The 55,279-nt window shown below is 72.8% G+C and carries 51 protein-coding genes and 1 pseudogene (2 of these 52 only partly in view); 38 read left to right on the top strand and 14 right to left on the bottom strand.

Going from position 1 to position 55,279, the window contains the following annotated elements; translation table 11 throughout:
• From LNW72_RS08330 to LNW72_RS08305, 6 genes are all read left to right on the top strand, one after another.
• Positions 1 to 877 carry the 3' portion of a DUF6421 family protein gene (locus LNW72_RS08330; RefSeq protein ID WP_250974819.1) on the top strand. The gene continues 521 nt to the left of window position 1, outside the view, so 877 of the gene's 1,398 nt are visible here — the last part of the coding sequence; its start codon lies beyond the left edge, outside the window; its stop codon occupies positions 875 to 877.
• A 23-nt stretch (positions 878 to 900) separates the two neighbouring features.
• Positions 901 to 1,662: an SDR family NAD(P)-dependent oxidoreductase gene (locus tag LNW72_RS08325; RefSeq protein WP_250980058.1), complete on the top strand. Its 762-nt coding sequence runs from the start codon at positions 901 to 903 to the stop codon at positions 1,660 to 1,662.
• Positions 1,641 to 2,735, top strand: coding sequence for a low specificity L-threonine aldolase (locus tag LNW72_RS08320; RefSeq protein WP_250974818.1), 1,095 nt, complete (start codon positions 1,641 to 1,643; stop codon positions 2,733 to 2,735). Before LNW72_RS08325 ends, LNW72_RS08320 begins: the two co-directional genes overlap by 22 nt.
• A gap of 151 nt (positions 2,736 to 2,886) precedes the next feature.
• On the top strand, positions 2,887 to 3,282 hold the full coding sequence (locus LNW72_RS08315) for an STAS domain-containing protein (protein WP_250974817.1): 396 nt from the start codon (positions 2,887 to 2,889) through the stop codon (positions 3,280 to 3,282).
• A 233-nt stretch (positions 3,283 to 3,515) separates the two neighbouring features.
• Positions 3,516 to 4,115 (top strand): transglutaminase family protein, encoded by a 600-nt coding sequence (locus tag LNW72_RS08310; RefSeq protein ID WP_250974816.1) that lies wholly within the window; start codon positions 3,516 to 3,518, stop codon positions 4,113 to 4,115.
• A 32-nt stretch (positions 4,116 to 4,147) separates the two neighbouring features.
• Complete coding sequence (locus LNW72_RS08305; RefSeq protein WP_250974815.1) at positions 4,148 to 4,861, top strand: phenylalanine--tRNA ligase beta subunit-related protein; 714 nt, start codon at positions 4,148 to 4,150, stop codon at positions 4,859 to 4,861.
• A 28-nt stretch (positions 4,862 to 4,889) separates the two neighbouring features.
• Here the strand turns inward: LNW72_RS08305 and LNW72_RS08300 are convergent, their stop codons facing one another.
• Both LNW72_RS08300 and LNW72_RS08295 read right to left on the bottom strand, forming a co-directional pair.
• Entirely contained in the window at positions 4,890 to 5,645 is a 756-nt protein-coding gene (locus LNW72_RS08300; RefSeq protein ID WP_250974814.1) for a lysophospholipid acyltransferase family protein, read from the bottom strand.
• 141 nt (positions 5,646 to 5,786) lie between these two features.
• On the bottom strand, positions 5,787 to 6,230 hold the full coding sequence (locus LNW72_RS08295; RefSeq protein ID WP_250974813.1) for a DUF4395 domain-containing protein: 444 nt from the start codon (positions 6,228 to 6,230) through the stop codon (positions 5,787 to 5,789).
• Between the two features lie 88 nt (positions 6,231 to 6,318).
• Between LNW72_RS08295 and LNW72_RS08290 the strand changes: the two genes are divergently transcribed.
• From LNW72_RS08290 to LNW72_RS08270, 5 genes are all read left to right on the top strand, one after another.
• A complete protein-coding gene (locus LNW72_RS08290) occupies positions 6,319 to 6,732 on the top strand; it encodes a thioredoxin family protein (protein WP_138353871.1) in 414 nt (137 codons plus the stop codon).
• Between the two features lie 252 nt (positions 6,733 to 6,984).
• Entirely contained in the window at positions 6,985 to 7,503 is a 519-nt protein-coding gene (locus LNW72_RS08285) for a flavin reductase family protein (protein ID WP_250974812.1), read from the top strand.
• A gap of 186 nt (positions 7,504 to 7,689) precedes the next feature.
• Positions 7,690 to 8,475 carry an electron transfer flavoprotein subunit beta/FixA family protein gene (locus tag LNW72_RS08280; protein ID WP_250974811.1) on the top strand — a complete coding sequence of 262 codons (786 nt, stop codon included), beginning with the start codon at positions 7,690 to 7,692 and terminating at the stop codon, positions 8,473 to 8,475.
• A gap of 81 nt (positions 8,476 to 8,556) precedes the next feature.
• Entirely contained in the window at positions 8,557 to 9,519 is a 963-nt protein-coding gene (locus LNW72_RS08275) for an electron transfer flavoprotein subunit alpha/FixB family protein (RefSeq protein ID WP_250974810.1), read from the top strand.
• Positions 9,520 to 9,716: 197 nt separating this feature from the next.
• Positions 9,717 to 10,985 (top strand): aldolase/citrate lyase family protein, encoded by a 1,269-nt coding sequence (locus tag LNW72_RS08270; RefSeq protein ID WP_250974809.1) that lies wholly within the window; start codon positions 9,717 to 9,719, stop codon positions 10,983 to 10,985.
• Positions 10,986 to 11,058: 73 nt separating this feature from the next.
• On the opposite strand, the gene LNW72_RS08265 is transcribed toward LNW72_RS08270, so the two are convergent.
• The gene (locus LNW72_RS08265; RefSeq protein ID WP_250980057.1) at positions 11,059 to 12,045 is read right to left on the bottom strand and encodes a LacI family DNA-binding transcriptional regulator; all 987 of its coding nucleotides are present in this window, start codon (positions 12,043 to 12,045) and stop codon (positions 11,059 to 11,061) included.
• 151 nt (positions 12,046 to 12,196) lie between these two features.
• Between LNW72_RS08265 and LNW72_RS08260 the strand changes: the two genes are divergently transcribed.
• Both LNW72_RS08260 and LNW72_RS08255 read left to right on the top strand, forming a co-directional pair.
• Positions 12,197 to 13,180, top strand: a complete 984-nt coding sequence (locus tag LNW72_RS08260; protein ID WP_250974808.1) for an ROK family protein — start codon at positions 12,197 to 12,199, stop codon at positions 13,178 to 13,180.
• A gap of 113 nt (positions 13,181 to 13,293) precedes the next feature.
• Positions 13,294 to 13,563 (top strand): annotated as a pseudogene (locus LNW72_RS08255) (ABC transporter permease subunit); the annotation flags it as partial.
• A gap of 31 nt (positions 13,564 to 13,594) precedes the next feature.
• Here LNW72_RS08255 and LNW72_RS08250 read toward each other — a convergent pair.
• Complete coding sequence (locus LNW72_RS08250) at positions 13,595 to 14,047, bottom strand: DUF6069 family protein (protein ID WP_250974807.1); 453 nt, start codon at positions 14,045 to 14,047, stop codon at positions 13,595 to 13,597.
• A gap of 304 nt (positions 14,048 to 14,351) precedes the next feature.
• Between LNW72_RS08250 and LNW72_RS08245 the strand changes: the two genes are divergently transcribed.
• Positions 14,352 to 15,446 (top strand): NUDIX hydrolase, encoded by a 1,095-nt coding sequence (locus LNW72_RS08245; RefSeq protein ID WP_250974806.1) that lies wholly within the window; start codon positions 14,352 to 14,354, stop codon positions 15,444 to 15,446.
• 69 nt (positions 15,447 to 15,515) lie between these two features.
• On the opposite strand, the gene LNW72_RS08240 is transcribed toward LNW72_RS08245, so the two are convergent.
• Positions 15,516 to 16,877, bottom strand: coding sequence for a dipeptidase (locus LNW72_RS08240; protein ID WP_250974805.1), 1,362 nt, complete (start codon positions 16,875 to 16,877; stop codon positions 15,516 to 15,518).
• 149 nt (positions 16,878 to 17,026) lie between these two features.
• On the opposite strand from LNW72_RS08240, the gene LNW72_RS08235 reads away from it, so the two are divergent.
• Together LNW72_RS08235 and LNW72_RS08230 are read left to right on the top strand one after the other, a co-directional pair.
• Positions 17,027 to 18,256 carry a geranylgeranyl reductase family protein gene (locus tag LNW72_RS08235; RefSeq protein ID WP_250974804.1) on the top strand — a complete coding sequence of 410 codons (1,230 nt, stop codon included), beginning with the start codon at positions 17,027 to 17,029 and terminating at the stop codon, positions 18,254 to 18,256.
• A gap of 58 nt (positions 18,257 to 18,314) precedes the next feature.
• Complete coding sequence (locus LNW72_RS08230; protein WP_250974803.1) at positions 18,315 to 18,971, top strand: DUF4230 domain-containing protein; 657 nt, start codon at positions 18,315 to 18,317, stop codon at positions 18,969 to 18,971.
• 69 nt (positions 18,972 to 19,040) lie between these two features.
• On the opposite strand, the gene LNW72_RS08225 is transcribed toward LNW72_RS08230, so the two are convergent.
• A complete protein-coding gene (locus LNW72_RS08225) occupies positions 19,041 to 19,496 on the bottom strand; it encodes a nitroreductase family deazaflavin-dependent oxidoreductase (protein ID WP_250974802.1) in 456 nt (151 codons plus the stop codon).
• A 130-nt stretch (positions 19,497 to 19,626) separates the two neighbouring features.
• On the opposite strand from LNW72_RS08225, the gene LNW72_RS08220 reads away from it, so the two are divergent.
• From LNW72_RS08220 to LNW72_RS08210, 3 genes are read left to right on the top strand one after another with little or no spacing between them, the layout of a single operon-like run.
• Positions 19,627 to 20,346 carry a TetR/AcrR family transcriptional regulator gene (locus LNW72_RS08220; RefSeq protein ID WP_250974801.1) on the top strand — a complete coding sequence of 240 codons (720 nt, stop codon included), beginning with the start codon at positions 19,627 to 19,629 and terminating at the stop codon, positions 20,344 to 20,346.
• 58 nt (positions 20,347 to 20,404) lie between these two features.
• Positions 20,405 to 21,625, top strand: a complete 1,221-nt coding sequence (locus LNW72_RS08215; protein ID WP_250974800.1) for a sensor histidine kinase — start codon at positions 20,405 to 20,407, stop codon at positions 21,623 to 21,625.
• Positions 21,622 to 22,287, top strand: a complete 666-nt coding sequence (locus LNW72_RS08210; RefSeq protein ID WP_250974799.1) for a response regulator transcription factor — start codon at positions 21,622 to 21,624, stop codon at positions 22,285 to 22,287. The genes LNW72_RS08215 and LNW72_RS08210 overlap by 4 nt, the downstream gene beginning before the upstream one ends.
• A 43-nt stretch (positions 22,288 to 22,330) precedes the next feature.
• Here the strand turns inward: LNW72_RS08210 and LNW72_RS08205 are convergent, their stop codons facing one another.
• Both LNW72_RS08205 and LNW72_RS08200 read right to left on the bottom strand, forming a co-directional pair.
• Complete coding sequence (locus LNW72_RS08205; RefSeq protein ID WP_250974798.1) at positions 22,331 to 22,609, bottom strand: DUF6332 family protein; 279 nt, start codon at positions 22,607 to 22,609, stop codon at positions 22,331 to 22,333.
• 147 nt (positions 22,610 to 22,756) lie between these two features.
• Positions 22,757 to 24,310, bottom strand: coding sequence for an MFS transporter (locus LNW72_RS08200; protein ID WP_250974797.1), 1,554 nt, complete (start codon positions 24,308 to 24,310; stop codon positions 22,757 to 22,759).
• Between the two features lie 86 nt (positions 24,311 to 24,396).
• On the opposite strand from LNW72_RS08200, the gene LNW72_RS08195 reads away from it, so the two are divergent.
• Both LNW72_RS08195 and LNW72_RS08190 read left to right on the top strand, forming a co-directional pair.
• Positions 24,397 to 24,792: a MarR family transcriptional regulator gene (locus tag LNW72_RS08195; protein WP_250974796.1), complete on the top strand. Its 396-nt coding sequence runs from the start codon at positions 24,397 to 24,399 to the stop codon at positions 24,790 to 24,792.
• Between the two features lie 82 nt (positions 24,793 to 24,874).
• Positions 24,875 to 26,245 carry a deoxyribodipyrimidine photo-lyase gene (locus LNW72_RS08190; RefSeq protein ID WP_250974795.1) on the top strand — a complete coding sequence of 457 codons (1,371 nt, stop codon included), beginning with the start codon at positions 24,875 to 24,877 and terminating at the stop codon, positions 26,243 to 26,245.
• 27 nt (positions 26,246 to 26,272) lie between these two features.
• On the opposite strand, the gene LNW72_RS08185 is transcribed toward LNW72_RS08190, so the two are convergent.
• Both LNW72_RS08185 and LNW72_RS08180 read right to left on the bottom strand, forming a co-directional pair.
• On the bottom strand, positions 26,273 to 27,016 hold the full coding sequence (locus LNW72_RS08185; RefSeq protein ID WP_250974794.1) for a maleylpyruvate isomerase family mycothiol-dependent enzyme: 744 nt from the start codon (positions 27,014 to 27,016) through the stop codon (positions 26,273 to 26,275).
• Between the two features lie 142 nt (positions 27,017 to 27,158).
• Positions 27,159 to 28,412 (bottom strand): MFS transporter, encoded by a 1,254-nt coding sequence (locus LNW72_RS08180; RefSeq protein WP_374117175.1) that lies wholly within the window; start codon positions 28,410 to 28,412, stop codon positions 27,159 to 27,161.
• A 17-nt stretch (positions 28,413 to 28,429) separates the two neighbouring features.
• On the opposite strand from LNW72_RS08180, the gene LNW72_RS08175 reads away from it, so the two are divergent.
• Positions 28,430 to 29,653, top strand: coding sequence for an ROK family protein (locus LNW72_RS08175; protein WP_250974792.1), 1,224 nt, complete (start codon positions 28,430 to 28,432; stop codon positions 29,651 to 29,653).
• A gap of 414 nt (positions 29,654 to 30,067) precedes the next feature.
• Positions 30,068 to 31,705: a DUF2142 domain-containing protein gene (locus tag LNW72_RS08170; protein WP_250974791.1), complete on the top strand. Its 1,638-nt coding sequence runs from the start codon at positions 30,068 to 30,070 to the stop codon at positions 31,703 to 31,705.
• Between the two features lie 52 nt (positions 31,706 to 31,757).
• Here the strand turns inward: LNW72_RS08170 and LNW72_RS08165 are convergent, their stop codons facing one another.
• Positions 31,758 to 32,657, bottom strand: a complete 900-nt coding sequence (locus LNW72_RS08165; protein WP_250974790.1) for a DUF2797 domain-containing protein — start codon at positions 32,655 to 32,657, stop codon at positions 31,758 to 31,760.
• 59 nt (positions 32,658 to 32,716) lie between these two features.
• Between LNW72_RS08165 and LNW72_RS08160 the strand changes: the two genes are divergently transcribed.
• From LNW72_RS08160 to LNW72_RS08145, 4 genes are all read left to right on the top strand, one after another.
• Positions 32,717 to 33,097, top strand: a complete 381-nt coding sequence (locus tag LNW72_RS08160) for a PPOX class F420-dependent oxidoreductase (protein WP_250974789.1) — start codon at positions 32,717 to 32,719, stop codon at positions 33,095 to 33,097.
• A gap of 152 nt (positions 33,098 to 33,249) precedes the next feature.
• Positions 33,250 to 33,582: an SHOCT domain-containing protein gene (locus LNW72_RS08155; protein WP_250974788.1), complete on the top strand. Its 333-nt coding sequence runs from the start codon at positions 33,250 to 33,252 to the stop codon at positions 33,580 to 33,582.
• Positions 33,579 to 34,361, top strand: coding sequence for an ABC transporter ATP-binding protein (locus LNW72_RS08150; RefSeq protein ID WP_250974787.1), 783 nt, complete (start codon positions 33,579 to 33,581; stop codon positions 34,359 to 34,361). Before LNW72_RS08155 ends, LNW72_RS08150 begins: the two co-directional genes overlap by 4 nt.
• Positions 34,358 to 36,922 carry an ABC transporter permease gene (locus LNW72_RS08145; RefSeq protein ID WP_250974786.1) on the top strand — a complete coding sequence of 855 codons (2,565 nt, stop codon included), beginning with the start codon at positions 34,358 to 34,360 and terminating at the stop codon, positions 36,920 to 36,922. The genes LNW72_RS08150 and LNW72_RS08145 overlap by 4 nt, the downstream gene beginning before the upstream one ends.
• Positions 36,923 to 37,069: 147 nt before the next feature.
• Here the strand turns inward: LNW72_RS08145 and LNW72_RS08140 are convergent, their stop codons facing one another.
• Positions 37,070 to 37,525, bottom strand: a complete 456-nt coding sequence (locus LNW72_RS08140; protein ID WP_203673227.1) for an ATP-binding protein — start codon at positions 37,523 to 37,525, stop codon at positions 37,070 to 37,072.
• 410 nt (positions 37,526 to 37,935) lie between these two features.
• Between LNW72_RS08140 and LNW72_RS08135 the strand changes: the two genes are divergently transcribed.
• Positions 37,936 to 39,069, top strand: coding sequence for a PLP-dependent cysteine synthase family protein (locus LNW72_RS08135; RefSeq protein ID WP_308401908.1), 1,134 nt, complete (start codon positions 37,936 to 37,938; stop codon positions 39,067 to 39,069).
• A 51-nt stretch (positions 39,070 to 39,120) separates the two neighbouring features.
• Here LNW72_RS08135 and LNW72_RS08130 read toward each other — a convergent pair whose 3' ends face one another.
• On the bottom strand, positions 39,121 to 40,458 hold the full coding sequence (locus LNW72_RS08130) for a PLP-dependent aminotransferase family protein (protein ID WP_250980055.1): 1,338 nt from the start codon (positions 40,456 to 40,458) through the stop codon (positions 39,121 to 39,123).
• Positions 40,459 to 40,626: 168 nt separating this feature from the next.
• Here LNW72_RS08130 and LNW72_RS08125 point away from each other — a divergent pair, with 168 nt between their 5' ends.
• The 4 genes from LNW72_RS08125 (at position 40,627) to LNW72_RS08110 (ending at position 44,479) form a co-directional block, all read left to right on the top strand.
• On the top strand, positions 40,627 to 41,439 hold the full coding sequence (locus LNW72_RS08125; RefSeq protein WP_250974785.1) for an alpha/beta fold hydrolase: 813 nt from the start codon (positions 40,627 to 40,629) through the stop codon (positions 41,437 to 41,439).
• 52 nt (positions 41,440 to 41,491) lie between these two features.
• Positions 41,492 to 42,250: a molybdopterin-dependent oxidoreductase gene (locus LNW72_RS08120; RefSeq protein WP_250974784.1), complete on the top strand. Its 759-nt coding sequence runs from the start codon at positions 41,492 to 41,494 to the stop codon at positions 42,248 to 42,250.
• Entirely contained in the window at positions 42,234 to 42,887 is a 654-nt protein-coding gene (locus LNW72_RS08115) for a cytochrome b/b6 domain-containing protein (RefSeq protein WP_250974783.1), read from the top strand. Before LNW72_RS08120 ends, LNW72_RS08115 begins: the two co-directional genes overlap by 17 nt.
• 161 nt (positions 42,888 to 43,048) lie before the next feature.
• Positions 43,049 to 44,479, top strand: a complete 1,431-nt coding sequence (locus LNW72_RS08110; RefSeq protein WP_250974782.1) for a hypothetical protein — start codon at positions 43,049 to 43,051, stop codon at positions 44,477 to 44,479.
• Between the two features lie 10 nt (positions 44,480 to 44,489).
• On the opposite strand, the gene LNW72_RS08105 is transcribed toward LNW72_RS08110, so the two are convergent.
• Complete coding sequence (locus LNW72_RS08105; protein ID WP_250974781.1) at positions 44,490 to 45,542, bottom strand: LacI family DNA-binding transcriptional regulator; 1,053 nt, start codon at positions 45,540 to 45,542, stop codon at positions 44,490 to 44,492.
• Positions 45,543 to 45,764: 222 nt separating this feature from the next.
• On the opposite strand from LNW72_RS08105, the gene LNW72_RS08100 reads away from it, so the two are divergent.
• The 6 genes in view from LNW72_RS08100 to LNW72_RS08075 are tightly spaced (at most 42 nt apart) and all read left to right on the top strand, a layout consistent with a single transcriptional unit that may run on beyond the window.
• On the top strand, positions 45,765 to 47,105 hold the full coding sequence (locus LNW72_RS08100; RefSeq protein ID WP_250974780.1) for a sugar ABC transporter substrate-binding protein: 1,341 nt from the start codon (positions 45,765 to 45,767) through the stop codon (positions 47,103 to 47,105).
• Between the two features lie 15 nt (positions 47,106 to 47,120).
• Complete coding sequence (locus LNW72_RS08095) at positions 47,121 to 47,996, top strand: carbohydrate ABC transporter permease (RefSeq protein ID WP_250974779.1); 876 nt, start codon at positions 47,121 to 47,123, stop codon at positions 47,994 to 47,996.
• A gap of 1 nt (position 47,997) precedes the next feature.
• Entirely contained in the window at positions 47,998 to 48,831 is an 834-nt protein-coding gene (locus LNW72_RS08090; RefSeq protein ID WP_250974778.1) for a carbohydrate ABC transporter permease, read from the top strand.
• 42 nt (positions 48,832 to 48,873) lie between these two features.
• Positions 48,874 to 50,127, top strand: a complete 1,254-nt coding sequence (locus tag LNW72_RS08085; protein ID WP_250974777.1) for a glycosyl hydrolase — start codon at positions 48,874 to 48,876, stop codon at positions 50,125 to 50,127.
• 11 nt (positions 50,128 to 50,138) lie between these two features.
• Positions 50,139 to 52,280, top strand: coding sequence for an endo-beta-N-acetylglucosaminidase (locus LNW72_RS08080; protein WP_374117174.1), 2,142 nt, complete (start codon positions 50,139 to 50,141; stop codon positions 52,278 to 52,280).
• Between the two features lie 15 nt (positions 52,281 to 52,295).
• On the top strand, positions 52,296 to 55,279 hold the 5' portion of the coding sequence (locus LNW72_RS08075; RefSeq protein WP_250974776.1) for a glycoside hydrolase family 38 C-terminal domain-containing protein. Its footprint extends 94 nt past the window's final position; 2,984 of the gene's 3,078 nt are visible here — the first part of the coding sequence; it begins with the start codon at positions 52,296 to 52,298; the stop codon falls past the right edge of the window.

Raw genomic sequence — 55,279 nt, 5'->3', positions numbered from 1 at the left:
CACGCCCGGTTACGACACCAACTCCGCGGTGCTCTTCCCGGAGACCGTGGCCGTCCGCCAGGCGCCCGAGCGCTGGACCTGGGGCGGCATCTTCTGCGACCGCGAGGCCGCCCGCTTCCGGGCCGTGACCGCCGCCGCCGTGGACACCCTCGGCCTGGAACTGCCCGGTGAGGCCGTCCGGCTCATCGAGGACCAGGAGCTCTCCCAGCAGACGTTCGTGCTGTGGGACATGATCCACGACCGCACCCACAGCCACGGCGACCTGCCGTTCGACCCCTTCATGATCAAGCAGCGGGCACCGTTCTGGATGTACGGCCTCGAAGAGCTGCGCTGTGACCTCACGACCTTCAAGGAGGCCGTGAAGCTGCAGGCCGAGGGCCACCCGATGGGCCTGGGCGTGCAGTACGCGATCCTCTTCGACCGCCTCTTCCGCTTCCCGGTCACCGGCGAGCGGGTCCGCAACTACGACGGCCTGGGCGGCCAGCTGCTCTTCTCCTACCTGCACAAGCACGACGCCGTACGCTGGACGGACAACACCCTGCACATCGACTGGGAGCTGGCTCCCCAGGTCACCAACCAGCTCTGCGCCGACATCGAGAAGCTGTACCGCGACGGCATCGACCGCCCCAAGCTCGTGCACTGGTTCGCCGCGTACGACCTGGTCGCGACGTACCTCTCGCCCCACCCCGGATCGGTGTGGGCCAAGGGCCCGGACGCCCTCGACCTCTCGCTGCCGCCGCGCAAGCTCGTGGACGAGGTGCTCGTCGACGAGTTCCCGCTGAGCATGTTCTATGAGGCACTCGCGAAGAAGCTGCGCGATGTGATCGCCTCGACCAAGGGGATCACCGCGAGCGGCGTCGTACGGACGGCGGCGTGAGCGACGCGGCCGAGGAGGCGAAGATGACGAACGGGACCGAAAGCCAGGGACCGCTCCAGGGAGCGGTCATCGCGGTGGCGGGGGCCGGCGGACCGGCCGGCCGAGCGATGCTCCAGCGGCTCGCCAGGGCGGGCGCTCATGTCGTCGCCGCCGACGCGAATCCCGAACGGCTCGCGCAAGCCGTCGACCAGGCCCGTTTCGACGCCGGCGGTGCGGACATCACCGGCGAGATCGTGGACCTGCTCGACCCCGACGCGACCCGTGAGTGGGCCGAGCGGATCGAGAAGGACCACGGTCCGGTCGACGGTCTGGTCCATCTGGTCGGCGGCTGGCGCGGCTCCGCGTCGTTCACCGAGACCGACCTCTCCGACTGGGACTTCCTGCACAAGCTGCTGATCCGCACCGTCCAGCACACCTCGCTGGCGTTCCACGACCCGCTGCTGCGCAGCACGCGGGGCCGCTATGTGCTGATCAGCGCCGCCGGTGCCAGCAGCCCGACGGCCGGCAACGCCGCCTACGCGGCGTCGAAGGCCGCCGCCGAGGCCTGGACCCTCGCCATGGGGGACTCGTTCCGCAAGCTGGCGGGCACCGACCCGCTCACCGCGGCGGCCAGCGTCGTCGTCATCAAGGCGCTGGTGCACGATGAGATGCGGGCGCAGCGCCCGAACGCCAAATTCGCCGGCTTCACCGATGTGACGGACCTCGCCGAGGCCGTCACGGACATCTGGAACCGGCCCGCCGAGGAAGTGAACGGAACCCGACTGTGGCTGACGCCCCAACCGTGAGCGAGCAGCTCGCCACCGACGCCGTCCGGCGCCACGACCCCGAGGTCCGCGGCTTCGCCAGCGACAACTACGCCGGCGTGCACCCCGAGGTGCTCACCGCCCTGGCCCTCGCCAACGGCGGCCACCAGGTCGCCTACGGCGAGGACGACTACACCGCCCATCTGCAGGACATCTTCCGCGGCCACTTCGGCCCGCGCGCGGAGGTCTTCCCGGTATTCAACGGCACCGGCGCCAACGTCACGGCGCTGCAGTCCGTCACCGAGCGCTGGGGCGCGGTCATCTGCGCGGAGTCCGCGCACATCAACGTGGACGAGTGCGGCGCTCCGGAGCGGGTCGGCGGCCTCAAGCTGCTGACCGTCCCGACGCCGGACGGCAAGCTCACCCCCGAGCTGATCGACCTCCAGGCGTTCGGCTTCGAGGACGAGCACCGGGCGCAGCCGCAGGTCGTCTCGATCACCCAGACCACCGAACTGGGCACCTGCTACACCCCCGACGAGATCCGGGCGATCTGCGACCACGCCCACCAGCACGGCATGGCCGTCCACCTGGACGGGGCGCGGATCTCCAACGCCGCCGCCACCCTCGGTGTGCCGCTCGCGGCGTTCACCACCGACGCCGGGGTCGACATCCTCTCCTTCGGCGGTACCAAGAACGGCCTGCTGATGGGGGAGTGCATCGTCGTGCTCACCCCCGAGCGGGTGCGCGCCATGAAGCATCTGCGCAAGCTGTCGATGCAGCTCGCCTCCAAGATGCGCTTCGTGTCGGTGCAGTTCGAGGCGCTGCTCGCCGGTGACCTCTGGCTGCGCGGCGCGCGGCACGCCAACGCGATGGCGCAGCGGCTGGAAGCGGCCGTCCGGGGGGTCGACGGTGTGACGATCGTCCGCCCGGTGCAGTCCAACGCCGTCTTCGCGCTCCTGCCGCGCGAGGTCAGCGAGAGGCTGCAGAAGCGCTACCGCTTCTATTTCTGGAACGAGAACACCGGTGAGGTCCGCTGGATGTGCTCCTTCGACACCACGGAGGACGACGTCGACTCGTTCGCGGCGGCCATCGCCGCGGAGCTGGCCGGACACTAGACCGGCCACCGCAGTCCCACGGCCCGGCCACGGCCCGGAACAAGCCAACTTCCGCTGCTGTCCCAACCGTTGACTTCATCGCCGACCGGCGGGTATGACACGTACACATGCGCATCGGCGCACGCCCATCACCAGGAGTGGGGGGCCTGCCATGTACGACGATCAGCCCGCCTTCGGCGCCAGTCGGCGATCGGTGGCCGGGACCACCGTGGTCGAGCTGTGGGGTGAACTGGACGTCCTCGCCGCGGCGGGGCTGTCCCCTTTCCTCGACGCCCTCGCCCGGGTGGCCGACTCGGACTTCGTCATCGATCTGCGGCCCGTGACGTTCATCGACTGCAGCGGTCTGTCGCTGCTCTGCCGGTTCCGGATGCGTGCCCTCGAGAACGGGGGCCGCATCCGGATCGTCAGCGCCGATCCGTCCTTCGCGAGGCTGCTCCGGCTCACCCGGCTGGGGCGGGTCTTCGAGATCCATGCCGATCTGGCGTCCGCGCTGGCCCGGCACGCGGACGACGCCGGGCCGGGCGCCACGAACGGCGCGATCGCCTAGGGCCTGTCGTCTGGATCTCCGCGGCGTCGCGGTGTCCAGCACGCACATCTGCCGCGTTGGCGTCGGTCGACGACGCTCCGCGTCGCCTCCTCCGCCTTGCAGCTGCACGCACCGGACACCGCTCCTTCCCCCACGGAGATCCAGACGACAGACCCTAGCCCGCATCCTGAATAAGTATGCGCTGATCCGTATTTCGATTGATCGAGAGTGCGATCCTGCCTAGGGTTCCGGATATGGAACTCCTCCAGGACGTACCCGGTCCTGCGGCCTATCTCGCCGCCGACGACGTCATCGACCATGAGCATCCGCTGGTGCGCGAGACCGCGGAACGGCTGCGCGCCGGTGCCACCGGGCCCGACGACTACGCCCGGGCGGCCTTCGAGTTCGTCCGCGACACCGTTCCGCACTCCGGCGACGCCGGCGACCCCCGGGTGACCTGGCGCGCCTCGGACGTCCTGCGGCTGCGCACCGGCATCTGCCACGCCAAGTCGCACGCCCTCACCGCGCTGCTGCGGGCCGAGGGCATCCCCACCGGGCTCTGCTACCAGCGCCTCACCGACGAAGCCGGTGGCAATCCGCTGGTGCACGCCCTCGTCGCCGTCCTGCTGCCCGGGCGGACGCGCTGGGCGCGGCAGGACCCGCGGGGCAACAAGCCGGGTGTGGACGCGCGGTTCTCGGTGGAGCGGGAGCGGCTCGCCTGGCGGGTCCGTCCCGAGTTCGGCGAGGCCGACTACCCGGTGGTGTACGCCGCGCCGCCGCCCGCCGTGCTGGAATCTCTGCAGCGCGCCACCGACCGGCCGCACCTGTGGCAGCTGCTGCCCACCGCGCTGTGAACGCCGTCCCCGTCAAGGAACCAAGGTCTGCTATGCCCCCGACGAACACCGCTCAGCCCCTGAACATCACCGTGGCCCCCGAGGTGCACGACCTCGTACCCGGCTTCGTCCCGCTCGTCGTCGAGGCCCGCGGCCTCACCAACGGGCCGAGCGACGAGCGGAGCTCCGCGCTGCTCGACGACGCCGTGCGCCGGCTCACCGCACGGCTGGCCGGCCGCGCCCCGCACGAGGACCCGCACCTCGCGGCCTGGCGGGACGCGTACAGCGCCTTCGGCGCCAAGCCGTCCCGCACCCGCAACTCCGCCGAGGCGCTGGCCAGGCGCGCGCTCGCCGACGGCGGGCTGCCGAGGATCAACCTGCTCGTCGACCTCTACAACGCCGTCAGCGTGGCCCATCTGGTGCCGGTCGGCGGCGAGGACACCGACCACATCCTCGGCGGGATGCGGCTGGTGCGGGCCGGCGGCGACGAGAGGTTCGAGACCGCGGCCGGTGGCGAGCCGGTCGTCGAGCACCCCGAGCCCGGCGAGGTCGTCTGGCAGGACGACACCGGGGTCACCTGCCGCCGCTGGAACTGGCGTCAGGGCGTCCGCACCCGGCTGACGGAGGACTCCGTCAACGCCGTCTTCCTGCTCGAACGCCTCGCGCCGATGCCGCTCGACGAGCTGCACACCGCCGCGGGAGAGCTCGCCGAAGGGCTGCGCCTGCTGAGTCCCGCGGCCGAGGTGACGGTCCGCGAGGCGGACTGAACCCGGCCGGGAGCCGCGGCGCGGTGGGTCAGCGCCTGGCCGCCCGCTCGTCGCGGTCCGCACGGTCCAGCTCGGCGGCCTCTTCGGGGGTGGGCGCGGTGCCGCCGAGGTGGCTGGGCAGCCACCACCGGTCGTCGGGGCCGCTCGGCTTGCCCGGGTAGGCGCGCTGCGCGTCCTCCAGCAGCTCCTGGACGCGCATCCGCAGCCGCCGGGTGAGCGCGCCCGGCTTCTCGCCGTCGTTCGCCCGCATCGGCTCGCCGACCCGCATGGTGATGGGGAACCTGTTGCGGCCGAGATGGCGCGGGTGCCCCTTGGTCCACAGCCGCTGGGTGCCCCACAGGGCCATCGGGAGCAGCGGTACGCCGGCTTCCTCGGCGAGCCGCGCCGCGCCGGACTTGAACGACTTCAGGGTGAACGACTGGGAGATGGTGGCCTCGGGGAAGACCCCGATGATCTCGCCGGCCCGCAGTGCGTCCAGCGCGTGCGCGTACGCGTGCATGCCTTCCGAGCGGTCCACCGGAATGTGCTTCATCGCCCGCATCAGCGGACCCGACACCTTGTGCCGGAAGACCGAGTCCTTCGCCATGAAGCGGACCAGCCGCTTGTTCGGCAGCGCCGTCAGACCGGCGAAGACGAAGTCCAGGTAGCCGATGTGGTTGGAGACCAGCAGGGCTCCGCCCTTGCGCGGTACGTTCTCCGTGCCGCCGATGTCGAAGCGCAGCCCCTGCACACGGAACATGGTGCGGGCAACGCCGATGACCGGGGGATAGACGAGTTCAGCCATGTCCGGGTACCTGCTCTCTCCGGGGGCGGCTCTCCCGGCGGAAGTTACGCGCCCGTAGGTTCCGGTCGCTGATGGATCGTGCACCGACAACGTGCCCCGTGTCACCTTGCGTGCCCACGATCCCGCGAGATTCTCGTCACGTCACCTCGTCGCACGCCGGAACAAGAGGTACATCTCGCACCCCAAGCAGTACCCGAAGGCGGCGTTGAGAAACGCCGCGGCCAGCGCGCAGCCGGTCGCCGCCATACCCAGCCACAGCGGTCCCGCGAAATAGCCGGCCAGCCCGATGACCGCGAAGACGAGTCCCACCGCCTGCGCGAAGCGCGGCGGCGCGGGGTCCTCGGTCTCCTGCGTCGGCCCGAGCCGGGGCCGCACGACGGTGGCGAACAGCCAGCCGTAGGGGGATCGCCGCACGCCCGCCACGGCGCCGGTCGCGAAGACCACCGCCTGCACGGCCAGCAGCCAGCCACTCCCGGTGACCAGCACGGCGGCCAGCACGACCGTGGTGAGGACGGCGCCGAAGCGGGGCCCCCGGACATCGAGGCCGGAGGCGGGGGCGGCGTTCGCGGCATTCATCGCGTTCATGGAGCCGATGATCCCGGACCGGGGCGCACCCGGCCGCACGGGAATCATTGCGGTCCCGTGAACGCTGCACCGCTGCGGGAGGAAAAAGATGACGGGATTGGTGGTGTGCCTCGCTGTCCTCGCGGCGGCGAGCGCGTTCGGCCTGGTGCACCAGCGCCGGAACGGGAGGATTCGGGTGCGGACGAAGGACGGCCAGGAGCGGCTGACGGCTGCCGAGATCGGCGGGCCGCTCGGCGCGCGCGCCACGCTGGTGCAGTTCTCCAGCTCCTTCTGCGCCCCCTGCCGGGCCACCCGGCGGACGCTCGACGAGATCGCCACCATGGTCGAAGGGGTGACCCACGTCGAGATCGACGCGGAGGCCCACCTGGAACTCGTCCGCAGGCTGGCGATCCTCAAGACCCCGACCGTCCTCGTGCTGGACGCGAGCGGCGCGGTGGTACGCAGGGCGGCCGGCCAGCCCCGCAAGGTGGATGTGATCGCGGCGCTCGGCGCCGCGGTGTGACGGCCGGCCCGCGGATCGCGCATCCGGGCCGGCGATCCGGGTCGGTGATCTTGTGATGGGGATCCCAAATCCGGGGCCGCTCTTGACGGGGCCCGTCTGCCATCGTCACTCTGACGTTATGTCGCGAGACCCCCTTCTTCACACGCGCGCGGATGTCGATCTCGGTCGCCATTCGAGTGCGCGCTGTCCGAGTTGTTGAGCGCCCCAGACGACCATTCGCCTCCGGCCCGACCGCTCCAGAAGGACAACTCCATGACTGCCCTGACCGACCTCGGCACACATCACGGCACCGCCGCCGGCTTCGACCCGGCCGTCTTCCGCTCGGTGTTCCGCCGCCACGCGGCCGGTGTCGCCGTGATCACCGCGGCAGGCGACCGGCCGGTGGGTTTCACGGCCACCTCGCTCACCTCCGTATCGGCGGAACCCCCGCTGCTCTCGTTCGGCATCAGCACCGGTTCCTCCAGCTGGCCCACGCTGTCCGAGGTCCCGTACCTCGGCGTCCATGTGCTCGGCGACCACCAGGAAGCGGTCGCCGCGACCTTCGCGCGCAGCGGCGCCGACCGGTTCGGCCCGGCCACCGACTGGCGCGAGGGGCCGCACGGCGTGCCGGTGCTCGGTGAGGTCTCCGCCTGGCTGGTCTGCCGTGTGCTGGCCCGCATCCCGGCGGGTGACCACCGGATCGTGGTGGCGCAGGCCGTCGCGGGCGATCCGACGGGCCCCGGCAGCCCGCTGCTCTACCACCAGGGCGGCTTCAACGGGCTGCGCCACTGACCCGTTCCGGGCCGTGGCGTCGGCAACGTCACAGTTCATCACCCTTGCTTACGGGTGAGGAGCTGGGTGTACTGGCGAGTAACCTTCTGTTGGAACGCTGGTGCGTGCCGGTGGGGGGCCGCCCCGCTAAGGCGCCTATGCTGCCTGCAAGGGCAGTTGACGAGACTAAGCAGTAGGAGAGCAGGCGTGAGCTTGAGGATCGTTGTCTGTGTGAAGTACGTGCCCGACGCCACGGGCGACCGTCACTTCGCCGAGGACCTGACCACTGACCGCGACGCTGTTGACGGTCTGCTGTCCGAGCTCGACGAGTACGCGGTCGAGCAGGCGCTGCAGATCGCCGACGCCGCCGACGATGCCGAGATCACGGTACTGACCGTCGGTCCCGAGGACGCCAAGGACGCGCTGCGCAAGGCGCTGTCGATGGGCGCCCACAAGGCCATCCACGTCGAGGACGACGCACTGCACGGCACCGACGTGTTCGGTACCTCGCTGGTGCTCGCCAAGGCCGTGGAGCACGCCGGGTTCGACCTGGTCGTGTGCGGCATGGCCTCCACCGACGGCACCATGGGCGTGCTGCCGGCGATCCTCGCGGAGCGCCTCGGCGTCCCGCAGGTGACCCAGCTGTCCGAGGTGTCCGTCGCCGACGGCAAGGTGACCGGCCGCCGTGACGGCGACGCGGCGAGCGAGCAGCTCGAGGCGTCCCTCCCCGCCCTGATCTCCGTGACCGACCAGTCGGGCGAGGCCCGCTACCCGTCGTTCAAGGGCATCATGGCCGCCAAGAAGAAGCCGGTGGAGTCCCTGGACCTGTCCGACCTGGACATCGACGAGGCCACGGTCGGCCTCGCCGGCTCCTGGTCCACGGTGGACGAGGCCACGCAGCGCCCGGCGCGCACCGCCGGCACGATCGTCAAGGACGAGGGCGAGGGCGGCAAGCAGCTTGCCGCCTTCCTTGCGGAGCAGAAGTTCATCTAGAGCAGCCTCGCGAGGCTGACGTTCATCTGAGCCGCGACCCATCCGCCCCCGCCCCTACAGAATTCGCAGGAGACCGTACCCATGGGTGAAGTCCTCGTCCTCGTCGACCACGTGGACGGTGCCGTCCGCAAGCCGACTCTCGAACTGCTGACCCTGGCCCGCCGGATCGGCGAGCCCGTCGCCGTCTTCCTCGGCGCCGGCGTCGACACCGCCGCCCCCGTGCTCGCCGAGTACGGTGCGGTCAAGGTGCTGGCCGCCGACGCGGCCGAGTTCGCCGACTACCTCGTCGTACCGAAGGTGGACGCGCTGCAGGCCGCCGCCAAGGCCGTGGAGCCGGTGGCCGTCCTGGTGCCGTCCTCCGCGGAGGGCAAGGAGATCGCGGCCCGCCTCGCGCTGCGCCTCGGCTCCGGCATCATCACCGACGCCACCGACGTCGAGCCGGGCGACGGTGGCCCGGTCGCCACGCAGGCGGTGTTCGCCGCGTCGTTCACCACCAAGTCGCGGATCACCACCGGCGTGCCGGTCATCACCGTCAAGCCGAACTCCGCCGCCCCGGAGGCCGCCCCGGCCGCCGGTACGGTCGAGCAGCTCGCCGTCTCCTTCGGCGAGCTGGCCACGGGCACCAAGGTCCTCACGCGCACCCCGCGTGAGTCCACCGGCCGCCCGGAGCTGACCGAGGCCGCGATCGTGGTCTCGGGTGGACGTGGCGTCAACGGCGCCGAGAACTTCCACATCATCGAGGCGCTCGCCGACTCGCTCGGTGCGGCCGTCGGCGCGTCCCGCGCCGCGGTGGACGCCGGCTGGTACCCGCACACCAACCAGGTGGGCCAGACCGGCAAGTCGGTCTCGCCGCAGCTCTACGTCGCCAACGGCATCTCCGGCGCCATCCAGCACCGGGCCGGCATGCAGACCTCGAAGACGATCGTGGCGGTCAACAAGGACGCCGAGGCGCCGATCTTCGACCTGGTCGACTACGGCGTGGTCGGCGACCTGTTCCAGGTCGTCCCGCAGCTGACCGAGGAGATCACCGCCCGTAAGGGCTGATCCCGCGGAACTCCTCCGACGGCCCCCGCACGCCTGGCGCGTGCGGGGGCCGTCGTGCGTTCCGCCCGGTCCGCAGGGCCGGGAAAGAACAGGAAATCGCGTTTTACGCCGACATCGGGCCGGCCCGGGTGTTGACCCGGTCCCGCGGCGCGGATAGCTTCCCTTCAACGGTTTGTTGAAGTTCGGGAGGCTGGCGCATGACGCAGGGTGAGACGGTCGGCACGACGTTGGCGGACGCGGTACGAGAGGGCATTGGTGCCTCGCTCGCCGCGACCGACGCGGAGCTGGCCCGCCGCTACCCCGGGGACCCGGGCACCCGGCAGCCGGTGCACACCGTCTACGTCCCCGCCGACGCCTTCACCGCCGACACCGTCCGCAGCTGGGGCCGGCAGGCGCTGGCCGCGCTCGACGAGCACGCCCCGGACGCGGAGGCCCTCGCGCGGGTGCTGGGCCTGAGCGACGAGCTCGCCGGGCCGGTGCACGACCGGGTGCGCGCCAAGCTGGAGCGCGAGCCCGTCGAGGACCTGCGGATCGACTTCGAGGACGGTTACGGACAGCGCCCGGACGCCGAGGAGGACGCCGCGGCCGTGGCCGCCGCCCGGATCATCTCGGCCGCCGTCGCGGACCGGAGCGCGCCCCCGTACATCGGCATCCGGATGAAGTGCATGGAGGCGGCGGTCCGCGACCGCGGGATCCGCACCCTGGACATCTTTCTCAGCACCCTGATGCGGTCCGGCGGCCTCCCGGACGGACTGGTGCTGACGCTGCCGAAGGTGACGTTCCCGCAGCAGGTCACCGCGATGGTCCGGCTCTGCGAGGAGTTCGAGAAGGCGCACGGCTTGACGCCCGGCCGCATCGGCTTCGAGATCCAGATCGAGACGACCCAGTCGATCCTGGGCCCCGACGGCACCGCCACCGTGCCGCGCCTCATCGACGCCGCCGAGGGCCGCGCCACCGGACTGCACTACGGCACCTTCGACTACAGCGCCTCCTGCGGGGTCAGCGCCGCCTACCAGTCGATGGACCACCCGGTCGCCGACTACGCCAAGGCCGTGATGCAGGTCGCCGCGGCGGGCACCGGCGTCCGGCTCTCCGACGGCTCCACGAACGTGCTGCCGGTCGGCCCGACCGCCCAGGTGCACGACGCCTGGCGGCTGCACCACGGCCTCGTCCGCCGCTCGCTCGCCCGCGCCTACTACCAGGGCTGGGACATGCATCCCGGCCACCTGCCCACCCGCTACGCCGCCGTCTACGCCTTCTACCGCGAGGGCCTCGACACCGCCGCGGCCCGGCTCGCGGCTTACGTGGCCAAGGCCGGCGGCGATGTGATGGACGAGCCCGCCACCGCCAAGGCGCTCAGCGGCTACCTGCTGCGCGGCCTGGACTGCGGCGCCGTCGACCTCGAAGAGGTCACCGCCCGCACAGCGCTCGGCCGCGCGGAACTGGACGCCCTGGCCGGCCGCTGAGCCCCGGGAGGGCCTCCCTCCGACCGTGCCCGGCCGGGCACCACCGTTTCCGGCCGGGCACCGTGGCCGTCGGCTACGGCGCCGGCGGGATCTCGCCCGAGCCGCGCACGATCAGCCGGGTGGGCAGCTCGATCCGGCGCGGCTTGTCCGATCCGCCGTCCAGCCGGCGGAAGAGCAGCTTCGCGGCCGCCCGTCCCAGCCCGACGGCGTCCTGCGCGATCACGGTGACCGCGGGCCGCAGCAGGTCGGCGAGCTCGAAGTCGTCGAACCCCACCAGGGCGACCGGACGCAGCTCGCCGACGAGCACCCGCACCGCGGTGACGGTGACCCGGTTGTTGCCGGCGAACAGCGCCGTGACCGGTTCCGGGCCCGCCAGCATCGCGGTCAGCGCGGCGCGTACCCGCTCGGGCGCGGTGCGGCCCATCGAGATCCACTCCTCGCTCACCGGCAGCCCCGCGGCGGCCATCGCCTCGCGGTAGCCGCGCAGCCGCTCGTTCGCGGTGTGGATCCGGAGCTCGTCGCCGATGAAGCCGATCCTGCGGTGGCCGTGCGCGATCAGATGGGCGACGCCCTCACGGGTGCCGCCCGCGCTGTCGGAGAGGACGACATCGGCGTCGATGCCGCCGGCCGGCCGGTCCACGAAGACGGTCGAGACCCCGGCGTCGATCTCCGGTTCCAGATAGCGGTGGTCGTCGCTGGCGGGCACCACGACCAGCCCGTCCACCCGGCGGGCGCAGAACGCGAGGACCAGTTCCTGCTCGCGTTCGGCGTTCTCCGCGCTGGAACCGGTGAACAGCAGGGTCGAGTGCGCGCGGGCGACCTCTTCGACGGCCCGGCTCAGCGGCGAGTAGAAGGGGTCGGCGAGGTCCTCCAGCACCAGACCTATGCTGGCCGTCCGTCCGGTGCGGAGCAGCCGTGCGCTGTCGTTGCGCCGGAAACCGAGGGCGTCGATCGCCTCCCGGACCCGCTGGATGGTGTCCGGGGTGACCCCCGGTTCCTCGTTGACCACCCGGGAGACCGTCTTGAGCCCGACTCCGGCCCGCGCCGCGACGTCCTTCATGGTGGGGCGGGGGGCATGCCCCGGGGTATGGGTCACTGTCGCGATATTCCTTGCCGCAATGAATGGACAACGTTGTCAGCGAAAGGAAACACTACTCCTAACCCCGCGTCACGTGCGGGTATCCGGCCAATGAGAGGGAGAACGGAACCCGATGCACTCCGACCGCGCCGCAGGCTCGCTGATCGCCGCACTGGACATCGGCGGAACGAAGATCGCCGGCGCTCTGGTCGACGCGAGCGGCCGGCTGCTCGTGCGCGCGCTGCGGCCGACCCCCGCCAAGCAGGACGGGGAGACGGTGATGCGCGCCGTCGGGGAGGTCCTCGGCGAGCTGCGCCTGGACGGCGGATGGCGGCGGGTGGTGGCCGTCGGCATCGGCAGCGCGGGCCCGGTGGACGCCTCGCGGGGCACCGTCAGCCCGGTCAACGTTCCCGGCTGGCGTGACTTCCCGCTGGTGGAGCGGGTGGCGCGGGCGGCCGACGCCCTTCCGGTCGTCCTGACGGGCGACGGCGTCGCGATGACGGCGGCCGAGCACTGGCTGGGCGCCGCCCGCGGGTACGACAACGCGCTCTGCATGGTCGTCTCCACCGGCGTCGGGGGCGGGCTGGTGCTCGGCGGTGCCCTGCTGCCGGGCCCCACGGGGAACGCGGGCCACATCGGCCACATCAGCGTCGACCTCGACGGCGACTCCTGCCCCTGCGGGTCGCGCGGCTGTGTGGAGCGGCTGGCCAGCGGGCCGAACATCGTCCGCCGGGCCCTGGAGAACGGCTGGGTGCCGGCCGGCGGCGCCGAGCCGACGGCCGCCGCCGTGGCGCAGTCCGCGCGGGCCGGCGACCCGGTCGCGCTGGCCTCCTTCGACCGGGCCGCGCAGGCGCTCGCCGCCGGCATCGCCGCCACCGCGACGCTGGTCGAGGTGCGGGTCGTGGTGATCGGCGGCGGGGTCGCCGGCGCCGGGGACGTGCTCTTCGGCCCGCTGCGCGCGCACCTGGCGCGCTACGCGACGCTGTCGTTCGCCGCCGGGATCGAGGTGGTTCCGGCGCTGCTGGGCACCGACGCGGGTCTGGTCGGCGCCGCGGCGGCGGCCGCCCAGGCGCTCGGACTGGCCGAGTTCTCACCGGAGTTCGCCCTCGAAGGCTGACCAGCGCTCCGCTGACCGGCGGTGCGCGGAGTCCGCGACGCGAGGACATGTCGCGCCGGGCTCCGCGCCGCCAGGAGTGACGCAGCGTCATACCGCTGGAAAGGGCGGGTCGGGCCCTCATCGCGGTCCAGGTGGCCTTCCAGACCGGCTTCTGCGTATTCGTTCTCGCCAATTTCCTGCGCACCCCGCCGATGGAGGTCATCGAGGCGGCGATCGTCGACGGCGCGGGCGGGTGGACCCGGTACTGGTGCATCACGCTGCCGCTGTGCCGGCCGGCGGTCGCCGCGCTCGCCACGCTGCAGTTCACCCGGGTGTACAACGACTTCGTGTGGGCGCAGGTCTTCATCTCCTCCGGCGACAAGCTGCCGATCACGGTGATGCTGAGAAGGGATGACGCGGGCAGGGGCCCCGCTGTCAGCGGGTGGTCCGGCGCAGCGCCGGGACGAGGACCGCGGCCACGGCCGCGTGCACCAGGCACAGGGAGACCTTGGTCGCCGTCGTGGCCTCCTCGGCGAAGACCGGCAGCAGCGAGAGCAGCAGCACCGCCGTGGCGAGCGCGGTCCACGCGGTGCGGGCGCGCCGGGTGAAGCGCTCCAGCAGGGCCAGGCCGCCCCAGCCGAGGAGCGCGAACAGCAGGCTGAAGACGGCCACGACCGGCAGGTTGATGACCGTTCTCCCCATGGAGTCGGCGAGCGCGAAGTCCGCCCCCGCGGCGCGGCACACGGCCCAGACCGCGCAGGTGGCGACGACGGCTCCGGCCGCGGCGGCGGCCTGGACGCGCCGCCGCCGGCCCGCTGCGGCGGCGGACAGCTGTCGTGCCGCGGCGGGGCGGTCCACGGACGGGGACGCGGAGTGGGTCGTGGTCATGATGCTGCTCCTGGGGTGAGGAGGGACGGCGTCCGGGCCGGGTGCTCCGGCACCGCGCGCCGGCCGGACCGTGCTTCTACTCATGCGTCGAACGGGGCCGCCCCGGATCGACACGGCGGGAGAACTTCTTCCGGCTCGGCGCGGAGAGGCGCCTCGGAAGGCCGTCGGTAGGCCGGCGGCAGGCCGTCGGTAGGCCGTCGGGACGGCGCCGGCGGGGGCCGGTACGAGCCGATGGCCGGTACTGCGCGTTTGCCGATAGCGATGATCCGGGCAATTCGTAGGGGGCTACGGAGAAGGGGGCACCGTGATCGTCTGGGTGAACGGAGCGGTCGGCGCGGGGAAGACCAGCGCCGCACGCGAACTGCTGGACCTACTGCCGGGCAGCACTCTCTACGATCCGGAGGTCGTCGGTACGGGACTCGGCCAGCTGTTGTCCGAGAAGCGGCTCCAGGAGGTGACCGACCTCCAGGACCTGCAGATCTGGCGGCGGCTGGTGGTCGACACCGCCGCCGCACTGCTCCAGGAGGTCGGGGGAGTGCTCGTCGTCCCGGCGACACTGCTGCGGCAGGAGTACCGGGACGAGCTGTTCGGCGGTCTGGCCTCGCGCGGAATCGTGGTGCGGCATGTGCTGCTCGACCCAGGGGAAACGATCCTGCGGGAGCGTCTCGCCCGTCGGGAGGAGGCGGAGGAGGAGCTGCGGCCGGACCCCGGTGAACGGCTGGAAGGCGGGCCGGCCGGCGGGCTGCCGCTCCCGCCCGGCGCCGGCGCGCCGGGGCGCCGCTGGTCCGGGAACCACCTTCCGGAGTACCTGGACGCACTGTCCTGGCTCAGCACCGACGCGTACGTCATCAGGACGGCGAAGCTGACGCCCCGGCAGACCGCGGAGCGAATAGCCGAGGCGCTGCGCCAGGGCGTGGGGCGCTGCGACATCGTGCAGACCCCGGAACCCACGGCGGAGACCGTCGCCTCCGGGGTGCTGCTCTTCGACGAGCAGGACCGGGTGCTGCTCGTCGATCCGACCTACAAACCGGGCTGGGAGTTCCCGGGCGGAGTCGTCGAGCGGGGCGAGGCACCGGCGCAGGCGGGACTGCGCGAGGTCTCCGAGGAACTGGGCATCGAACTCGCCGTGGTGCCGAGGCTGCTGGTCGTCGACTGGGAGCCGCCGGCGCCACCGGGCTTCGGCGGGATGCGGCTGCTCTTCGACGGCGGCCGCATACCCGCCGCCGACGCCGAGCGGCTGCTGCTCCCCGGGGCCGAACTGCGCGGCTGGCGGTTCGTCACCGAGGACGAGGCCGCCGGGCTGCTGCCGCCGGTACGGCTGGACCGGCTGCACTGGGCGCTGCGGGCCCGCGAGCGCGGCGTCCCGCTGAACCTGGAAGCCGGCCGGCCCGTCGAGTGAGCCGGGTCCGGTGGGGTCCCTCCGCCGGTCACCGCTGGGAGGTGCCCCAGGCGGCGGGACCCCACCGGCTCATACGGACTTGGACGCGGCGTACGTGCCGAGGAACAGCGCTTCGGCCAGCGACAGCCGTTCCAGCTCCTGCGGGGAGACGCTCTCGTTCACCGCGTGGATCTGGGCGTCCGGCTCGCTCAGGCCGATCAGCAGGATCTCCGCCTCGGGGTACAGCGTGGCCAGGGTGTTGCACAGCGGGATCGACCCGCCCTGACCGGCGATCTCCAGCTCCTGGCCGTAGGCGGTGCGCATGGCGTCGGCCATCGCGGTGTACGCCGGGCTGGTGGTGTCGGCGCGGAACGGCTGGCCGCTGCCGCGCTGGGTGACCTCGACCCGGGCACCCCACGGGGCGGCCGCCCGCAGATGCGCGATGAGCGCGTCGGCGGCCTCCTGCGCGTCCATGCCTGGCGGCACCCGGAGGCTGACGACCGCTCCCGCGCTCGCCTGGACGGAGGGGGTCGCGCCCACCACCGGCGGGCAGTCGATGCCCAGCACGGTCACGGACGGCCGGGCCCAGACCCGGTCCGAGACCGTGCCGGTGCCGACGAGGCCGACCCCGTCGAGCACCTTGGCGTCCTTGCGGAAGTCGTCCTCCGGGTACTGCAGTCCTTCCCACCGGCCGTCCGCGGCCAGCCCGTCGACGGTGGTGGCGCCGTTCTCGTCGCGCAGGGTGCCGAGCATGCGGATGAGCGCGGCGAGCGCGTCCGGGGCCGCACCGCCGAACTGGCCCGAGTGCAGATTGCCGCCGAGGGTCTCGACCTTCACCTCGACCATGGCCATGCCGCGCAGCGTCGCGGTGACCGTCGGCAGCCCGACCCGGAAGTTGCCGGTGTCGCCGATCACGATCGCGTCGGCCGTCAGCAGCTCGGGGTGCGCCTCGACATAGCGCTCCAGGCCGCCGGTGCCCTGCTCCTCCGAACCCTCGACGATCACCTTGATGCTCACCGGGGACCCGCCGTGCTCGCGCAGGGCGCGCAGCGCCGTGAGGTGCATCAGGATGCCGCCCTTGCAGTCCGCCGCGCCGCGCCCGTACCAGCGGCCGTCCCGTTCGGTCAGCTCGAACGGCGGGGAGATCCAGGCCGCTTCGTCCAGCGGCGGCTGCACGTCGTAGTGCGCGTACAGCAGCACGGTCGGCGCGCCCTGCGGTCCGGGAAGGAAGCCGTAGACGGACTGGGTGCCGTCCGGGGTGTCCAGCAGTGCCACGTCCTGGAAGCCGTCGGCCCGCAGCGCGTCGGCGACCCAGCCGGCGGCCTTCTCGCAGCCGCTCCTCGGGAACTGGCGTTCGTCGGCGACCGAAGCGAACGACACGAGCTCGGCGAGTTCCGCGCGGGCGCGCGGCATGAGGGAGGCGACGGTTTCGGAGAGCGGGACGGCCTGCATGGGCGCTCCTTGCGGGTGTGATGGTGTGTTCGTGCGCACAAGTGGACGTTGCCGATGGTGCCACAGCGGTCGGAGCCGGGTTCTCGCCATAGGATGCGGCTGAGCAGGGGCGACGAGAGTCGGCGGGTCGAGCGGGAGCGGAATCACACGTGAGCAGCGAGCAAGCGGCGCAGGGCAGCGGTTCGGCGGACGACGGGACGGACGACACGGTCTGGGATGTCGTGGTGGTCGGTGCCGGCCCCGGTGGTGCCTCGGCCGCCCATGCGGCGGCCGCCGCCGGCCGCAGGGTGCTGCTGCTGGAGAGGTCCGAACTCCCGCGCTACAAGACCTGCGGCGGCGGCATCATCGGCCCCTCCCGCGACTCGCTGCCGCCCGGCTTCGAGCTTCCGCTGCGGGACCGCGTGCACGCGGTCACCTTCAGCCTCAACGGCAAGCTGTCCCGCACCAAGCGCTCGCGGCACATGCTGTTCGGCCTGATCAACCGCCCCGAGTTCGACGAGGCCCTGGTCAGGACGGCGCAGGAGGCCGGGGCCGTGCTGCGGACCGGGGTGACCGTCTCCCGCGTGGAGCAGCACGGCCCGGCCGTGCCCGACCGGCGGACGGTCGCCGTCGTGCTCAGCGACGGGGCGACCGTGCTGGCCCGCGCCGTGGTCGGCGCCGACGGCAGCGCCAGCCGGATAGGAGCCCACGTCGGGGTCAAGCTGGACCAGGTCGACCTCGGCCTGGAGGCCGAGATCCCGGTGCCGGCGGCGGTGGCCGAGGACTGGGCCGGCCGGGTGCTCATCGACTGGGGCCCGCTGCCCGGCAGTTACGGCTGGGTGTTCCCCAAGGGCGACTCCCTCACCGTCGGAGTGATCTCCGCGCGCGGCGACGGCAGCGCGACCAAGCGCTATCTCGAGGACTTCATCGCCCGCCTCGGGCTGGCCGGTTTCGAACCGAGCATCTCCTCCGGGCATCTCACCCGCTGCCGCTCCGACGACTCCCCGCTCTCCCGCGGCCGGGTCCTGGTGTGCGGTGACGCGGCGGGGCTGTTGGAGCCGTGGACCCGCGAGGGCATCTCGTTCGCCCTGCGCTCCGGACGGCTGGCGGGGGAGTGGGCGGTCCGGATCTCCGAGGCGCACGACGCGGTCGACGCCCGCCGGCAGGCGCTGAACTACGCCTTCGCCGTGAAGGCCGGGCTCGGTGTGGAGATGGGGGTGGGGCGGCGGATGCTGGCCCTGTTCGAGAAGCGCCCCGGTCTGCTGCACGCCGTTCTCACCACCTTCCCGCCGGCCTGGAACGCCTTCGCGGGGATCACCCGCGGTAAGGGCACCCTCGCGGACCTGGTCCGTAACCATCCGCTCGCCCGCCGCGCGCTGTGGGCGCTGGACCGTTCATAACGGCGGGCCATGGAACGGCACTTGAGGGGAAGGCGACTTCCCAGGAGGTGCCGTCGACATGGTGTTGCGCGACAATGCGGGCCGGATGCCGTGGTGGGCCAGGCTGACCGCCACGGTGGTGGTCCTGGCCGGGCTTTTCTTTCTCTTCGCCAAGGCAGACCTGCTTCCCGGAATCCCCAATCCGTTCGGCGAGAAGACCAAGGACCGCAGCGGTCCCGTGGTCCTGAAGTCGATCCAGGACATGAGCCGCTTCCAGGGCGCGAGCGGGAATTTCCAGGTCGTCGTCGATCTGCAGAAGGACGCGACCTTCCTTCCCGACTCGGTGAAGGGCAAGCGGACGCTGTATGTCGGCGCGGGCAGCGTCGACTCCTATGTGGACCTGGGCAAGGTCGGCAAGGACGCGGTCACCGTCTCCGCCGACCGCACCGCCGCGACCATCCGGCTGCCCCACGCGGAGCTGGAGCGCACCGCCCTCGACCCGAAGAACTCCTATGTGGTCTCCCAGCAGCGGGGCTTCTTCGACCGGCTCGGCGACTTCCTGGGCAACAACCCCGGGAACGAGAAGCAGCTGAACGAACTGGCCGCGCAGAAGATCCAGGACGCGGCCAAGGCGACCGAGCTGGGCAAACGCGCGGAGGCCAACACCCAGTCGATGCTGCAGCGGCTGCTCACCTCGCTCGGGTTCACCACGGTCGAGGTGACCTTCGCCCCGTAGCCACGTACCCCGTAGCCACCTACCCCCGTAGCCACGTACTCCCGCAGGCCGTCCGCCGCCGGGTCGCCGTCAGCCCGAGGTGGTGACCCGGAAGACGGGGTGCTTGTGCGCTATCGCGCGCAGCTCCTCGTCGGTCGAATCGGGTCCGACGCCGCCGAAGAACACCCCGACCTCGGCCTTCCAGCGCTTGAGGTAGGCGCGCAGCAGCACGGGCTTGTCGTCATCGGCGATCTCGGTAGCGGTGAACTCCTCGGTCTTCCGGCCGAGGATCAGCTGCCCGCCGCCGGCGGCCCGCATGTTGTGCGTCCACTGGACGTGGCCGCGCGGAGCCACCAGGTAGCGCTCCTCGCCGACCGTCAGCAGGTTGACGGGGGTGCGCCGCCATTCGCCGCTCTTGCGGCCCTTCACAGCCAGCACCCGCGATCCCCAGATGCTCAGCCCGCGCCGGGTCAGCCACGCGACCAGGGGGTTGAGGACGTTGACGGTGAACCAGCCGGGCTTCTTGACGTGCTCGCGGTCGGCCATGATCGGTGCTCCTGGGGGAAATGGAGAGCGGTGCTCTCGCTTGACTCCAGCCTGGCACCGCCGTCCGGAAAAAACAAGAGCGGTGCTCTCGTTGTTGGCCGATGCTCCGGAAGATGGCAGACTGGACGACATGAGTGTGATCCGCGGAGCCAGGGAACGGGCCCGAATCGAAGTAACCGCCGCCATAAAGGAAGAAGCGAGACGGCAGCTGGCCGCCGAGGGTGCGTCCCGTCTCTCCCTGCGTGCGGTGGCGCGCGAGCTGGGCATGGTCTCCTCGGCCCTCTACCGCTACTTCCCGAGCCGGGACGAGCTGCTCACCGCGCTCATCATCGACGCGTACGACGCCATGGGGGCGGAGGCCGAGGCCGCCCTCGCCCGCACGGCCGGCGACGCCCCGCACGCGCGCTGGGTCGCGGTCTGCCGCTCGGTGCGCGACTGGGCCCTGGTGCGCCCGCACGAGTACGCCCTCATCTACGGCTCGCCGGTGCCCGGCTACATCGCCCCGATGGACACCGTGGGCCCCGCCTCCCGCGTTCCGCTCACGCTGGTCGCCGTAGTGCGGCAGGCACACGCGGCCGGCACCCTGGGCACGCCCCCCGGATCGCCGCTGGCCGCGCCGGTCAGGGCGGACGCCGCCCGGCTGGCGGCGGAGCTGGGCCCCGAGCTCCCCATCCCGGTCGTCGCCGCGCTGGTCAGCAGCTGGGCACAGCTCTTCGGACTGCTGAGCTTCGAGCTCTTCGGCCAGTTCAACCGCGTGCTGGAGGCCCGCGGCGCGTTCTTCGACCAGGCCGTGGGCGCGCTGGCCGGCCAGGTCGGGCTGTCGCCCGCCGGTGTACTCCCGGCGGAGTAGACACGATGACCACCGACAGCGGACGACGGCCACCGGGCCGCCGGTCTAGCGTTGCGGCATGACAGACCAGGAGTCGCCCCGGGCATCCCGGTTCCGTGGCATCGCCACCCGCTACCCCTGGATCTCCTCGATCGCCGTGGCGGTCGCGCAGCTCGTCGGCTCCAACGGAGCGGCGCGGAACCAGACGGGCCGCGTGCACCTGGACGCGCTCGCCTACGTACTGCTGCTGGCAGGACCGGCGCTGCTGCCGCTGCGCCACCGCCAGCCGGTGTTCGTCGCCGCCGGAACCGCCGCCGTCGCCGGCGCGTATCTCGCGCTCGGCTACCCGTACGGGCCGGTCTTCCTCAGCGTGGTCGTGGCCTTCTTCGCCGCCATCGGAGCGGGCCGCCGCCGCGCCGTGCTGATCATCGCCGGTGTGGTCTACGCCGGGGAACTGCTGGTCGGCCAGTGGCTGTACCGCTGGCTGCCGCCGGAGGGCGACGGACCCTCGTCCTGGATGGCCGCGTCCGGCATCGCCGCCTGGCTGCTGGCCGTCCTGGCCGGCGCCGAGCTGTTCCGGTCCCGCCGGGAGCGGATCGCGCGCGAGCGGCGGGAGCGCGAGGAGGCGGAGAACCGGCGCGCCGACGAGGAGCGGCTGCGGATCGCCCGGGAGCTGCACGACGTCCTCGCGCACAGCATCTCGGTGATCAATGTGCAGGCGGGCGTAGCCCTCGCGCTCATGGACGACCACCCCGAGCAGGCCCGTACGGCGCTGACCACCATCAAAGCCGCCAGCAAGGAGGCGCTCGGCGAGGTGCGGCAGGTGCTCAGCACCCTGCGCGCACCGGGTGACGCGCCGCGGTCGCCCGCTCCCGGCCTGGACCGGCTGCCCGAACTCGCAGAACAGGCCGCAGGCGCCGGCCTGAAGGTGGACATCACCACCGCCGGAGCCCGCTTCCCGCTGCCGCCCGGCGCGGACCTCGCCGCCTTCCGCATCATCCAGGAGGCGCTGACCAACATCGTCCGGCACTCCGGCTCCCGCACCGCGCGCGTCCGCCTCGGATACGGGCCGGAGGGCGTCGAACTGAGCGTGGACGACGACGGACCCTCGTCGCAGCGGCCCGAGGGCGACGGGAGCGGTGGCGGCAACGGCCTGCTCGGCATGCGGGAACGGGCCGCGGCGCTGGGCGGCACGGTCGAGACCGGACCGCGCCCCGGCGGCGGCTTCCGCGTGCTGGCGCGGCTGCCGTCCGGTGCGGCCGGTACCGTGGCGGGCGCCACCGAGGAAGAGGGCCGATGATCCGCGTACTGCTTGCCGACGACCAGGTCCTGGTGAGGGCCGGCTTCCGGGCGCTGCTCGACGCCCAGAGCGATATCGAGGTGGTAGGCGAGGCCGACGACGGGGAGGCGGCGCTGCGGCTGGTGCGCGAACTCACCCCGGACGCCGTCCTGATGGACATCCGCATGCCGCGGATGGACGGTCTGGCGGCCACCCGGCACATCACCGAGGATCCGGCGCTGGCCGGCGTCAAGGTGGTCATACTGACCACGTTCGAGCTGGACGAGTACGTCTTCGAGGCGATCCGCGCCGGGGCCTCCGGCTTCCTGGTCAAGGACACCGAGCCGGCGGAACTGCTGCGGGCGGTCCGGGCGGTGGTCGAGGGCGACGCCCTCCTCTCGCCGGGCGTGACCCGCCGGCTGATCGCGGAGTTCGCGGCCCGGTCGAAGGAGCCGACGACCGTCGCGGGCCTGGAACACCTCACCGACCGCGAACGCGAGGTGATGGCGCTGGTGGGCATCGGCCTGTCGAACGAGGAGATCGCCCGCAGACTCGTCGTCAGCCCGCTCACCGCCAAGACCCATGTCAGCCGCGCCATGATCAAGCTCGCTGCCCGCGACCGGGCCCAACTCGTCGTCCTGGCCTATGAGTCCGGGCTGGTACGCCCGGGCTGGCTCGGCTGACCGAAGGGGACCGGCACCCGGCCTGGGTTCGCATCAAGCCGGCTCAGCGGGGTTCTCCGCGGCCCGGTACGTCCCGCGCCGCGCTCGTGCGGTTCTCGTGGCGCTGCAGGACGCCGGCCACCGTGCCGCAGAAGGTCACCACCGCCACGGCGACGGCCGCGGTCACCCAGCTGTGCCGGGCGTCCCCGTGCACCCGCCCGGCGAGCACCGGGCTCACCACCAGGGCGAAGGCGATCGCGGCGAAGACCGTTCCGGCCGCCGCCGCGTACATCATCTCGACGGTGGTCGCGTCCCGTTCGGCCTGTGTACGAGTCCTGCGCATAGGAACACCCTTCCCCTGGGACCGGCGGCACAATCCGTCGGTCCGGCAAACGCTCCCGCGCCCCGGGAGACGTCCGGCCCCGCGCCCTCCCTGGTGGCGCGGGACCGGACGCTGGTCGGATCCCGGGTGGTACGGCGGACCGGTCGGTCAGTCGCGCACCGCCACCGGCTGCGCGTCGGTCTCCGCCGCGAGCACACCGGCGGACGCGACGGACGCGACGGAAGGGTCCGATGCGATGGACGAGGCCGACGGGACGGACGTCGCGACGACGATCTCGTGGGCCGGACGGCGCTTGCGCAGCCCGGTGACGGTGATCAGCAGCCCCGCCACCCCGATGAGGGTGACGACCACGAGCCCCGGCCGGTAGGTGTCCAGGACCGCCTGCGGCGTACTGGGGGACCCGGTGCCGCTCGACGTGACCACCGCGGTCACGATGGCCAGGAAGATCGCCCCGCCCACCTGGAACGAGCTGTTGAGCAGACCGGAGACCATGCCCTGCTCATGGTCGCGGACCCCGTTGGTGGCCTGGATGTTGAGCGACGAGTAGGCCAGGGTGAAGGCGGTGCCGAGCAGCAGCATCGACGGCAGGATGTCGAGGGCGTAGTCCGGTGACAGGTCGACCCGCAGGAAGAGCACATAGCCGAGGACGAGCGAGGCGAAGCCCGCCGTGATCACCCGCGGGGTGCCGAACCGGTCGACCACCGGCCCCATCCGGGGCGAGGCGACGGCGACCAGCGCGCCGGCCGGCAGGAAGGCGAGTGCGGTGTGCAGCGCCGACCAGCCGAGCAGGGACTGCATGTACTGGGTGACGAGGAACTGGAAGCCGATGTACGACCCCATGAAGGTGGCGCCGCCCAGGTTGGCGCGTATCTGGTTGGGGGAGCGCAGGATGCCGAGCCGGATCAGCGGGTGCGCGGAGCGCCGTTCGATCGCGATGAAGCCGGCCAGCAGTACGGCGACGACGGCGAACGACACCAGGGTGCGGGCCGAGCCCCAGCCGGTCTGTCCTGCTTCGACGACGGTGTAGACGAGCAGCAGCATCGCGGCGGTGCCGGTCAGCGCGCCGGGCAGGTCGTAGCCGCGTCCCGCACCGCTCTCGCGGGTGCTCTTGGGGATGAGCTTGAGGCCGATGGCGAGGGCGATCAGGGCGACCGGCGCGGGCAGCAGCATCGTCCAGCGCCAGCCCACCTCGGTGAGCAGCCCGGAGAGCACCAGGCCCATCGAGAAGCCGGTCGCGCCGCAGGAGGCGTAGATGGTGAGCGCCCGGTTGCGGATCGGGCCCTCGGCGAACGAGGTGGTGATGATCGACAGTCCGGCGGGCGCGGTGAACGCGGCGCTCAGACCCTTGATGAACCGGGTGGCGATGAGCAGCTCGCCGGAGTCGACGACGCCGGCCAGCAGCGAGGCGCCGGCGAAGACGCCGAGCGCGATCAGGAAGACCCGGCGGCGTCCGAGCAGGTCGGCGGCGCGGCCGCCGAGCAGCAGCAGGCCGCCGTAGCCGAGGATGTAGCCGCTGACGATCCACTGGAGCGAGGCGGTGGTGAGGTCGAGGTCGTGGGCGATCGAGGGGAGGGCGACGCCCACCATCGATACATCGAGCGCGTCGAGGAACAGCGCCGCGCAGAGCACCAGCAGGGTGCCCCACTGGCGGGCGTTCCAACTCGCTTCGGTAGCGCGGACGGTGGAGGACGGAGAGGTCATGCGGAGCAGACTACATGCGCATGCATCCAATGCAAGTGCATTTAATGCTTGCGCATCTAGCGTCGTTTTTCTGCTACCGTCTAGAGATGACCGGTGAAAAAGGTGAGCGAGCGCTCGTGGAGCAATGGCGGGCGATCCTCGCCGTCCACGCGCGTACGGCGTGCGAACTCGACCGTGAGCTGCATCAGCACGGTCTGGGGGCCAGCGATTTCGAGGTCCTCGACGTACTCGCCGGCGGGGATCCGGCGGACGGCGGCTGCACCTTCCGCGTCCAGGAACTGGCCGACCGGGTCCATCTGAGCCAGAGCGCGCTGTCCCGGCTGGTGGCCCGGCTCGAGAAGGACGGCCTGGTCAACCGCGGGATCTGCGACGAGGACCGGCGCGGCGTACGGGTCGGGATCACCGACCTGGGGCGCACCCGGTACGACGTGGCCCGGCCCGGCCAGCGCGCCGTCCTGGAGCGCATGCTCGGCACCGCGTGACCGTCTCCTTCGAGTAGTGCGTGACCGTGCCCTCCGCGTGTCGCCCGGCCGGAGGCCGCCGGGGTCGGTAGCTGTTGGCGGTATGTCCGTCTCCATCGCGCTGTTCACCAGCGACCTCCGGCTGCACGACAACCCCTCGCTCCGCGGCGCGTTGGGCTCGGCCGCCCAGGTCGTCCCGCTCTTCGTCGTGGACCACGCGATCCGCGACACCGGTTTTCCCACCCCCAACCGCGCCGCTTTCCTGGCCGGCTGCCTCGCCGACCTCGACGCCCGGCTGCGCCGCACCGGGGCCCGGTTGGCCCTGCGCACCGGCGACGTCACCGAACAGGTCCGCGCGGTGGCCGCGGAGGCCGGCGCGGCGCAGGTGCACATCGCGGCCGGCGTCAGCGGCTACGCCCAGCGCCGGGAGGAGCGGCTGCGCCGCGCCCTGGAACTCGACGGCCGCCTCCTGGTGGTGCACGAGGCGGTGGTGACCGCCGTCGCCCCGGGCGCCGTGACGCCGCAGGGCAAGGACCACTACGCCGTCTTCACCCCGTACTTCCGACGCTGGGCGGAGCAGGGCGTCCGCGAACCGCTGCCCGCGCCACGGCGGATTCCCGGCGCGCGGGTCCGGTACGGATCGCTGCCGTCGCCCTCGTCGCTGGCCGGCGGTACACCGTCGCCCACGCTGCCCGAGGGCGGCGAGACGGCGGCCCGCCGGCGGCTCGGCCGCTGGCTGGACGGCCCGCTGGAGGGGTACGCCGACGGGCACGACGACCTGCCGGGCGACCTCACCTCGCGGCTCTCGCCGTATCTGCACTTCGGCTGCCTGTCGGCCGCCGAACTGGTGCACCGGGCGACGGCCCTCGGCGGCGCGGGCGCGGACGCCTTCGTACGGCAGCTGGCCTGGCGGGACTTCCACCACCAGGTGCTGGCCGCCCGCCCCGCCGCCTCACACCGCGACTACCGGACCCGTGGCGACCACTGGCGCGCCGACGCGGACGAGATCGACGCCTGGCGCGCGGGCCGCACCGGCTATCCGATCGTGGACGCCGCGATGCGCCAGCTCCAGCAGGAGGGCTGGATGCACAACCGGGCACGGCTGCTGGCCGCGAGCTTCCTCACCAAGACGCTCTACGCCGACTGGCGGACCGGCGCCCGGCACTTCCAGGAGCTGCTGGTCGACGCGGATGTGGCGAACAACCAGCTCAACTGGCAGTGGGCGGCGGGCACCGGCACCGACACCCGCCCCAACCGCGTGCTGAACCCGCTCACCCAGGCCAAGCGCTTCGACCCGGACGGCAGCTACGTACGCCGCTACGTTCCGGAGCTGGCGGGCATCCCAGGCGGTGCGGTCCACCGGCCCTGGCGGCTGCCCGCGGCCGAACGCGCCGCCCTGGAGTACCCGGAACCGATCGTCGACCTCGACGTCGCCGCCGCCCGCTTCCGCCGGGCCCGGGGTCTCGACGACTGAACCACCGGGCCCGCGCACCGAAGCGCCTCACGTGATGGGGGAGACCCGCCGCCACAGCTCCACCAGTTCCGCGTCCCCGGAAACGTCGAGCCCGTCGTACGGTCCGCGGTTCCACAGCGCGAGGTAGAGGTCGGCGGCGGATCCGCTCACCGTGCAGTCGGCCGCGCCCGGCGCCCCGCGCTCCACCCGCGGGGCCTCCTGGGAGAGCCGGACCAGCCAGTCACCCGTGCCGGCGGGCGCGTCCACCGCCCGGACGCGCAGGGTGCGCGGCGGTTCGCTGCGGACCCGGCTGCGGGGACGGGTGTGGAATCCGGCCAGCAGCTCGTCCACGCCGTCGGCGGCGAAGGCCGTGGTCACGGGGGAAGGGCCGACACCGAGCGCGGCCTCGGCGTCCACCCGGTGGACGGCCGTCTCGTGCGCCTGGCGCCGCGCCCAGAACTCCAGCGGCGAGGGGGCGGTGAAGAAGTGCCAGCACCGCAGATCCGCCGGGGCGGCGGTGAGCGCGGCCACGAGGTCGGCGTGCGCCTCGCGGTACCAGTCGAGCAGCGCGCCGTCGTCCGGCACCTTGCCCTCGATCGGCGCGGGTTCCTCCCGGCCTTCGACGATGAATCCGGTCGCCCAGCGATGGACGATTCCGGTGTGCTGTACGAGGTCGCGCACCTGCCAGTCGGGGCAGGGCGGCACCGGTGCGTCCAGGCCGGCCCGCTCGGCCGCATCGGCGAGCAGCGTTCCGTTCCGGCGCAGGATCTCGATGAACTCAACCGTCTCCATGGCGGGATTGTGGCATCCCGCCACGGCGCGTGGCACGGCCGTACGGCACCGGCCTGGCAGGTCCGGGCGGCACCGCGCCGACCCGCGCCGGAGCCGGAGCGGCCCGGACCGCACGCCCGACACAGGTACCAGCTCCGGGCCGTCAGGGGCTCGTACGGGCGCCCAGGTTCCGTACGGCGTAGGCGATGGCGGACGCGGTCGCGGCCAGCAGCGCCACCGTGGTCAGCGCGGTCGGCAGTCCGAAGGCGTCGGCCAGGAAGCCGATGGAGGGCGGGCCGAGGAGCATCCCGCCGTAGCCGAGGGTGGAGGCCGCCGCGACGCCGCTGGGTCCGGCGAGTTCGCCCGCGCGGGCGATGGCGACCGGGAACAGATTGGCCAGGCCGAGACCGGTCACGGCGAAGCCGGTGAGGGCGAGCCAGACGGACGGGGCGAGCGCGCCGAGCAGCATGCCCGCAGCGGCGGTCAGCCCGCCGAGCACCAGCGCCCGGGTCTGGCCGAGGCGTTCCAGCAGCGCCGTCCCGGACAGCCGCCCGAGCGCCATCGCGCTCGCGACGGCAGCGTAGCCGGCCGCGGCGATGCCCTGGCCGCCGCCGAGGTCCTGCTGGATGTGCAGCGGCCCCCACTCCGCGAGCGCTCCCTCGCCGTAGGCGGTGCACAGCGCGATCAGGCCGAAGACGGCCACCAGCAGGCCGGTCCGCTGCACGGTCGGCGCGGCGCCGGCCGTCCCCTCGGCGGCCGGTCCCGCGGATCCGCCGCGGCCCGGCCGGTCGTCCGCCGGCGGGGTGATCCGCTGCGTCAGGAGCGTCCGGCCGGCGACGGCGGCGACCAGCAGACCGACCGGGGTGAGCAGCAGCAGATGGGTGGTGGGCGACAGATGCGGGGCCAGCAGTCCGCCGAGGGCGGCGCCGAGCAGCCCGCCGAGGCTGTACGCGGCATGGAATCCGGACATCACCGGACGGCGCAGCGCCGCCACCAGGTCGACGGCGGCGCTGTTGATGGCGACGTTCATCCCGCCGTAGGCCGCGCCGAACGCCAGCAGCACCAGGCCGAGGGCGAGCGCCGAATGGGTGAGCGGTGGCAGTGCGATGCTCAGGGACATCAGCACGCCGGTCACGACCGTGATCCGGCGGCTGCCGAAGCGGCGGCAGAGCCCGCCGGTCAGCACCATCGTGGCCACGGCGCCCGCCGAGACACCGAGCAGGGCGAGGCCCAGCTCGCTGGCGGAGGCGCCCACTTGCGCCTTGATGGCCGGAATGCGGACCACCCAGCCCGCGAAGATGAAGCCGTCGAGGGCGAAGAACGTGGTGAGGGCGACGCGCAGCTGGGTGAGAGAGGGGTCGGTCGGGGGGCGGCGGGAGGCCGTAAGGGCCATCCCTATTTTGTTTAGCGTCGGCACAAAGTCAGAATAGGGGGGTGACCCAGATTCGGACAAGGCTCGAGCGGGGCCGGAGCGCACTCGGCCCGGCGCTCGCACTCGTGCACACCGGCCGCGCGCCGACCCGCGCCCTGCTCACCTCGGAACTCGGCGTGACCCGCGCCACGGCGGGCGCGGTCGCCGCGGAACTGGAGGCACTGGGCTTCATCCGGGTGGACACCCGGCCGGGCGGCGCCTCCGGGGCGCAGGGCAGGCCCTCGCACGGACTGGACCTCGACCCCGCGGGACCGGTGGTCCTCGCCGCCCAGGTGCACTCCGACGGCTTCCGCGCGGCGCTGGTCGGGCTCGGCGGGCGGATCGTCGCCACCGCTCCCGGCTGTATGACGGTGCCCGCCGATCCGGCGCACGTCCTGGGCGCCGTCGTCGAAGCCGGCGCGGAGCTGCTGCGGGCCTCCGGGCGTACCTGCCTGGGCGCGGGGCTGGCCGTACCGTCCGCCGTCGCGGAGCCCGAGGGCACCGCCCTGAACCCGCTGCACGTCGCCTGGCCCGCCGGTTCCCCGGTGCGCCAGGTCTTCGCCGAGCAGCTCGCCCGGGCCGGCATCACCGGGCCCGGCGGCGCCCCGCTGGCCTCCTTCCTGGGCAACGACGTCAACGTCGCCGCCCTCGCCGAGCACCGGCACGGCGCCGGGCGCGGGGCCGGCCAGCTGCTGGTCGTCGCCACCGGCCACCGCGGTGTCGGCGGAGCACTCGTGCTCGGCGGGCGGCTGCACACCGGGAGTTCGGGTCTCGCCCTCGAGGTCGGCCATCTGACCGTCAATCCGGCGGGCCGGCCCTGCCACTGCGGCAGCCGCGGCTGCCTCGACGTCGAGGTCGACCCGCTCGCCTTCCTCGAAGCGGCCGGACGCCCGCCGGGACCGGCGGTCTCCCTCCTCGAGCAGGCCCGCGACCTGCTCCGGGACGAGTACGACGACCCCGCCGTCCGCGCCGCCGCGCACACCCTCATCGACCGGCTCGGCCTCGGGCTCGCCGGCCTCGTCAACGTCCTCAACCCCGACCGCATCCTCCTCGGCGGGCTGCACCGCCACCTCCTGGACGCCGACCCGGAGCGGCTGCGCGCGGTCGTCGCCGACCGCAGCCTGTGGGGGCGCAGCGGCAGCGTGCCGCTGCTCGCCTGCGCCCTGGACCACAACAGCCTGGTCGGCGCCGCTGAGCTGGCCTGGCAGCCGGTGCTCGACGACCCCCTGACGGCGCTCGGCGGCTGAGCCACGGCGGACCCTCGAGGCGGGCCCGGCACCGGGCCCGCCGCCGATGAGCGACAACCCGCGAAACGGTGACCCGGCGCTGAACAGTGTGGGGCGGGCGAGGGAATTCCCGACACCGCCCCACCGTCCGGGCGGGCCCCGCGACCGCCTCGCCAGGCCGCTCCGCGGACGCCCGCGGCACCGCACCGACCCGCCGAAATCCCCGTGTGAGCAGGGAGTATCCCCTGCTGCAGGATGCCGTCGAGGAGCGCTTCCTGGGGTCGCGGGGGTGCCGGACGAGCGGAACCCTGCCGTCAGGTCGCGCGTATATGGTGCGCCTCAATCGACGGCGCGGCTGTCAGCGGGGCGCGGTCGTCAGCGGCGCGCCCCGCGCGGTGCCGGCGGTGTCGGCGGCGGAAGAAGTGGAGCCCTACGGTGGCCGGTTGGCTGCGGAAGCGGGTGTCGGCGTGGGCCGCCGCCCGTACGGTCTGGACGCTGGCCTTCGCCACGTTCGTGACGCTCATGACCGCGTGGTCGCTGGCCACACCCATCACCGCGCCTCCGGACGAGGCCGCCCACATGGTCAAGGCCGCCGCCGTCGTACGCGGCGAGTTCGGCGGCGAGCAGCGGGTCATCGAGGCGCACCACGTCGGGGTCGACGTCGAGGTCGGGTTCACGGCGGTGCGCGTGCCCGCCGGATACCGCGACCTGGACGTCACCGACGGCGTCTACCGGTGTTTCCGCAACGACGACAAGCTCTCCGTCGCCTGCCGCGGCACCGTCGCCCCCTCCGGCGACACCGCGACGGTCATCACCAGCGCCGGCACCTACGGCCCCGGCTACTACCTGCTGGTCGGCTGGCCGAGCCTGCTGCTCACCGGCGAGGCGGGCCTGTACGCGATGCGGCTGCTGAGCGCGCTGCTGTGCGCCGCGCTGCTGGCGAGCGCCGTGGTGACGGTCCTGGAGGGCGCGGCCAAGGGGTACAGCGGACGCGTCGCGCTGATCGGCGTGCTGACCGCCGCCACTCCGACGGCCGTCTACCTGGGTGGCGTCGTCAACCCCAACGGACCGGAGGTCACGGCGGCCGTACTGGCCTGGGCCGTGGTCGTCCGGCTGGTGACCGACGAGGACGGCCTGCCGCAGCTGCGCCGACGGATGGTGCGGCTCGGCGCCGCCTGCGTCCTGCTCGCGTCCATGCGGGCGCTGGGCCCGCTGTGGATCGCGCTGGTGCTGGCCGGAGGCCTGATCCTGGCGCGCCCGGGACGGCTGCGGCAGCTGGCGCGGCTGCGCCCGGTGTGGGTGTGCCTGGGGGTGGCGGCCGCCGCGGGGCTGGCCGCCGTCGCCTGGACGATGACGGCCGACACGCTCGCGCTGCCCACCCAGACCCTGGAGCAGTACACACCGCTGACCTCCGCCCTCAAGGCGGTCTTCGACCTGCTCCCGAACTACCTGCACCAAATGGTGGCGATCTTCGGTTCGTTGAACGTCGCGGCTCCCGAACTCACCTACGTGCTGTGGTGGGTGATGGCCGGCTGCCTCGTGATGCTCGCCCTGGCGACGGGACGGGCGCGCGAGATCCTCGTCCTGGCCGCGCTGATGGCGGGCACCGCCTTCGGTCCGCTGGTGTTGATGGCCCCCCAGGCCGCCCACCTGGGACTCATCTGGCAGGGCCGCTATCTGCTGGCCGTCGCCGTGGGGATCCCGGTACTGGCGGCAGTGGTCGCCGGCCGGCGCTGGAGCGACCTCCCCGAACAGCTGCGGACCCGGCTGCCCCTGCTGCTGATCGGCTGCTGGGCACTGGCCCAGGGCGGCGCGTTCGTCTGGGCCGCGCTGCGCTACGCGTTCGGCCGGGCGCACCAGTTCTCCGGCGGCTCCCTGCAGTGGCAGCCGCCCGTCGTGGGCTGGTCCGCCGCGCTCGTCCTGCTGGCACTGTCCGGCTTCCTGCTGGTGCTGCTGGCGATCAGGGCGGGGCGGCCGATGGCCGGGAACCCGGCCGGGACCGCGCTGCGCGCGTCCACCGAGCCGCCGTTGGAGAGCCAGGCCGTCAGGGAGCAGGAGCCCAGCCGCGGCTGACCCGGACGGCCCCGGGATCCGCGAGTTCCGGACGGGAGTTCGGAACGGGAGTTCAGAAGAGCGGCTCCGGAACGTCCTCCGGCCGGGGTACGGGAGCGGTGGGGGCCGTCGAGCGCGGTCCGGGGGCGGGCGTGGTGAGCGGCCAGCCCGAGACGAGACGGGAGTCGAGCAGCAGCCCGCCGTCCGGCGTGTCGAGGTACAGATCGCTCCCGGCCGCCGCCCGCACGGTGCCGGTGACCGACGTCCCCGGCGCCAGCGCGGTGATCCGGGCCGCCGGCCGCGGCGGCTCCGGCCACAGCCCGAACAGCGCCGCATGGTCGACCAGGGCGTACGGCAGCCGGTCCAGGGTGTCCGGCAGTCCGGTCACCGACTCGTACAGGGCGTGGAGTTCGGCGGCCCGTTCGGCGGCGGGCGGCAGCGCCCACCGCGCCGCCCGCTTGGCGCCGGCCGTCACGCGGTCGGGAATGCCCAGTGCGGCGCCGAGCGAGGCCTCCGTACGCCGGGCGGCCATCAGCGGACCGCGTCCGAGGAAGCTGAAACAGACCGCCGCCTGCTCCACCAGCCGGACCGCGCCGCGCTCGGCCGCGGTGATGCCGACCTTGGTCAGACCGGGACCGAACCAGGCCAGGTACACCGAGTACGGCCGGGGGTCGTCGGCCATGGTGTCGGCGGCGACGGACGAGAGCCGGTCCAGCGCCGCGCAGTCGTCGCACAGGTCCCGGCGGGCCGTCGGGCCCAGCTCCGCGGCGCGCGGGCACACGAGGTGCCGGCCGGCCCGCCGTACGCCCGTACAGCGCCGCACCGCGTCCTGGCCCACGGCCAGGGCGAGCGGGCCGCCGACGGGGACCGGGCTGCTCCGCTCGCCGTACCGGGGGTGCGACCACTGCCAGCACGGCTCCCAGGAGCCCGGGCCGCCCTTCCACCGCAGTCCGGTGCATCGCCACGTCTCCATCACTCCGATGGTAGGCGGCGCGTGGTGGTCCCCGTCCTCGCGGAGTACTCTCCGGTCCCATGGTGACCGACGAGCTCGCCCGCAGCCCCTACATCAGCCTGACCACGTACCGCCGCAGCGGCGACGCGGTGTCCACCCCGGTGTGGTCGGTCCGGGACGGCGACGAGCTGCTCGTCTGGACCAAGAACGACACCGGCAAGGTCAAGCGGATCCGCAACAGCGGCCGGGTGACCGTCGCCCCGTGCGACGCCCGGGGCAGGATCGCCGCCGGAGCGCCGACCGCCGAGGGCACCGCGCGGCTGCTGGACGCGGCGCAGCTCGACCGGGTCCGCAAGGCCATGGCGGGCAAGTACGGCCTGCGATTCAGGGTCCTGGACGTGGGCGGCGCGCTGCTCCGGCGCGGCAAGCGACCGCAGGTGGGGATCGCCGTCACCTTCTGACCGGCCGCCGGACGTAGCCGCGGCCGGCGTTCGTACTCCCCACGTGGTACGCGGAGTGCCGCTGGCCGTACGACGACCCGGCGGCCGTTCCGGACCAGGCTCGGTGGTGCCGGGATGCATCGCATCCCACCATCACCGAGGAGACGATTCCGATGAACGTCATGGCATGGAACGACGGCGGGCCCGGCCCCTGGATCCTGTTCTTCCCGCTCGTCTGGGCGCTCGTCGTGGTCGGCATCGTCCTGGTGCTGCGCCGCACCGTGTGGCGCGGCCGGGGCTGCGGCCGCGGCCCGTGGCAGGGGCGGGCCGTGAACGGCGAGCACGCTCCGGTGGCGCTGCTCGGCCGCCGCTACGCCGCGGGCGAGATCGACGAGGACGAGTACCGCAGCCGGCTCGCCGTACTGAACGAGCAGCACGGACCGTACGAACAGCACGGGCCGCGCGGGAAGTCCGACCGGTCCGGCACCGAGGACGGTTCCCGATGACCACCCTCACCCCTGTCGGCACCTCCGCCGCCCGCGTCATGGACGCTTTCAAGGTCTACGGCGCGGGGGACGCCGAGGTCCGGGCGCTGGACGGTGTCACCGTCGGGTTCCCGGCGGCCCGCTTCACCGCGATCATGGGCCCGTCCGGCTCCGGAAAGTCCACCCTGATGCACTGCGCCGCCGGTCTGGACACCCTCAGTTCCGGCTCCGCGTTCATCGGCAGCACGGACCTGGGCACACTCGGGGACCGGGATCTGACGCTGCTCCGCCGCGAGCGGATCGGCTTCGTCTTCCAGTCGTTCAACCTGGTGGGGACGCTGACCGTCGCCGAGAACATCACGCTGCCCCTCGACCTGGCGGGCGCCCGGCCCGACACCGGCTGGGTGGACGCGCTCATCGACGTCGTCGGTCTCGGCGACCGGCTGCTGCACCGCCCGAGCGAGCTGTCCGGCGGCCAGCAGCAGCGGGTGGCGGTGGCCCGCGCGCTGGCCGGCCGCCCGGACGTGGTCTTCGCCGACGAGCCGACCGGCAACCTCGACTCGCGCTCCGGCGCCGAGGTGCTGAACCTGCTGGGGCGCGCGGTCCACGAGATGGGCCGCACCGTCGTCATGGTCACCCACGACCCGGTCGCCGCCGCCCACGCCGACGAGGTCGTGTTCCTCGCCGACGGACGGCTGGTGGACCGGATGACGGACCCCACCGCCGAGAAGGTGCTCGACCGGATGAAGGCCTTCGACGGCCTCACCGGTGCGGGCGCGGACAGGGGGACGGGGTCATGAGCGGCGCCCGCGCCGCACTGCGGATCAGCCGCGCCTCGCTGCGCGCCCACAAGCGGCGCTTCGCCGGCACCTTCCTGGCGGTCTTCCTCGGTGTGTCGTTCCTGACCGGCACGATGGTCATGGGCGACACCCTCAAGGCCAGCTTCGACACCCTGTTCACCGACGCCAACCGGGGTACGGACGCGGTCGTCCGCAGCTCCGACGTCATCACCGTGCCCGGCGGCGGCCAGGGCACCCGCGAGCCCGTCGACACCGCGCTCGTCCAGCGGATCGTGGCGGTGCCGGGAGTGGCCGCGGCCGCCCCGAACATCACGGGCGCCGGCCAGCTCGTCGGCTCCGACGGCAAGGCCGTCGGCGGGAAGGGCCCGCCCACCCTCGCCGGCAACTGGATCGAGGACCCGAAGCTCAACCCGTACACCCTCACCGAGGGCCGGGCCCCGAAGGCGCCCGGCGAGGCCGTGATCAACCGGGGCGCGGCCAAGTCCGGCAAGCTGCGGATCGGTGACACGACGGTGCTGCGCACGCCCGATCCGGTCCGGGTGACGATCGTCGGCGTGGCCGCCTTCGGCGGCGAGGACGGCATGGGGCAGACCACGTTCACCGGCCTCACCCGGGCCGACGCGGAGCGCTACCTGACCCCGAAGCCGGGCCTGGCGTCGACCATCCAGGTGCGCGCGGGGCCGGGCGTCGGCCAGCGGGAGCTCGCCGACCGGCTCGCGCGCGTGCTGCCGGCGAACGTCGAGGCGATCACCGGGCAGCAGGCCACGGACGAGAGCCTCACCATGATCTCCGGCACGTTCCTGAAGATCTTCACCTCGCTGCTGCTGGTCTTCGCGGGCATCGCCCTGCTGGTGGCGACCTTCAGCATCCACAACACCTTCGCGATCGTGGTGGCCCAGCGGACCCGGGAGAACGCCCTGTTGCGGGCGCTGGGCGCGTCCCGCCGCCAAGTACTCGGCTCGACGCTCGTCGAGTCCGCGGTCGTCGCCGTCGTCGCCTCGGTCGCCGGGCTGCTCGGCGGCATCGGCGTCGCGGCCGGACTCCAGGCGCTGTTCCCGGTGGTCGGCTTCCCGTTCCCCGACGGCGGCCTGGTGATCGGCGCGACCGCCCTGGTCCTGCCGTTCCTGGTCGGGCTGGTGGTGTGCACCGGATCGGCGCTGCTGCCCGCCGTACGGGCCGGGCGCACCGCGCCGCTGGCCGCGCTGCGGGAGACCGCCGTGGACACCTCGGGCGCCTCGCGGAAGCGGGCCGTGCTGGGCGCGCTCGCCGCGGTGACGGGCATCGCCCTGACCGTGACCGGCGCGGCGGGTACACCCGACGTCTGGCTCACCGGCGGCGGCTCGGTACTCACCCTGGCCGCGTTCGTGATCCTCGGACCGGTCGCGTCCTCGTACGCGGTACGGCTGCTGGGCGCCCCGCTGGCCCGGCTGCGCGGGGTCACCGGCGGACTGGCCCGGCGCAACGCGCTGCGCAGCCCGAAGCGCACGGCCGCCACCGCGACCGCGCTGATGATCGGGGTGGCGGTCGTCTCCCTGTTCACGGTCTTCGGCGCCTCGCTCAAGGCCACCATGGACCAGACGGTCTCACGGTCGTTCGCGGGTGATGTCGCGATCAGCGCCCCGGTGTTCGGGGCGGGCGGCAGCGGACTCAGCCCGAAGCTGGCCCCCGCCGTCGGCGGGCTGCCGCAGGTGCGGACCGCGGTCGGGCTCGGCCGGGGCGTCGCGAAGGTCGACGGCGGCGGACGCACCCTGACCGTCACGGACCCGGCGGCGCTCGCCACCGTCCTCGACCTCGGCACGGTCGACGGTTCGCTCACCGGCCTCGGTGCCGACGGCATCGCGGTCGCCAGGGACGAGGCGGACCGGCACGGCTGGAGGACCGGCAGCACGGCCTCGCTGGTCTTCACCGACGGGAAGCGGCTGCCGTTCACCGTGGCGGCGGTCTACGAACGGGCGGATCTGGCGGGCGACTACGTCATCACCCGCGAGGCCTGGGCCCCGCACCGGGTGCAGGACTCCGACACCCTCGTCGCGGTCGCCTTCAAGGACGGGGTGTCCACGGGCGACGGCAAGGGAGCGGTCGAGAAGGTGGCGGCGGCGTACGGCAGTCCCACGGTGCAGACCCGCGCCGAGTACGCCAAGTCCTCGGCGTCGGCCATCGACATGATGCTGACGCTGGTCTACGCACTGCTGGCGCTCGCGGTGCTCATCGCGCTGCTGGGCATCGCCAACACCCTCACCCTGGCGGTGCACGAGCGGACCAGGGAACTGGGGCTGCTGCGCGCGGTCGGCCAGACCCGGTCGCAGCTGCGGGCGATGGTGCGCTGGGAGTCGGTGCTGGTCGCCGCGTTCGGCACCGTCGGCGGTCTCGGCCTCGGCGCGTTCCTCGGCTGGGCGCTGGTGAAGGCCACCGACAGCTCGGGGACCAGCGCCTTCGCGGTGCCGCCGGCCCAGCTCACGGTGGTGCTGCTGGTCGGCCTGGTCGCGGGGGTCCTCGCGGGATGGCGTCCGGCCCGCCGGGCGGCGCGGCTGGACGTCCTGCGGGCCATCGCCACGGAATGAGCCGCGAGGGCGTCCGGGGGGAAGGGATCCGACGGGCGGCAGGCCGGCACCGAACGGGCCCGGTCCGGGCATGCTCCCGGACCGGGCACGGCCCCGGCCGCCGCGTCCCGCACGGGGGGACACAGCGGCCGGGGCCGTCGGGGGAGGTCAGGCCGCGGCTGCGACGGCGGGGACCCGCCGGGCTGCCGGGCGCCTGCGCGGCGCCGGTGCCGGAGCCTCGACGTGCAGGCTGAACCAGACCACCTTGCCGCCGTCCGGTACCGGATCGGCTCCCCAACTGTCGCTGAGCGCCGCCACCATGGCGAGCCCGCGGCCGCCGGTGGCGAGCGGCTCGGGGGAGCTGACCTGGGGCAGCTGGGGATCGCTGTCCAGGACGGATACGGTCAGCCGGCCCGAGACGAGGGTCAGTTGGACCGAACAGTGCTTGTCGGACCCGGCGTGCCGGTAGACGTTCGCCAGCAGTTCGGTGATACCCAGCAGGGCGGTGTCGAGCAGCGGGTCGAGATGCCAGTAACGCAGCTGCGCTGCAACGATTCGGCGTATCTGCTGGATGCGGGACGGCAGTGCTTCGAGTTCCAGCGTGCACTGTCGGTCGGCTTGCATGATCACGGCTGCGACTCCCTCCGCGGCGAGGGCCGGCCGCCGTGTGGAAGCCGTGTCCTGAACCGCTCGGAATGAGAACACCTGAGCGAAAATGCGTAGAGTGACTGCTGCAGTACTCCGTGATGTGACTTCAGGGTCACCCCCCGTGGCGGGATCCGCAACCCGCATGGTGCCGCGCGCCTCCCGCAAGGCCCTCCGACCCGTCGTCCGTCGGCCAGAACTCCGGCTCCGACGGCCCGGGCGGAGGTCGGTCCGGTCGCCCGGAGAAAGGCACGACAGGGGGCGTTCGAGCGGGTCCAGCGGCGAAGGACGACCGGTCGCCCGGTGCGCGACAGGGGGCGGATCAGGTCGTTATGATCCGAAATGGCCCGGCGTGCCGCCGGGGACCGGCACGAGCGGAGGCTGGCGCGGTGGGCACGATCGAGCAGACGGACGACAGCGGCTGTACGCGCACGGTGGACGTGGACCGGACGGACCACGGGTACCGGGAGTGGCTCAAGGAGGCGGTCCGCAAGGTCCAGGCGGACTCCAACCGTTCGGCCGACACCCATCTGCTGCGCTTCCCGCTGCCCCTGGAATGGGGCATCGACCTGTATCTGAAGGACGAGTCGACGCATCCGACGGGTTCCCTCAAGCACCGGCTGGCCCGTTCGCTCTTCCTGTACGGGCTGTGCAATGGCTGGATCCGGCCGGGCAAACCGGTGATCGAGGCGTCCAGCGGTTCGACGGCGGTCTCCGAGGCGTACTTCGCGAGGCTCATCGGGGTCCCGTTCATCGCGGTGATCCCGCGCACGACGAGTCAGGAGAAGCAGCGGCTGATCGAATTCCACGGCGGGCAGTGCCACTTGGTGGACGATCCGCACACCGTGTACGCCGTGTCCGCCCGGCTCGCCGCCGACTCGGGCGGCCACTACATGGACCAGTTCACCTACGCCGAGCGGGCCACCGACTGGCGCGGCAACAACAACATCGCCGAGTCGGTGTTCGAGCAGCTGAAGCTGGAGCGGTATCCCGAGCCGGCCTGGATCGTCGCCACCGCGGGGACCGGCGGCACCTCCGCCACCATCGCCCGCTACGTCCACTACACCCAGCGCGACACCCGGATCTGTGTCCCCGACCCGGAGAACTCCTGCTTCTTCGACGGCTGGGTCACCGGCGACCAGGGCGTGACCAGCGACGCCTCCTCCCGTATCGAGGGCATCGGACGGCCGCGCATGGAGCCGAGCTTCGTGCCGGGCGCCATCGACCGGATGATGAAGGTGCCGGACGCGGCGTCGGTCGCGGCGGTGCGGGCGCTGGACGGCGCGATCGGCCGCAAGGCCGGCGGCTCGACGGGGACCGGACTGTGGAGCGCCTTCAAGATCATCGCGGAGATGGTCGCGGCCGGGGAGACCGGCAGCGTCGTCACCCTGATCTGCGACCCCGGCGACCGCTACCTCGACAAGTACTACTCCGACGCCTGGGTCGCCGAGCAGCACCTGGACATCGCCCCGTACACGTCCGCCATCGAGCACTTCCTCGCCACCGGCGCCTGGCCGAGCTGAGCCCCCGGCCCTCCGGACGGTCCCTCCCGGCGATCCCTCCGAGCGGGCGGGTCAGCCGACCATCGCGTCGTCCGGGGAGCCGGCGGCGATCGCCGCGAGAGTGCCGAGCGCCGTGCAGAGCGTGCCGGGCGGCGGCGAGGCGAGCGCGACCCGGACCGCGTTCGGCGCGCTGTGCGGACCCACGGCGAACGCCGCGGCGGGGGTGACCGCGATACCGCGCCGGGCCGCCGCGGCCACGAACGTCTCGGCGCGCCAGGGCTCGGGCAGGTCCCACCAGACGAAGTAGCAGGACGGTGCGGTGCGTACCGCGAAGCCCGCGAGCCGCCGGCCCGCGATCTCCTGGCGCAGCGTCACGTCCTCGCGTTTGGCGCGCCCGACGGACGACACCGTGCCGTCCGTCATCCAGCCGGTCGCCGCGTCGAGCGCGAAGCCGGCCGAGGTCCAGGCGCCGGCGCGCAGCGCGGTCGCGATCCGGTCGGTGAGGTGCGGGGGTGTCATGGCGAAACCGACGGTGAGGCCCGGTGCGAGCCGTTTGGACAGGCTGTCGACGACCACGGTGTGCTCCGGGGCCCAGGCGGCCAGCGGGGGCGGGCCGTCGGACAGGAAGGCCCAGATGGTGTCCTCCACCGCGTGCACGCCGGTGCGCCGCAGCACGTCGGCGAGTTCGGCGCGGCGGCGCTCCGGCATCGTCGTCGCCAGCGGATTGTGCAGCGTCGGCTGGAGGTAGACGGCGGCCAGCGGGGCGCTGCGATGGGCGGCCAGCAGGGCGTCGGGCAGCAGTCCTTCCTCGTCCTGGGCGAGCGGGACGAGGGTGACGCCGAGCCGGGCGGCGATGGCCTTCACCACCGGATAGGTGAACGCTTCCACTCCGAGCCGGCCGCCGGTGGGCACCAGCGCGGAGACGGCGGCGGCGATGGCCTGCCGGCCGTTGCCGGCGAAGAGCACCCGCGCCGGATCCGGTGCCCAGCCGGCCCCGGTGAGCAGCGCGGCGGCCGCCGCGCGCGCCGGGGGAGTGCCGGCCGGGCCCACCGGCCGCAGGGCGTCCGCCAGGACGTCGGTCCGCAGCAGCCGGCCGAGCCCCTCGCCCAGCAGGGCGGTCTGCCCCGCCACCACCGGGTAGTTCAGCTCCAGGTCGACCGGCGCGGCGGCCGGCTCGGCCAGCGCGGGCCCCGGCGTCCGGGGGGCGGCCCGGACGAACGTGCCGCGCCCGACCTCGCCGACCACCAGACCGCGCCGGGCCAGTTCGCGGTAGACCCGGTTCGCCGTCGAGTTCGCGATGCCGTGCCGGCGGGCGAACGCGCGCTGCGTGGCGAGCCGGTCGCCCGGCCGCAGCCGGCCCGCACCGATGTCCGCCGCGACCGCGTCGGCGACCGCCCGGTAGTCCTCCATCACGTGCTCCGTCCCGTCCTCATATTGCACCGAGAACAAGATAAACATTGCACTCTCCCCTTGGCCAGTCCTAGCATCGGGCGGGGGACCGGCCAGTGAGACGGTACGGGCACCGGACGCGACGGACGACGCGGCCGGACGACGGAGAAAGCACAGGTGGGCAGCGCGATGACGGCGGCAACGGCACAGGTCGGCGGCATCACCGTCGGATACGAGGACGCGGGTTCGGGCGACCCGCTGGTCCTGGTCCACGGCCATCCCTTCGACCGCTCGATGTGGGCGCCCCAGGTCGGTGCATTCGCCGCCGGGGGCCGCCGGGTCATCGCCCCCGACCTGCGCGGCTACGGCGCCACCACCGTCGTCCCCGGCACGACCCCGCTGGAGACCTTCGCCCGCGACATCGCGGCCCTGCTCGACCACCTCGGCCTGGACCGGGTCGTCATCGGCGGTCTGTCGATGGGCGGCCAGATCGTCATGGAATTCTGCCGGCTCTTCCCCGACCGGGTCCGCGGCCTGCTGCTCGCCGACACCTTCCCGGCGGCCGAGACCGAGGACGGCAAGCGGGTACGGCGTGCCATGGCGGAACGGCTGGTGCGCGAGGGGCTGAAGGGGTACACCGACGAGGTGCTGTCGAAGATGGTCGCGCCCTACAACATCGAGGCGCTGCCCGCCGTCGCCGACCAGGTGCGCGGCATGATGTACGGCGCTCCGCCCGAGGGGGCGGCTGCGGCCCTGCGGGGGCGCGCCGAACGACCCGACTACGGGGACCTGCTGGGCAGGATCACCGTGCCCGCCCTGATCGTGGTCGGCCGGGACGACGAGTACACCCCGGTCGCCGACGCGGAGGCCATGCACCGGCGGATCGCCGGATCCGAGCTGGTGATCATCGAAGGCGCCGCCCATCTGCCGAATCTCGAACGCCCGGACGAATTCAACGCGGCGTTGGGCCGTTTCCTGGCCCGAGTTATGACGAAAGCCTGACGTCGGGGCGCCGCCCCTGGCCAGCGGCCCTCCCACGTGCTCGAATCGACCTATGGAAGAACCCCGCGTGGACGACGCCCCCGACGACCCGGGGGACGAGAACGAACGGCGCGGTGCGCCGGTCGGGCGGCGCGTCGTGCTGGGAATGCTGGGGCTGGGCGCCGCGGGGGTCGCGCTGGGCAGCCATGTGCAGGACCGTCTCGACGCGGTGCTCGCCGAGGTGAGCGCCAAGGACCCCACCGGGGTGACGGGACTGCTGCCCGGCGGCGGGGGATTCCGCTACTACTCGGTCACCTCGTCGGTGCCCAAGCGCAACGCCGAGAACTACCGGCTCACCGTCGGCGGGCTCGTCGACCGCCCCATGACCTACCGGCTCGCCGACCTGCAGGCCATGCCGCAGCAGCGGCTGGTGCACGACGTGCAGTGCGTGACCGGCTGGCGGGTGCCGAAGACCGCCTTCTCCGGTGTGCGGCTCTCCGCGCTGCTGGCCGCCTCTGGGGTGCGGCCGGAGGCGACCGCCATCCGGTTCGACTGCTTCGACGGCGCCTACACCGAGAGCCTCACGCTGCAGCAGGCCCGCCGCGGCGACGTCATGGTGGCGCTGACGATGCAGGACAAGCCGGTCACCCACGCCCACGGCGGCCCGGTCCGGCTCTACGCGGCGCCCATGTACTTCTACAAGTCCGCGAAATGGCTCTCGGGGATCACCCTCACCAAGAGCGTCGAACCCGGTTACTGGGAGAAGCTCGGCTACGACGTCGACGCCTGGGTCGGAAAGTCGAACGGACGGTCCGATGACCCCACTTCCTGACGGCCTGACCGCCCCGACCGCGCCGCGGCAGCCGGCACGGCGGCTGCGCCGCTTCAGCCGCGCCGAACGCTGGGTGCACCGCGGCACCGCCTGGCTGATGGGCATCTGCGTCTTCACCGCAGCCTGCCTCTATCTGCCCCCGCTCTCCGAACTCGTCGGCAGACGGCGGCTGGTGGTGACCGTGCACGAGTGGTCCGGGCTGCTGCTCCCGGCGCCGCTGCTCGCGGGGATCTTCTTCCGCGCGCTGCGGGCCGATCTGAGCCGGCTCAACCGCTTCGGCCGGCACGACTGGCACTGGCTGCGCACCGTACTGCGCAAGCGCAGCAAGGACGGAGTGCCCGCGGGCAAGTTCAACGCGGGCCAGAAGCTCTACTCGGCCTTCATCGCGGGCGCGGTGCTGGTGATGATCGGCACCGGGCTGCTGATGTGGTTCACCCACCTCGCCCCGGTGCTCTGGCGGACCGGCGCCACCTTCGTCCACGACTGGCTGGCCCTGCTGCTCGCCGCCGGCATCACCGGACACGTCTGGATGGCCAGCAAGGATCCCGAGGCGCGGCTCGGCATGCGGACCGGGAGTGTGGCCTCCTGGTGGGCGCGGCGCGAACACTCGCTGTGGAAGCCGGACGACAAGGACTGACGGGACCGACCGGGCTGAAGGGGCGGACGGGGCGGACGGCCGGGCTTGCCGCCGACCGCCCGCGCGGAGGGGCGCCCTCCGTTCCCATCTGTTACGGGCCGGTCACCTGGAGTCCGCCGGTGGGACACCCTCCTTTCCGGGTGCGCGCCTAGCGTCGCGATATGACGACCTCTCAGGCGCCGCCGGTCCAGCGGGTGTCCGCGACCGAGGCGCCGCGGGCCGCGCCGGCCGGCGGACCGGCCGCGCCGCCCACCCTGCCGCCGCGCGCCCGGCGCTCCCCGGCGCGGCGTCCGCGGCTGCCGCTCACCGGTCCCGTACGGCTCGTCGTGTCGGCCGTGATCGCCGTGGCCGCGCTCACCGCGCTCTGCGCGGCCGCCGTACTCGGCGCGGCCGACGTCCGGGGCGACGCCTCCGACCTGCGCACGGCCGTCACCCAGCGGGCGGCCGTCGCCGCCGAACTGCGGTTCGCGCTCGCCGACCTCGACGCCCAGCGGGCCAACTCCCTGGTGCCGGGCCACTCGGCGCTCCAGCCGGACGTGGAGGTCGGCAACCGGCTGCTCGCACTGATCACCGCGCAACAGCGCCGCACCGAGGTCAGCGGACTGCTGCGACAACTCGGCGCCGACCCCGCCCAGGGCGACCGGGTCCGCTCCCTGCTCGACGCGCTCGGCCGCTACGACGACGCCAGCGCCCGCTCGTCCTACGTGGACGAGACCCAGCCCGACCGCCCGGCGGGAACGCCGCCGCACGCCGCCGTCGCCCTGTCCTCCGAGGCCGCGGACGTGCTGCGCAACGAGCTGCTGCCGGTCGCGGCGGAGCTGTCGGAGACCTACGCCCAGCAGGCCGCGCACCTGGAGTCGGAGACGCGGGACAGCGCGAACTGGTCGGCGGGGCTCGTCGGGGTGCTCGGTGTCCTCACCCTCGGCTTCCTCCTGTGGTGGCAGCGGGACCTCGCCCGCCGCTACCGGCGGGTCCTCAACCCGGCACTGGTCGCCGCCACGGTCGCCGCGCTGGTCGTCACCCTGGCCGGCGCGCTCTCCTTCACCTCGGCGGCGTCCGAGGTCGGCGCCGCGGGCCGGGAGGGACTGCGACCCTGGTCCCGGCTGGCCGAGGCCCGCGCGGTGGCCGCCGACGCCGCCGCCACCCAGAGCCGCTGGCTGGTCCACGACACCGACTCCGCCGGCTACCAGCGCGAGCGGTTCGACACGCTCACCCGCCGGCTCGACGTTCTCCTCGCGCCCGAGTCGTACGCCACGACCGCGGAGCGCCCCGCCTACCAGGACGTCCTCACCCGCTACGGCCACTTCCGCGCCGACGACCGGAAGCTGCGCGACCTGCGCGCCGCGGGACGGCTCGACGAGGCGGTCACCGTGCTCACCGAAGTCGGCCGCGGCCAGGTCGCCTTCGACTTCTGGGACTTCGCCACCGCGCTGGACGCGCTCGCGGACCAGCAGCGGTCCGACTTCGACCTGCACGCCGGCCGCGCCCGCTCGGCCCTCGCCGGCTGGCCGGCGGTCCCCGCGGGCGCGCTGGCCGCGGCGGCGGTCCTGGTCCTGCTGGGCGTCCGCCCCCGGCTCGCCGAGTACCGCTGACCAAGGGAAGTCAGCTACCGGGCGGCGCCGTGCTCGCGCGGGCCATGAGGCGCGGCAGGTCGTCCTGGACCTCGCGGGCGGGGTTCCCGTCGAGGAGGCTGAGCAACTGCTCGGCGGCATGGCGGCCGAAGCTGCTGGTGTCGCGGACGAGCGCGGTCAGTGCGGGGTGCGCGCTGCGGCAGAGCACGGAGTCGTCCCAGGCCACGAGGGACAGATCGCCGGGGACCGCGAGGCCGAGCTCGTTGGCGACGGCGAGACCGGCCATGGCCAGGACGTCGTTGTCGTAGACGATCGCGGTCGGCGGCCGGGGCCGGGCGAGGGCCCGGCGGGTGGCTTCGGCGCCCTCGGTGTCCGAGTAGTCGGTGCTGATGGAGTGGACGTCGGGCAGCCCGCGGCGGGTGGCCTCGGCGCGCAGCGACCGGACCCGGCGCTGGGTGTGCGCGAGGTGCGGCAGGCCGGCGATGTGCAGGATCCTGCGGTGCCCCAGCCCGTACAGATGGTCGACGATCGAGGCCATGGCGCCCGCGTCGTCCGCCCACACGGTGGAGATGCCGGAGTGCGCGGGGGTGCCCGGGGCGAGCGCGCCGATCACGACGGCGGGCAGGCCGAGTTCGTCGAGCAGCGCCGGCCGGGGGTCGTCGAGCCGGGGGTCGACGACGAGCAGCCCGTCGACCCGGCGTTCGGCCCACCAGCGGCGGTAGATCGCGCACTCCTCGCCGAGATCCTCGACGACCTGGAAGAGCAGCCCGAGGTGACGCCGCGCCAGCACTTCCTGGATGCCCGAGACGAGTTGCAGGAAGAACGACTCGACGCCGAGCGTATGCGCCGGCCTGGCCAGCACCAGGCCGACGGTGGCGGCGCCCTCGCCGGACAGCGCGCGGGCGGCGGTGCTGGGGCGCCAGCCCAGCTGTTCCGCGACCCGGCGGACCCGGTCGCGGGTGGCGGGGGAGACGCCGGGCCGGTCGTTGAGCGCGAAGGACACGGCGCTCTCCGAGACACCCGCGCGCTGCGCGATGTCCTTCATCGTCGGTCGGCGGGCCGGAGTGCGGCGCACGGGATCCATGGCTGGATTATGTCCTACTCCCGGGGCCGGAGAGCGACCGGGTACTAATGCGCTTGAGCTGACATGTACTAAAGCGCATTAGTTTTGCGGATAGAACTGCTCCCACCTGCACATATGTGGGATGGCGTGAATTCATCTCCGGTTAACCATTGACGTTGCTCACGACGCGGGTGCAGCCTTACGTCGCCCCCCTCCTGGCCCGAGCGAAGGAGCTTGTCAGCCATGTCCGTATCCAGTGGAAGAACCCGTGGAGAGCGCGGCCCCCGCCGCGGCGCCACCCGTAGAACAGCCGTTGTCGTCGTCCCCCTGCTGCTGTCCGCGCTGACGCTGACCGCCTGCGGCTCCGGCGGCGACGACACCGGCAGCAGTGCCGACGGCAAGATCGAGGGCGACATCAGCTTCCAGACCTGGAACCTGCGGGCGAACTACAAGGACTACTTCGAGGGCCTGGCCAAGGACTTCGAGAAGCAGAACCCCGGCGTCCAGGTGAAGTGGCTCGACCAGCCCGCCGAGAACTACGCGGACAAGCTCAGCGCGGACGCGGCCGGCGGCACCCTTCCCGACGTCGTCAACGTCTCGCCCGACCTGTCGTACCCGCTGGCCAAAGCCGGCGTGATCATGAGCCTGGACAAGGAGCCCGCCGCCGCCAAGTTCAAGGGCGACTACACGCCCGAGGCGTGGAAGGGCAATGAACTGCCGGGCCTGGAGGGCTCGTACGCCTTCCCCTGGTACCTCAACACCGGCCCGCTCTTCTACAACAAGACGCTGTTCCAGCAGGCCGGCCTCGACCCGGCCAAGCCGCCGAAGACCTACGACGAGCTCTTCGCGGACGCCAACACCATCGCGGTGAAGTCCGGCGGGAAGACCGCCACCCTCGCGGGCACCCCGTCCATCGAGGACTTCGGCCGCTACGGCGTCCCGCTGATGAACGCCGACGCGACCAAGTTCACGTACAACGACGCCAAGGGCGCCGAGCTGCTCACCAAGTACCTGGAGCTGTTCAAGAACGGCGGCCTGGACTCCCAGGCGCTGACCAGCGGCCCCGACGCCGTCGGCCAGAAGTTCCTGCAGCAGAAGGTCGCGATGAACCCGGGCAGCGCGCACGACCTGGGCACCTTCAAGCAGAACGCGCCCGACCTGTACAAGAACCTCGGCATCACCGACGCGCCCAACAACACCGGGCACCCCAACATGTACGTGATGGGCATGGCGGTGAACAGCAAGAGCAAGCACAAGGCCGCGGCCATCGCCTTCGCGCACTTCATCACCGACAAGCAGAACCAGGAGTCGTTCGCGCACAAGGTCGCGATCTTCCCGAGCACCGCCGGCTCGCTGGACCAGCCGTACTGGACCCAGGACGACGGCACGGACGAGGGCCGGGTCCGGGTGGCCTCCGCGCGGCTGCTCAAGGGCGCGGTGAACTACACGCCGGTCGTGATGACCGACGAGATGAAGACCATCCTCAAGAACGAGGTGGCGAAGGCGCTGCAGGGCAAGAAGTCGCCGCAGCAGGCTCTGGACGACGCGGTCAGCCAGAGCGACAAGCTGCTCAAGCAGAGCTGAGCGGGCGGACCCGATATGAGTGCACGGACCCACCGGGCCGCCAGCCCCTGGCTGTTCCTGCTGCCCGGCCTGGTGATCATCGCCGCGTTCAGCCTCTACCCGTTCATCAGCACCGTCGGCACGGCCTTCACCGACGCCCGCACCCTGACCCCCGGCCACTGGGTGGGGCTGCGGAACTTCCAGGACATGCTGGACGACGAGCAGTTCTGGACCGGGCTGCGCAACAGCACGCTGTATGTGCTGCTCGTGGTGCCGTGCACCGTGCTGCTGCCGCTCCTGCTGGCCCTGCTCGTCCAGAAGCAGGTCCCCGGCATCGCGTTCTTCCGCTCCTCCTTCTACACCCCGGTCGTCGCGTCGGTCGTCGTGGTCGCGCTCATCTGGGTGTGGATGCTGGACGACCGCGGGCTGGTCAACGGGATCCTCGGGTACTTCGGGACCGGCCCGGTGGAGTTCCTCAGCAACCAGTGGCTGCTGCTGTTCAGCGCGATGGCGCTGACGGTGTGGAAAGGCCTCGGCTACTACATGATCATTTACTTGGCGGCGCTGGCCAACGTACCGAAGGAACTGCACGAGGCGGCCGCCGTGGACGGTGCCGGAGCGTTCCGCCGCTTCGTCAGCATCACCGTCCCGGCGGTGCGTTCCACCATGGTGCTGGTCGGCGCGCTGTCGTCGGTGGCGGCCTTCAAGGTCTTCACCGAGGTCTATCTGATGGCCGGCCCCACCGGCGGGCCGGCCGGCGAGGACACCACCATCGTCATGCTCGTCCAGCGCGTCGGCACCGGACTGTCCGGGCGCACCGGCTACGCCTCCGCGCTCTCCGTGGTGATCTTCGCGGTCACCCTGGTCCTGATGCTGCTGGTGCTGCGCGCCGACCGCAAGGACGGTGAGTGACATGGGCGGCCGTATGCCCCGCTGGCAACTCGTGCTCCGCTACGTCCTGCTGCTCGCCGTCCTGGTCGTCACCATCGGCCCGTTCCTGTGGCAGCTGAGCACCTCGCTCAAGGGCCCGACCGAGGACATGTACAGCTACCCGCCGAAGCTGCTCCCCGAGCATCCGACGCTGGACAACTACTCCGGCGTCGCGGACATCATCCCCGTCTGGGAGTACGCCCTGAACTCGCTCAAGGTCGCGGCGGCCAGCGTCGTCACCAACTGCGTGGGCTCCGCCCTGGCCGGCTACGCGCTCGCCCGGCTGCGCTTCCGCGGCCGCAAGCTCGCGACCACCGCCTTCGTCATGGCACTGCTGGTGCCGTTCGAGTCCATCTTCATCGCGCAGTTCACCACCATGCGCGATCTGCAGCTGAACAACACCCTCATCGCCGTCGTGCTGCCCGGCTGCATCGGCGCGATGAACGTGCTGCTGATGCGGAACGCGTTCAGCCACCTCCCGTACGAGATTGAGGAGGCCGCCGTCATCGACGGCGCCAACGTCTGGCAGCGCTTCGTACGGATCGCGCTGCCCTCGGTCAAGGGCACGCTGGCGGTCGTGGCGATCTTCTCGTTCATGGGCGCCTGGGACGACTTCCTCTGGCCGCTCATCGTGCTGTCCGACCCGGACAAGTACACGCTGACCGTCGGGCTGAACTTCCTGCACGGCACGTTCGCCAACAACCCCAGGCTCGTCGCGGCCGGGACCATCATCGCTGTAGCCCCGCTCATCGTCATGTTCGCCTGCCTGCAGCGGTACTTCTTCCGCGGCGTGGGCGAAGGCGCCGTCAAGGGCTGAGCCTCCGCTCCCCTTCTCCCCGCACTGAGGACACCGCACCGGATGAACGCAATGCGCTTCGGCGTCAACTACACGCCCACGCACGGCTGGTTCCACCACTGGCTCGACTTCGACCTCGACGAAGTCCGCGCCGACCTGGACTCCATCGCCGCTCTCGGCCTCGACCACATCCGGGTCTTCCCGCTCTGGCCGGTCTTCCAGCCGAACCGCACCCTGATCAGGCCGCGCGCCGTCGAGCAGCTCGTCCAGCTGGTGGACGCGGCGGCCGAGCGCGGACTCGACACCGCGGTGGACGGGCTGCAGGGTCATCTGTCCAGCTTCGACTTCATCCCCTCCTGGACCACCACCTGGCACCGCCGCAACCTTTTCACCGACCCCGACGTCATCGACGGCGAGGCCGACTACCTGCGCACCCTCGCGGCGGCGCTCGCCGGCCGGCCCGGCTTCCTGGGCATGACCATCGGCAACGAGATCAACCAGTTCTCCTCAGGACCGCACCCCGACCCCGACCGGATCACCCCCGCCCAGGCCGAGTCCTGGCTGCGGCGGGTGCTGGCCGCGTGCGAGGAGGGCGCGCCCGGCAAGTTCCATCTGCACGCGTCCTACGACGCGTCCTGGTACCAGGACGACCACCCCTTCACCCCCGGCCACTCCGCACTGCTGGGCGCGGCGACCGCCGTCCACTCCTGGGTGTTCAACGGCACCGCGCAGCGGCACGGCCGTACCGGCACCGCCACCGAGCAGCACGCCGCCTATCTGATCGAGCTGTCGAAGGCCTGGGCCACCGACCCGCACCGGCCGGTGTGGCTCCAGGAGGTGGGCGCGCCCGCCCCGCACATCCCGGCCGGGCACGCCGCCGAGTTCACCGAGGCCACCATCGCCGCGGCGCTGGACTGCCCGGACGTGTGGGGCATCACCTGGTGGTGCTCCCACGACGTGGACCGCGCGCTGGCGGACTTCCCCGAGCTGGAGTACAGCCTGGGGCTGCTCACCACCGACCGTACGGTCAAGCCGGCGGGCGCGGCCGTCGCCCGCGCCGTCGAACAGTGGCGCGGGCGCGAGCACCGCCCGGCGCCGCGCACCACCGCGCTGGTGGTGGACGCGGGCGACCGGGTGAGCGCGCCCGCCCGTTCCGTGTGCGCACCCGGCGGGGCCTTCTTCGAGGCGTGGATGCGACTGGCCGCCACCGGTGCCCGGCCCACCGCCGTACTCGCCGAACTCGCGGACGACGCCGGTCATCTGGCGGCCCGCGGCATCACCGAGGTCCTCACCGTCGATCAGGTCGACCACCCCTAGGGAGCGCACCGATGACCGAGCACCGCAGCTCTGCCGACCCCGCCACCGCCCTCCCTGCCGCGGACCGGCCCCGGCCCTCCCGCCGCCGGGTCCTGATCGCCGGAGCCGGCACCGCGGGCCTCCTCCTGGCTCCCGGCCTGCCGGCCGCGGCCGCGGCGGCCGGACCCGCCCGGGACCTGCAGCCCCACGCCTCGTACTGGTTTCCCGACAGCCTCCCCGCCGGGACACCCGGCGACGGAATCCAATGGCGCAGCCTCAAGGCGTGGACACCGGAGACCGACCCGGACCTGGCGTTCAACGCCGCGAGCGTCCCGCTCGCGGCGCGCTTCGCACCCCCGCCCGCCAACACCACGGCGCGCGCCGGCCAGGCGCGGATCTCCGGCCTGGCCGCGTTCGACCACACCGCGGGCAACCCCTCCCAGGGCTCCGCCACCGCCGACTACTACGCGCTGACGCACTGGGCGTACCTGGACGAGCTGGTGTTCTGGGGCGGCTCCTCCGGCGAGGGCCTGATCCTCGCCCCCAACGCGCCCGTGGTGGACGCCGCGCACCGCAACGGGGTGCCGGTGCTGGGCACCGTCTTCCTGCCACCGGTCGCCTACGGCGGCGATCTGCGGTGGACCCGCGACCTCGTGCAGCGCGGCGCCGACGGGCGGTTCCCGATCGCCGACCAGCTGATCCGGGTCGCGCGGGTGTACGGGTTCGACGGCTGGTTCCTCAACGCCGAGACCGGCGGCGGGGACGCGGCCCTCGCCACCGGCATGCGGGACTTCGTCCAGTACCTGCGCGCCCACGGCCGCGGCCTGCGGGTCACCTGGTACGACGCGATGACCGACACCGGAGCCGTCGACTGGCAGAACGAACTCAACCCGCGCAACCAGGAGTTCTTCACCGCCGCCGACACCCTGTTCGTCAACTTCGACTGGAGCAGGTCCGGCCTCGCCGCCTCCGGCACCCTCGCCGGGGAACTGGACCGCAGCCGCTACGCGGTGTGGGCCGGCATCGATGTCGAGTCCCGCGGCTGGGACACCCCGGTCGACTGGGACGCGATCGTCCCCGCCGACGCGCGGCATGTCACCTCGTACGGCTTCTACCGCCCCGAGTGGACCTGGACGAGCCTGCCGGCCGACCGGCGCGCGCCCGGCGACTTCCACGCCCGCGACGACCGGTTCTGGACCGGCCCCTCGCTGGATCCCTCGGCGCCGCACGGCGGCACGGGAGGCTGGCGGGCGCCCGCCGCATCCGTCGCCGATCGTTCCACGCTCACCGCGCTGCCGTTCGCGACCACCTTCAACACGGGGCACGGCCTGCGCTGGTACGAGCACGGCACACCGTCCTCCGACACCGCCTGGAACCACCTCGGCCTGCAGGACCGGCTGCCCGGCCGCCGCTGGGTGGTGCACGGCGCCGGCACCCGGCCGGGCGTGTCGTTCGACTTCGCCGACGCCTGGCGCGGCGGCAGCAGCCTGCTGGTGGACGGAGTGCTCGACGACCCGGCGACGCTGGAGCTGTACGCCGCCCGACTGCCGCTGACCGGCGGCGCCGTGGTGGAACTGACCCACCGCACCGACCCGGGCTCCGGCCCGGTCCGGGTCGACGTGGCCGTCGCCCTCGACGGTCCCGGCACGCCCGGCACGCCCGGCACGCCCGGCACGCCCGGCACGCCGCCGCGCTTCCGGTACGTCCCCGCCGGTTCCCTCCCCGCGGGCGGCCGCGGCTGGACCACGGCGACCGTACGGCTGGGACCGCCGCACGGAAACGTCCTGCACGTCCTCGGAGTCCGGCTCACCGGATCCGGCGGCACGGCGGTCCGCTGGCGGCTCGGCGGGCTCGCGGTGCGCGATGCCGCTCCGAAACCCCCCGCCCGGCCCGGTCTGCCGGCCGTCACCTCCTCCGTCACCGCCGCGGACGGTGCCTCCGCCGCCCTGCGCATCGGCTGGCGCCGCTCGGCCAGCCCGGTCCGGCACTACGAGGTGCACCAGGTGCTGCCCGGGGGCGGCCGGCGCTTCCTCGGCGGGACGCCCGGCACCGCCTACTACCTGCCCGCCCTGCGGCGTACCGCCGGTGAGGCCGTCACCCGGCTCGAAGTCCGCGCCGTCGGTGAGCTGTTCACCTCCTCCGCCCCGTCGTCCGCCGCGTTCACCTGGATCTAAGGAAACCCCACCCTCATGCACAGCAACCGAACCGTCACCGAGGACCGGCTCAAGCGGGTCCTCGACGAACGCATCCGCCCCGCCGTCTACCCGCAGTCGGTGCCGCTGGACATCGGGATCTGGAACGCCCCCGGCGAGCCCGTCCCGGTGGCCGAGGGCCTGGCGGCGCCCCGCACGCCCATCGAGACCGGTGCGCCCTGGGGCCCGCCGTGGGGCACCAGCTGGATCACCGTGACCGGCGTCGTACCGGACGAATGGGCCGGCCGGACCGTCGAGGCGCTGCTGGACCTCGGCTTCGACGAGAACATGCCCGGCTTCCAGTGTGAGGGCCTGGTCTACCGGGCGGACGGCTCGCCGGTGAAGGGACTCAACCCGCGCAACCAGTGGATCCGGATCGGCGCGCCCGTCGCCGGCGGCGAGCGGGTGGAACTGCACATCGAGGCCTCGTCCAACCCGGTACTGCTCGACTACCACCCCTTCCTGCCCACCGACCTCGGCGACAAGGAGACCGCCGGCAGCGAACCGCAGTACAAGCTCGCCCGGATGGATCTCGCGGTCTTCGACGAGACGGTGTGGGAGCTGGTCCAGGACCTGGAGGTGCTCGGCGGCCTGATGGCGGAGCTGTCCACCGAATCACCCCGCCGCTGGGAGATCCTGCGCGCGGTGGAACGGTCGCTGGACGCCGTGGACCTGCAGGACGTCGGCGGCTCGGCGGCCGCGGCCCGCGAGCAGCTCACGGAGGTGCTGGCCGCACCCGCGCACCGCTCCGCGCACCGCATCAGCGCGGTGGGCCACGCCCACATCGACTCGGCCTGGCTGTGGCCGCTGCGCGAGACCGTCCGCAAGGTCGCGCGCACCACCTCCAACATGACGGCACTGCTGGAGGAGAACCCGGAGTTCGTCTACGCCATGTCGCAGGCGCAGCAGTACGCCTGGATCAAGGAGCACCGGCCCGAGGTCTACGCACGGGTCAAGAAGGCCGTCGCGGAAGGGCGGTTCGTGCCGGTCGGCGGGATGTGGGTGGAGTCCGACACCAACATGCCGGGATCCGAGGCGCTGGCCCGGCAGTTCGTGCACGGCAAGCGGTTCTTCCTGGAGGAGTTCGGCATCGACACCGAAGAGGTGTGGCTGCCGGACACGTTCGGTTACTCGGCCGCGCTCCCGCAGATCGTCAAGCAGGCCGGCGCCAAGTGGTTCCTGACCCAGAAGATCTCCTGGAGCGAGACCAATAAGTTCCCGCACCACACCTTCTGGTGGGAGGGCCTGGACGGTACCCGGGTCTTCACCCACTTCCCCCCGATCGACACCTACAACGCCCAGCTGTCGGGCAAGGAGGTCGCCCACGCCGTCCGCAACTTCCAGGAGAAGGGCTCTGCGACCCGCTCGCTCGCCCCGACCGGCTGGGGCGACGGCGGAGGCGGCACCACCCGCGAGATGCTCGCGCACGGCAAGCGGCTGGCCGACCTGGAAGGCTCGGCGAAGGTCGTCTTCGAGAAGCCGTCCGCCTTCTTCGAGAAGGCCCACGCCGAATACCCGGACGCCCCGGTCTGGGTGGGGGAGCTGTACCTGGAACTGCACCGGGCCACACTCACCAGCCAGGCCCGCACCAAGCAGGGCAACCGCCGCAGCGAACACCTGCTGCGCGAGGCCGAACTGTGGGCCGCCACCGCGGCCGTACGCGCCGGCTTCCCCTACCCGTACGAAGACCTCGACCGGATCTGGAAGACGGTCCTGCTGCTGCAGTTCCACGACATCCTCCCCGGCTCGTCCATCGCCTGGGTGCACCGCGAGGCGGAGGCGAAGTACGCGGCAGTCGGCGCCGAACTGGACCGGATCATCGCCGACGCGCAGGTTGCCCTCGCGGGCAGCCCGGCCGACGGAACCTCCGTGGTGTTCAACGCGGCGCCGCACGCCCGCTCCGGCGTCGCCGCGGGCGGCGCCGTCGTCGCGGCACCGTATCGCGGCGCGGCGGTCACCGCCGTACCGCGTGAGGGCGGCGGATTCGTCCTGGCCAACGGGGTGCTGAGGGTGGCGGTCGACGCGCGCGGGCTCGTCGTCTCGGTCTACGACATCGAAGCCGGCCGCGAGACGATCGCCCCGGGCGCCGCCGCCAACCTCCTGCAGCTGCACCCCGACTTCCCCAACCGCTGGGACGCCTGGGACGTCGACACGTTCTACCGCAACACGGTCACCGACCTCACCGACGTCGACACCCTGGAACTGGACGCCGTCGGCGGCGGCGTGGCGGCGGTCCGGGTGACCCGGAACTTCGGTTCCTCCCGCGTGGAGCAGGTACTCACGCTGACCGCGGGGGAACGGCGCCTCGACATCGCCACCGAGGTGGACTGGCACGAGACCGAGAAGTTCCTCAAGGCCGCCTTCCCGCTCGACCTGCACGCCGACCGCACGGCGGCCGAGACCCAGTTCGGCCACCTCTACCGGGCCACGCACACCAACACCAGTTGGGACGCCGCGAAGTTCGAGGCGTGCGCCCACCGGTTCGTGCATCTGGAGGAGCCGGGCTGGGGTGTCGCCGTCGTCAACGACTCGACGTACGGCTACGACGTGACCCGCACCGTACGGCCCGACGCCGAAACCTCACTCACCGGCGGCACCGAGTCCGCACTCAGCAGCGGGACGACCACCACGGTCCGGCTCTCGCTGCTGCGCGCACCGCGCTTCCCCGACCCGCACACCGACCAGGGCACGCACCGGTTCCGCTACGCGCTGGTCCCCGGCGCCGCCATCGGGGACGCGGTGCGCGAGGGATACCGGATCAACCTGCCCGAGCGCCGGGTGCCGGGCAGCGCGGCGGTGGTGCCGCTGGTCTCGGTGGACCATGACGCGGTGGTCGTGACGGCCGTGAAGCTGGCGGACGACGGGAGCGGTGATGTCGTGGTGCGGCTGTACGAGTCGGCCGGCGGCCGGGCGAGGGCGCGACTGACGGCGGGGTTCGAGGTCGGGTCCGCCACTGTGTGCGATCTGCTGGAGCGTCCTAC

It is taken from the genome of Streptomyces sp. RKAG293, from assembly GCF_023701745.1.
Lineage (GTDB): Bacteria > Actinomycetota > Actinomycetes > Streptomycetales > Streptomycetaceae > Actinacidiphila.
This window is presented reverse-complemented; position numbering and strand designations above follow the sequence as displayed.

What these genes read in the sequence shown, in the direction of transcription:
- LNW72_RS08260 (WP_250974808.1), top strand. Translation starts at nt 12,197, where the DNA reads ATGCACTCCGACCGCGCCGCAGGCTCGCTGATCGCCGCACTGGACATC.
- LNW72_RS08300 (WP_250974814.1), bottom strand. Translation starts at nt 5,645, where the DNA reads ATGGCTGAACTCGTCTATCCCCCGGTCATCGGCGTTGCCCGCACCATG.
- LNW72_RS08150 (WP_250974787.1), top strand. Translation starts at nt 33,579, where the DNA reads ATGACCACCCTCACCCCTGTCGGCACCTCCGCCGCCCGCGTCATGGAC.
- LNW72_RS08185 (WP_250974794.1), bottom strand. Translation starts at nt 27,016, where the DNA reads ATGGAGACGGTTGAGTTCATCGAGATCCTGCGCCGGAACGGAACGCTG.
- LNW72_RS08200 (WP_250974797.1), bottom strand. Translation starts at nt 24,310, where the DNA reads ATGACCTCTCCGTCCTCCACCGTCCGCGCTACCGAAGCGAGTTGGAAC.
- LNW72_RS08105 (WP_250974781.1), bottom strand. Translation starts at nt 45,542, where the DNA reads ATGGATCCCGTGCGCCGCACTCCGGCCCGCCGACCGACGATGAAGGAC.
- LNW72_RS08305 (WP_250974815.1), top strand. Translation starts at nt 4,148, where the DNA reads ATGCCCCCGACGAACACCGCTCAGCCCCTGAACATCACCGTGGCCCCC.
- LNW72_RS08290 (WP_138353871.1), top strand. Translation starts at nt 6,319, where the DNA reads ATGACGGGATTGGTGGTGTGCCTCGCTGTCCTCGCGGCGGCGAGCGCG.
- LNW72_RS08100 (WP_250974780.1), top strand. Translation starts at nt 45,765, where the DNA reads ATGTCCGTATCCAGTGGAAGAACCCGTGGAGAGCGCGGCCCCCGCCGC.
- LNW72_RS08190 (WP_250974795.1), top strand. Translation starts at nt 24,875, where the DNA reads ATGTCCGTCTCCATCGCGCTGTTCACCAGCGACCTCCGGCTGCACGAC.
- LNW72_RS08285 (WP_250974812.1), top strand. Translation starts at nt 6,985, where the DNA reads ATGACTGCCCTGACCGACCTCGGCACACATCACGGCACCGCCGCCGGC.
- LNW72_RS08275 (WP_250974810.1), top strand. Translation starts at nt 8,557, where the DNA reads ATGGGTGAAGTCCTCGTCCTCGTCGACCACGTGGACGGTGCCGTCCGC.
- LNW72_RS08110 (WP_250974782.1), top strand. Translation starts at nt 43,049, where the DNA reads ATGACGACCTCTCAGGCGCCGCCGGTCCAGCGGGTGTCCGCGACCGAG.
- LNW72_RS08140 (WP_203673227.1), bottom strand. Translation starts at nt 37,525, where the DNA reads ATGCAAGCCGACCGACAGTGCACGCTGGAACTCGAAGCACTGCCGTCC.
- LNW72_RS08195 (WP_250974796.1), top strand. Translation starts at nt 24,397, where the DNA reads ATGACCGGTGAAAAAGGTGAGCGAGCGCTCGTGGAGCAATGGCGGGCG.
- LNW72_RS08220 (WP_250974801.1), top strand. Translation starts at nt 19,627, where the DNA reads ATGAGTGTGATCCGCGGAGCCAGGGAACGGGCCCGAATCGAAGTAACC.
- LNW72_RS08155 (WP_250974788.1), top strand. Translation starts at nt 33,250, where the DNA reads ATGAACGTCATGGCATGGAACGACGGCGGGCCCGGCCCCTGGATCCTG.
- LNW72_RS08205 (WP_250974798.1), bottom strand. Translation starts at nt 22,609, where the DNA reads ATGCGCAGGACTCGTACACAGGCCGAACGGGACGCGACCACCGTCGAG.
- LNW72_RS08120 (WP_250974784.1), top strand. Translation starts at nt 41,492, where the DNA reads ATGGAAGAACCCCGCGTGGACGACGCCCCCGACGACCCGGGGGACGAG.
- LNW72_RS08210 (WP_250974799.1), top strand. Translation starts at nt 21,622, where the DNA reads ATGATCCGCGTACTGCTTGCCGACGACCAGGTCCTGGTGAGGGCCGGC.
- LNW72_RS08230 (WP_250974803.1), top strand. Translation starts at nt 18,315, where the DNA reads ATGGTGTTGCGCGACAATGCGGGCCGGATGCCGTGGTGGGCCAGGCTG.
- LNW72_RS08085 (WP_250974777.1), top strand. Translation starts at nt 48,874, where the DNA reads ATGAACGCAATGCGCTTCGGCGTCAACTACACGCCCACGCACGGCTGG.
- LNW72_RS08315 (WP_250974817.1), top strand. Translation starts at nt 2,887, where the DNA reads ATGTACGACGATCAGCCCGCCTTCGGCGCCAGTCGGCGATCGGTGGCC.
- LNW72_RS08080 (WP_374117174.1), top strand. Translation starts at nt 50,139, where the DNA reads ATGACCGAGCACCGCAGCTCTGCCGACCCCGCCACCGCCCTCCCTGCC.
- LNW72_RS08165 (WP_250974790.1), bottom strand. Translation starts at nt 32,657, where the DNA reads ATGGAGACGTGGCGATGCACCGGACTGCGGTGGAAGGGCGGCCCGGGC.
- LNW72_RS08270 (WP_250974809.1), top strand. Translation starts at nt 9,717, where the DNA reads ATGACGCAGGGTGAGACGGTCGGCACGACGTTGGCGGACGCGGTACGA.
- LNW72_RS08160 (WP_250974789.1), top strand. Translation starts at nt 32,717, where the DNA reads ATGGTGACCGACGAGCTCGCCCGCAGCCCCTACATCAGCCTGACCACG.
- LNW72_RS08095 (WP_250974779.1), top strand. Translation starts at nt 47,121, where the DNA reads ATGAGTGCACGGACCCACCGGGCCGCCAGCCCCTGGCTGTTCCTGCTG.
- LNW72_RS08115 (WP_250974783.1), top strand. Translation starts at nt 42,234, where the DNA reads ATGACCCCACTTCCTGACGGCCTGACCGCCCCGACCGCGCCGCGGCAG.
- LNW72_RS08125 (WP_250974785.1), top strand. Translation starts at nt 40,627, where the DNA reads ATGACGGCGGCAACGGCACAGGTCGGCGGCATCACCGTCGGATACGAG.
- LNW72_RS08225 (WP_250974802.1), bottom strand. Translation starts at nt 19,496, where the DNA reads ATGGCCGACCGCGAGCACGTCAAGAAGCCCGGCTGGTTCACCGTCAAC.
- LNW72_RS08130 (WP_250980055.1), bottom strand. Translation starts at nt 40,458, where the DNA reads ATGGAGGACTACCGGGCGGTCGCCGACGCGGTCGCGGCGGACATCGGT.
- LNW72_RS08240 (WP_250974805.1), bottom strand. Translation starts at nt 16,877, where the DNA reads ATGCAGGCCGTCCCGCTCTCCGAAACCGTCGCCTCCCTCATGCCGCGC.
- LNW72_RS08090 (WP_250974778.1), top strand. Translation starts at nt 47,998, where the DNA reads ATGGGCGGCCGTATGCCCCGCTGGCAACTCGTGCTCCGCTACGTCCTG.
- LNW72_RS08265 (WP_250980057.1), bottom strand. Translation starts at nt 12,045, where the DNA reads ATGAAGGACGTCGCGGCGCGGGCCGGAGTCGGGCTCAAGACGGTCTCC.
- LNW72_RS08250 (WP_250974807.1), bottom strand. Translation starts at nt 14,047, where the DNA reads ATGACCACGACCCACTCCGCGTCCCCGTCCGTGGACCGCCCCGCCGCG.
- LNW72_RS08145 (WP_250974786.1), top strand. Translation starts at nt 34,358, where the DNA reads ATGAGCGGCGCCCGCGCCGCACTGCGGATCAGCCGCGCCTCGCTGCGC.
- LNW72_RS08325 (WP_250980058.1), top strand. Translation starts at nt 901, where the DNA reads ATGACGAACGGGACCGAAAGCCAGGGACCGCTCCAGGGAGCGGTCATC.
- LNW72_RS08310 (WP_250974816.1), top strand. Translation starts at nt 3,516, where the DNA reads ATGGAACTCCTCCAGGACGTACCCGGTCCTGCGGCCTATCTCGCCGCC.
- LNW72_RS08295 (WP_250974813.1), bottom strand. Translation starts at nt 6,230, where the DNA reads ATGAACGCGATGAATGCCGCGAACGCCGCCCCCGCCTCCGGCCTCGAT.
- LNW72_RS08215 (WP_250974800.1), top strand. Translation starts at nt 20,405, where the DNA reads ATGACAGACCAGGAGTCGCCCCGGGCATCCCGGTTCCGTGGCATCGCC.